Annotated in this window: 54 protein-coding genes (2 of these 54 cut by a window edge); 22 read left to right on the forward strand and 32 right to left on the reverse strand. The window is 40.1% G+C overall.

The features are described 5' to 3' along the window. The 6 genes from SD427_RS01095 to SD427_RS01120 form a co-directional block, all read right to left on the reverse strand. Positions 1-1,391 carry the 5' end (the start) of a hypothetical protein gene (locus tag SD427_RS01095; RefSeq protein WP_320559489.1) on the reverse strand. 2,323 nt of this gene lie to the left of the window's left edge, so 1,391 of the gene's 3,714 nt are visible here — the first part of the coding sequence; its start codon is at positions 1,389-1,391; the stop codon falls past the left edge of the window. Positions 1,392-1,687: 296 nt separating this feature from the next. Continuing rightward, positions 1,688-1,858, reverse strand: coding sequence for a hypothetical protein (locus tag SD427_RS01100; protein WP_320559490.1), 171 nt, complete (start codon positions 1,856-1,858; stop codon positions 1,688-1,690). 172 nt (positions 1,859-2,030) lie between these two features. Further along, positions 2,031-2,201 carry a hypothetical protein gene (locus SD427_RS01105; protein WP_320559491.1) on the reverse strand — a complete coding sequence of 57 codons (171 nt, stop codon included), beginning with the start codon at positions 2,199-2,201 and terminating at the stop codon, positions 2,031-2,033. 446 nt (positions 2,202-2,647) lie between these two features. Then, the gene (locus tag SD427_RS01110) at positions 2,648-3,685 is read right to left on the reverse strand and encodes a patatin-like phospholipase family protein (protein WP_320559492.1); all 1,038 of its coding nucleotides are present in this window, start codon (positions 3,683-3,685) and stop codon (positions 2,648-2,650) included. A gap of 187 nt (positions 3,686-3,872) precedes the next feature. Next, complete coding sequence (locus SD427_RS01115) at positions 3,873-4,373, reverse strand: M15 family metallopeptidase (RefSeq protein WP_320559493.1); 501 nt, start codon at positions 4,371-4,373, stop codon at positions 3,873-3,875. A 1,286-nt stretch (positions 4,374-5,659) separates the two neighbouring features. Next, positions 5,660-6,793, reverse strand: a complete 1,134-nt coding sequence (locus tag SD427_RS01120) for a serine hydrolase (RefSeq protein WP_320559494.1) — start codon at positions 6,791-6,793, stop codon at positions 5,660-5,662. Positions 6,794-6,876: 83 nt separating this feature from the next. Between SD427_RS01120 and SD427_RS01125 the strand changes: the two genes are divergently transcribed. Next, positions 6,877-8,175 (forward strand): M48 family metalloprotease, encoded by a 1,299-nt coding sequence (locus SD427_RS01125; protein WP_320559495.1) that lies wholly within the window; start codon positions 6,877-6,879, stop codon positions 8,173-8,175. Positions 8,176-8,199: 24 nt separating this feature from the next. Here SD427_RS01125 and SD427_RS01130 read toward each other — a convergent pair whose 3' ends face one another. From SD427_RS01130 to SD427_RS01140, 3 genes are all read right to left on the reverse strand, one after another. Further along, positions 8,200-9,729 carry a hypothetical protein gene (locus SD427_RS01130; RefSeq protein ID WP_320559496.1) on the reverse strand — a complete coding sequence of 510 codons (1,530 nt, stop codon included), beginning with the start codon at positions 9,727-9,729 and terminating at the stop codon, positions 8,200-8,202. Between the two features lie 81 nt (positions 9,730-9,810). Next, positions 9,811-11,352, reverse strand: coding sequence for a glycine--tRNA ligase (locus SD427_RS01135; protein WP_320559497.1), 1,542 nt, complete (start codon positions 11,350-11,352; stop codon positions 9,811-9,813). A 97-nt stretch (positions 11,353-11,449) separates the two neighbouring features. Further along, positions 11,450-11,962, reverse strand: a complete 513-nt coding sequence (locus SD427_RS01140) for a hypothetical protein (protein ID WP_320559498.1) — start codon at positions 11,960-11,962, stop codon at positions 11,450-11,452. Between the two features lie 243 nt (positions 11,963-12,205). Here SD427_RS01140 and SD427_RS01145 point away from each other — a divergent pair, with 243 nt between their 5' ends. The 3 genes from SD427_RS01145 to SD427_RS01155 all read left to right on the forward strand — a co-directional run bounded on the left by SD427_RS01145 (position 12,206) and on the right by SD427_RS01155 (position 15,591). Beyond that, the gene (locus SD427_RS01145; protein WP_320559499.1) at positions 12,206-13,261 is read left to right on the forward strand and encodes an alpha/beta hydrolase; all 1,056 of its coding nucleotides are present in this window, start codon (positions 12,206-12,208) and stop codon (positions 13,259-13,261) included. Positions 13,262-13,513: 252 nt separating this feature from the next. After that, positions 13,514-14,209, forward strand: a complete 696-nt coding sequence (locus tag SD427_RS01150) for a pseudouridine synthase (protein ID WP_320559500.1) — start codon at positions 13,514-13,516, stop codon at positions 14,207-14,209. 344 nt (positions 14,210-14,553) lie between these two features. Beyond that, positions 14,554-15,591, forward strand: a complete 1,038-nt coding sequence (locus tag SD427_RS01155; protein ID WP_320559501.1) for a quinone-dependent dihydroorotate dehydrogenase — start codon at positions 14,554-14,556, stop codon at positions 15,589-15,591. Between the two features lie 80 nt (positions 15,592-15,671). On the opposite strand, the gene SD427_RS01160 is transcribed toward SD427_RS01155, so the two are convergent. Together SD427_RS01160 and SD427_RS01165 are read right to left on the reverse strand one after the other, a co-directional pair. Continuing rightward, positions 15,672-16,553: a hypothetical protein gene (locus SD427_RS01160; RefSeq protein ID WP_320559502.1), complete on the reverse strand. Its 882-nt coding sequence runs from the start codon at positions 16,551-16,553 to the stop codon at positions 15,672-15,674. A gap of 17 nt (positions 16,554-16,570) precedes the next feature. Further along, positions 16,571-17,815, reverse strand: a complete 1,245-nt coding sequence (locus tag SD427_RS01165) for a DUF445 domain-containing protein (RefSeq protein ID WP_320559503.1) — start codon at positions 17,813-17,815, stop codon at positions 16,571-16,573. Between the two features lie 232 nt (positions 17,816-18,047). Here SD427_RS01165 and msrB point away from each other — a divergent pair, with 232 nt between their 5' ends. From msrB to SD427_RS01180, 3 genes are all read left to right on the forward strand, one after another. After that, entirely contained in the window at positions 18,048-18,491 is a 444-nt protein-coding gene (gene msrB / locus SD427_RS01170) for a peptide-methionine (R)-S-oxide reductase MsrB (protein WP_320559504.1), read from the forward strand. 129 nt (positions 18,492-18,620) lie between these two features. Continuing rightward, on the forward strand, positions 18,621-19,376 hold the full coding sequence (locus SD427_RS01175; protein WP_320559505.1) for a murein L,D-transpeptidase catalytic domain family protein: 756 nt from the start codon (positions 18,621-18,623) through the stop codon (positions 19,374-19,376). A 219-nt stretch (positions 19,377-19,595) separates the two neighbouring features. Beyond that, complete coding sequence (locus SD427_RS01180) at positions 19,596-20,024, forward strand: hypothetical protein (protein ID WP_320559506.1); 429 nt, start codon at positions 19,596-19,598, stop codon at positions 20,022-20,024. Between the two features lie 93 nt (positions 20,025-20,117). On the opposite strand, the gene fabF is transcribed toward SD427_RS01180, so the two are convergent. The 10 genes from fabF to SD427_RS01230 form a co-directional block, all read right to left on the reverse strand. Beyond that, the gene (gene fabF / locus SD427_RS01185; protein ID WP_320559507.1) at positions 20,118-21,359 is read right to left on the reverse strand and encodes a beta-ketoacyl-ACP synthase II; all 1,242 of its coding nucleotides are present in this window, start codon (positions 21,357-21,359) and stop codon (positions 20,118-20,120) included. Continuing rightward, positions 21,360-21,785, reverse strand: a complete 426-nt coding sequence (locus SD427_RS01190) for a PaaI family thioesterase (protein ID WP_320559509.1) — start codon at positions 21,783-21,785, stop codon at positions 21,360-21,362. A gap of 8 nt (positions 21,786-21,793) precedes the next feature. Continuing rightward, positions 21,794-22,399: a TetR/AcrR family transcriptional regulator gene (locus SD427_RS01195; RefSeq protein WP_320559510.1), complete on the reverse strand. Its 606-nt coding sequence runs from the start codon at positions 22,397-22,399 to the stop codon at positions 21,794-21,796. 182 nt (positions 22,400-22,581) lie between these two features. Next, positions 22,582-23,001, reverse strand: coding sequence for an OsmC family protein (locus SD427_RS01200; protein ID WP_320559511.1), 420 nt, complete (start codon positions 22,999-23,001; stop codon positions 22,582-22,584). A gap of 89 nt (positions 23,002-23,090) precedes the next feature. Further along, positions 23,091-23,957 carry an AraC family transcriptional regulator gene (locus SD427_RS01205; RefSeq protein ID WP_320559512.1) on the reverse strand — a complete coding sequence of 289 codons (867 nt, stop codon included), beginning with the start codon at positions 23,955-23,957 and terminating at the stop codon, positions 23,091-23,093. Positions 23,958-24,073: 116 nt separating this feature from the next. Further along, entirely contained in the window at positions 24,074-26,740 is a 2,667-nt protein-coding gene (locus tag SD427_RS01210; RefSeq protein WP_320559513.1) for a TonB-dependent receptor domain-containing protein, read from the reverse strand. 67 nt (positions 26,741-26,807) lie between these two features. Then, the gene (locus tag SD427_RS01215; RefSeq protein ID WP_320559514.1) at positions 26,808-27,179 is read right to left on the reverse strand and encodes a hypothetical protein; all 372 of its coding nucleotides are present in this window, start codon (positions 27,177-27,179) and stop codon (positions 26,808-26,810) included. A gap of 18 nt (positions 27,180-27,197) precedes the next feature. Next, positions 27,198-27,851: a hypothetical protein gene (locus SD427_RS01220; RefSeq protein WP_320559515.1), complete on the reverse strand. Its 654-nt coding sequence runs from the start codon at positions 27,849-27,851 to the stop codon at positions 27,198-27,200. 123 nt (positions 27,852-27,974) lie between these two features. Then, positions 27,975-28,661, reverse strand: coding sequence for a response regulator transcription factor (locus SD427_RS01225; protein ID WP_027387661.1), 687 nt, complete (start codon positions 28,659-28,661; stop codon positions 27,975-27,977). Between the two features lie 106 nt (positions 28,662-28,767). Next, a complete protein-coding gene (locus SD427_RS01230) occupies positions 28,768-30,315 on the reverse strand; it encodes a HAMP domain-containing sensor histidine kinase (protein WP_320559516.1) in 1,548 nt (515 codons plus the stop codon). A gap of 204 nt (positions 30,316-30,519) precedes the next feature. Between SD427_RS01230 and SD427_RS01235 the strand changes: the two genes are divergently transcribed. After that, positions 30,520-31,014, forward strand: coding sequence for an SRPBCC family protein (locus tag SD427_RS01235; RefSeq protein WP_320559517.1), 495 nt, complete (start codon positions 30,520-30,522; stop codon positions 31,012-31,014). Positions 31,015-31,063: 49 nt separating this feature from the next. Here the strand turns inward: SD427_RS01235 and SD427_RS01240 are convergent, their stop codons facing one another. The 5 genes from SD427_RS01240 to SD427_RS01260 all read right to left on the reverse strand — a co-directional run bounded on the left by SD427_RS01240 (position 31,064) and on the right by SD427_RS01260 (position 35,402). Further along, a complete protein-coding gene (locus tag SD427_RS01240; protein ID WP_056218490.1) occupies positions 31,064-31,408 on the reverse strand; it encodes a hypothetical protein in 345 nt (114 codons plus the stop codon). A 116-nt stretch (positions 31,409-31,524) separates the two neighbouring features. Beyond that, positions 31,525-31,737 (reverse strand): four helix bundle protein, encoded by a 213-nt coding sequence (locus SD427_RS01245; RefSeq protein ID WP_320559518.1) that lies wholly within the window; start codon positions 31,735-31,737, stop codon positions 31,525-31,527. Positions 31,738-31,753: 16 nt separating this feature from the next. Continuing rightward, positions 31,754-33,799, reverse strand: coding sequence for a S9 family peptidase (locus tag SD427_RS01250; RefSeq protein WP_320559519.1), 2,046 nt, complete (start codon positions 33,797-33,799; stop codon positions 31,754-31,756). A gap of 164 nt (positions 33,800-33,963) precedes the next feature. Continuing rightward, complete coding sequence (locus tag SD427_RS01255; protein ID WP_320561069.1) at positions 33,964-34,704, reverse strand: uroporphyrinogen-III synthase; 741 nt, start codon at positions 34,702-34,704, stop codon at positions 33,964-33,966. 11 nt (positions 34,705-34,715) lie between these two features. Then, positions 34,716-35,402: a DUF4271 domain-containing protein gene (locus SD427_RS01260; protein WP_320559520.1), complete on the reverse strand. Its 687-nt coding sequence runs from the start codon at positions 35,400-35,402 to the stop codon at positions 34,716-34,718. A gap of 59 nt (positions 35,403-35,461) precedes the next feature. On the opposite strand from SD427_RS01260, the gene SD427_RS01265 reads away from it, so the two are divergent. The 4 genes from SD427_RS01265 to SD427_RS01280 all read left to right on the forward strand — a co-directional run bounded on the left by SD427_RS01265 (position 35,462) and on the right by SD427_RS01280 (position 38,865). After that, complete coding sequence (locus SD427_RS01265; protein WP_320559521.1) at positions 35,462-36,178, forward strand: polyprenol monophosphomannose synthase; 717 nt, start codon at positions 35,462-35,464, stop codon at positions 36,176-36,178. Continuing rightward, on the forward strand, positions 36,175-36,546 hold the full coding sequence (locus SD427_RS01270; RefSeq protein ID WP_320559522.1) for a DUF4296 domain-containing protein: 372 nt from the start codon (positions 36,175-36,177) through the stop codon (positions 36,544-36,546). The genes SD427_RS01265 and SD427_RS01270 overlap by 4 nt, the downstream gene beginning before the upstream one ends. 6 nt (positions 36,547-36,552) lie before the next feature. Then, complete coding sequence (gene tgt, locus SD427_RS01275) at positions 36,553-37,686, forward strand: tRNA guanosine(34) transglycosylase Tgt (RefSeq protein ID WP_320559523.1); 1,134 nt, start codon at positions 36,553-36,555, stop codon at positions 37,684-37,686. 69 nt (positions 37,687-37,755) lie between these two features. Further along, positions 37,756-38,865 carry an LptF/LptG family permease gene (locus SD427_RS01280; RefSeq protein ID WP_320561070.1) on the forward strand — a complete coding sequence of 370 codons (1,110 nt, stop codon included), beginning with the start codon at positions 37,756-37,758 and terminating at the stop codon, positions 38,863-38,865. Here SD427_RS01280 and SD427_RS01285 read toward each other — a convergent pair. Then, positions 38,859-39,575, reverse strand: a complete 717-nt coding sequence (locus SD427_RS01285; RefSeq protein ID WP_320559524.1) for a biotin--[acetyl-CoA-carboxylase] ligase — start codon at positions 39,573-39,575, stop codon at positions 38,859-38,861. The two genes, SD427_RS01280 and SD427_RS01285, sit on opposite strands and share 7 nt — an antisense overlap. Positions 39,576-39,661: 86 nt before the next feature. Here SD427_RS01285 and rsfS point away from each other — a divergent pair, with 86 nt between their 5' ends. The 7 genes from rsfS (at position 39,662) to SD427_RS01320 (ending at position 46,436) form a co-directional block, all read left to right on the forward strand. After that, the gene (gene rsfS, locus SD427_RS01290) at positions 39,662-40,024 is read left to right on the forward strand and encodes a ribosome silencing factor (protein ID WP_320559525.1); all 363 of its coding nucleotides are present in this window, start codon (positions 39,662-39,664) and stop codon (positions 40,022-40,024) included. A gap of 20 nt (positions 40,025-40,044) precedes the next feature. Continuing rightward, positions 40,045-42,057, forward strand: a complete 2,013-nt coding sequence (gene ftsH / locus SD427_RS01295) for an ATP-dependent zinc metalloprotease FtsH (protein ID WP_320559526.1) — start codon at positions 40,045-40,047, stop codon at positions 42,055-42,057. A gap of 135 nt (positions 42,058-42,192) precedes the next feature. Next, positions 42,193-42,774, forward strand: coding sequence for an LUD domain-containing protein (locus SD427_RS01300; RefSeq protein ID WP_320559527.1), 582 nt, complete (start codon positions 42,193-42,195; stop codon positions 42,772-42,774). A 23-nt stretch (positions 42,775-42,797) separates the two neighbouring features. Beyond that, positions 42,798-43,670 (forward strand): phosphatidate cytidylyltransferase, encoded by an 873-nt coding sequence (locus SD427_RS01305; RefSeq protein ID WP_320559528.1) that lies wholly within the window; start codon positions 42,798-42,800, stop codon positions 43,668-43,670. A gap of 9 nt (positions 43,671-43,679) precedes the next feature. Next, positions 43,680-44,336, forward strand: a complete 657-nt coding sequence (locus tag SD427_RS01310; protein WP_320559529.1) for a phosphatidylserine decarboxylase family protein — start codon at positions 43,680-43,682, stop codon at positions 44,334-44,336. Positions 44,337-44,525: 189 nt separating this feature from the next. Further along, positions 44,526-45,848 (forward strand): peptide-N-glycosidase F-related protein, encoded by a 1,323-nt coding sequence (locus SD427_RS01315; protein WP_320559530.1) that lies wholly within the window; start codon positions 44,526-44,528, stop codon positions 45,846-45,848. 162 nt (positions 45,849-46,010) lie between these two features. Continuing rightward, on the forward strand, positions 46,011-46,436 hold the full coding sequence (locus SD427_RS01320; protein ID WP_320559531.1) for a GLPGLI family protein: 426 nt from the start codon (positions 46,011-46,013) through the stop codon (positions 46,434-46,436). A 427-nt stretch (positions 46,437-46,863) separates the two neighbouring features. Here the strand turns inward: SD427_RS01320 and SD427_RS01325 are convergent, their stop codons facing one another. From SD427_RS01325 to SD427_RS01335, 3 genes are all read right to left on the reverse strand, one after another. Continuing rightward, positions 46,864-48,693 (reverse strand): ABC transporter ATP-binding protein, encoded by a 1,830-nt coding sequence (locus tag SD427_RS01325; protein ID WP_320559532.1) that lies wholly within the window; start codon positions 48,691-48,693, stop codon positions 46,864-46,866. 53 nt (positions 48,694-48,746) lie between these two features. Continuing rightward, positions 48,747-49,670 (reverse strand): M28 family peptidase, encoded by a 924-nt coding sequence (locus tag SD427_RS01330; protein ID WP_320559533.1) that lies wholly within the window; start codon positions 49,668-49,670, stop codon positions 48,747-48,749. 171 nt (positions 49,671-49,841) lie between these two features. Next, the gene (locus SD427_RS01335) at positions 49,842-50,231 is read right to left on the reverse strand and encodes a DUF4293 family protein (protein WP_320559534.1); all 390 of its coding nucleotides are present in this window, start codon (positions 50,229-50,231) and stop codon (positions 49,842-49,844) included. 143 nt (positions 50,232-50,374) lie between these two features. Between SD427_RS01335 and rho the strand changes: the two genes are divergently transcribed. Beyond that, positions 50,375-52,249, forward strand: a complete 1,875-nt coding sequence (gene rho, locus SD427_RS01340; RefSeq protein ID WP_320559535.1) for a transcription termination factor Rho — start codon at positions 50,375-50,377, stop codon at positions 52,247-52,249. A gap of 262 nt (positions 52,250-52,511) precedes the next feature. Further along, a complete protein-coding gene (locus SD427_RS01345) occupies positions 52,512-53,108 on the forward strand; it encodes a superoxide dismutase (protein WP_320559536.1) in 597 nt (198 codons plus the stop codon). A 53-nt stretch (positions 53,109-53,161) separates the two neighbouring features. Here SD427_RS01345 and SD427_RS01350 read toward each other — a convergent pair whose 3' ends face one another. After that, positions 53,162-53,590 carry a DUF6146 family protein gene (locus tag SD427_RS01350; protein ID WP_320559537.1) on the reverse strand — a complete coding sequence of 143 codons (429 nt, stop codon included), beginning with the start codon at positions 53,588-53,590 and terminating at the stop codon, positions 53,162-53,164. Between the two features lie 42 nt (positions 53,591-53,632). Further along, a complete protein-coding gene (locus SD427_RS01355) occupies positions 53,633-54,823 on the reverse strand; it encodes an endonuclease (protein ID WP_320559538.1) in 1,191 nt (396 codons plus the stop codon). A gap of 247 nt (positions 54,824-55,070) precedes the next feature. Here SD427_RS01355 and SD427_RS01360 point away from each other — a divergent pair, with 247 nt between their 5' ends. Next, positions 55,071-57,671: the 5' portion of a carboxypeptidase-like regulatory domain-containing protein gene (locus SD427_RS01360; RefSeq protein ID WP_320559539.1), read on the forward strand. The gene runs 279 nt beyond the window's last position; 2,601 of the gene's 2,880 nt are visible here — the first part of the coding sequence; its start codon is at positions 55,071-55,073; the stop codon falls past the right edge of the window.

Genomic DNA, 57,671 nt, shown 5'->3' on the forward strand with positions numbered 1-57,671 from the left:
CTTGCTTTAAAATAATACGTTCTTGATACAGCCTGTGAAAGATTGCTTTGAAAATTACTTACAGGAACTAATATATTTCCCAGATTAAGATACTTTTGTTCCTGAAGAGGCGATTTTTGAAGCAATAACTGTACAGTAGCAGATAATTTCTGTTCCAGTTTTTCAAAAACTTCTACATAAGTATCATAGAAATCAGTTATTTCAACGATAACATTTCCTATCTGTAATTTTCTTTCAGATAATATTTTGATATAATTATCATTATAGGTACCAGTGGAAGCATCTTCTGATTTTTTTGTGAAAAGATTGACAAATAATTTTAAAGAATCCAGAGAAATACCGTCTTTTAAATCTTCAAAGTTAAGCTCATTTTTATAATCAAATTGAAATAGAGGAATGTTTAAAGGTTGCAGCCCTTCATATAATTTATCAATTTCAGCTTGGGTCATCCCTTCCGTAATCCGAGATTTTATTTGCTCAATCTGTAAATTATAGGTATTAATTTCTTCTTTATAGCGCTCTTTATAAGCTAAATGTGCGGCTTCATAAGCTTTGTTTTTTAGTTTTACATAAACCGTCTGAAGATTGTGCAGTTCCGACTTTAATTTTTCAAGGCATTCCTTTTCAAAATTGAGTTTTGATAAGTCTGAAATTTTATCTCCTTCAGCAGCTAATTGATTATGAATTGATAAAGGAAGATCTGTCCCGCTGATTGCTGCATTTCCTATCTTAGAAGAATCTACCTTAGATGTATTATTTAATCCTGAACCGGAATATGCTTCTCCTTCATATCCGTCTCCAAAAAACTTCGTAGGTAAAACTACTCTTGCTTCAAGAGCTTTCGCTTTTAGATCTTCTCCATTGATTTTTATAAGTTCAGGAGTTACAGTAAGATCGCTTACATATCCGTAATGAAGTGTTTTTAAGATATGAATTAAAGCTTCTTTTACGTAGAAGTTTTTTTCTGTAACAATCTGATACATTAAGTTATCCCACATTGCTGCAATTTTGCTTTGAATGCTGCTATTGCTGTATAAATTTTTGGCTGTATTCTCATCAGCTAAAGTAAGGGTTTCTCTTTTGCTGATTTTTCTGCCGATTTTTAATGCTTCAGCTAAAGTACCCTGTTCGATAATCAGCTCGGATTCATATTCTGCCGGATCGAAGTTTTTTGCAGAGCGCTCCAAGGCTTGAAATTTTGCTAAAGCAGAGTCGTTTGGATTTACAGCATTATCAAAAGCACTTGGTAATGTGGATGGTCTTAAGATAAAGCCAAGATTTTCTTTTTTAGTTTCCGTTAACTGCGGATTTCTTAAGCTTATGAACCTGAATAATGTTTGTGTTGGTGTGTTTTCTGCAACTGGGATTGCAGGGCTTTCATTTTGTGCCATTTTTGTAATTTGTTTTGGTTTAAAAAAATAATTTGGAAGCCTCTTGCATAGAGAACTTCGGTTGCCCGTTTTTTAGGTGGTTTTCGGGCGTGAATTCCACGTAATGCTTACATTTTATTTTTCATTTTAAGTATTTTTGGATGTTAATTTTGGACATAGTTCCGGCTGTCCAGCATTTTATGAATGGTGAATTCAAAGAGGTTTTAATATGATTTTAAAGGATTACTTTTGTGTTTTATTTATACTCCAAAGGTATTGCTGGGCAGCGACAGAACTAGACGTGTTTAAATTTATTTTTAATAAATATCTTCTCCGGGAATTTCGTTTTCTATATCCTGACGGAAGAAGTTTTCAATGTCATTGAGGTAATGGTCATAGTCGATGTCGGTATTTTCGATGTCGCTCCATTCTATGGTATAAAGGTCTTCATCTAAGATTATTTCTGGATTGTGATTTGGTGTTTCCATAGGATATGCTTGATATTTGGTATTGTAATCCGGACCTGTTTCCGGCTGTTCAGCATTGTAAAAATGTTTGATTATAAAGTGTGTTTAAGTTTTTAATGATTGCTTTCATGTTTTATGTATACCTCAAAGGTATTGCTGGGCAGCGACAGAACTTGACGTGTTTAATTTTTTTTTAATAAATATCTTCTCCAGGAATTTCGTTTTCTATATCCTGACGGAAGAAATTTTCAATGTCATTGAGGTAATGGTCATAGTCGATCTCGGTATTTTCAATATCGCTCCATTCTATGGTATAAAGGTCTTCATCGAAGATCATTTCTGGATTGTGATTTGGTGTTTCCATAGGATATGCTTGATATTTGGTATTGTAATCAGGACCTGTTTCCGGCTGTTCGGCATTGTAAAAATGTTTGATTATAAAATATGTTTAAGTTTTTAATGATTGCTTTCTTGTCTTTATTTATATTTCAAAGCTACCGGCCGGAAGCGTCAAAACTTGACGTGTTTAAATTTATTTAAAATATTTTTCTGTTATGATAAAACAGAGAGCAGCCCGGAATGCTGTAATTTAGAAAAGACTGTTTACTTAATAAATACATATGCAGGACTGCTTTCTGCAGCAGCTGGATTTCTTTAGTAAATAGTGATAAAGCTGTAATTGGAAAGGCAAATTAAAATTTGTCGTAAATGAAATTATATGGCTTCGTTTACAGAGATACAATAGATCATCCATCTGATTTCAGAATATAATATAACAAGCTTATATTCTGTTAATATAAGGTTAAAAGCTTATATTTTATTTCTAATGAGTTTCTGAATAATCTGGTTCAGTACATCCCGGTTATCATCAACATAGCTCAGGCCTGCCTGGATCAGGCTCTCAATATTAGACCTTTTCACATTATCCATGGAAGGGGAAGCATTCTTCAGCGAAGGGTTGAGCCGGTAATAATTTTTCTGGTTTCCTGAGTCTAAAGTCTGGAACATCTGGCCAAGCTGGTAATCTACAGTTTCTGCATTGGCAGACATCAGAATGTCGATAATAGGATTTACCCAGCCTATTTTTCCTGCATTTTCCAGCTTTTTAAAAGGATAGGGCCTTGCTTCAATGCCTGTCCCGATGGAGATGATAAGCAGGTCATTCACCATAGGATAATTTGCCTTCTGATGATTTTTAAGGACTTCTGCAAAAGGAATTTTCCTGGCCTCTGCATAAGCACACAATGCAGGGTTGTTTGCGAACATGCCACCGTCAATCAGGCTGAAAACCTGTCCGTACATGGATTTGATCTGAACCGGCGTGAAATAGGTGGGTGCTGCGGAAGTAGCCCTGCAGATATCCTTAACATAAAAATTATCGGTACTCAAACGTGCTTTCCAGGAATTGAATATCTTGGATCTTCTGTTTTCTATATCGTAGCTTGTGATCAGGCAGGGCTTTATCAGTTCCTTTAATTCCAGTTTTCCAAAAAAGTCATTCAGGTTTTTTACAAGTTTTTCCTGAGGGATTTTTTCGTTGATCAATCCGAACGGATTTACCATACGCTCCCAGAAAGAAACCTGGAATATGTCGCCACCTTTTTCGGCATACAGTTCTAATCCTTTCTGGATAGAATATTTTGCCTTCCGGTGTTCATCGGGACATAGAATAATAGACGCAATCAGCCCTCCTGTACTGCTTCCCGCCACCAAGTCGAAATAATCTCCCAGTTTTGCGCTCGGGTTGTCATACAACTGCAGCTGCTCTTCTATGTAGCGCAGAATAATACAGGTAATAATCCCTCTGATTCCGCCCCCGTCCAAAGAAAGAATGGTTGTCTTTTTCATTGTTAATATATACTTTTTGATAAGAAGTACCTGATAACTTTAGATAAGTAAAACCAATAGCTTCCGTGAAATTTAACTATTGGTTTTAGCGTTATAATGTTTGCTTTTGGTATTTCTTGTAAGCAAAGGTAGGTCGGAGATGCGACAGAAGTCGTCGCATTAAAAATAAAATTCAAATAAAGGAGAATTATAAAATTACGTATCCGTCTTTATCCCTGTTCATTTTCAGCAGTGTTCTCCAAGCCATTTTCATCAGGCCTTTCTTGGTCTGAATGTTCTTTTTTTCGAAATGAGAGAGGTCTTTAAAGGTTTTCCAGTTTCCGCCCCAGTCCCAGCCGTGTTTTGCGAAGATTTTCACACATTCGTACCAGTCTGCCACTTTATCATTGTCCCAGTCTTTTACGGTATCCCAGCTGGCCGTCTTTCCGTCAATCATCAGACAGATGTCAACGGCGAGGCCGTAATTGTGGATGCTCTGTCCCGCTTTGGCATTCGTTACCTTTTTACCGGAAGTAATTCTTCCTATGGCGTACAGTTTCTCCTGTTCTTCAAAGCTTCTCAGTCCCTGGGTAATTCTTACTTTTACCCTGCCGGTTAATGCTGCATCACATTCCTTAATGATCTGTTTTACTTCCTCTCTTGCTGCAGGGTGGAGCTGTTCTATTCGCTGTAAAGTTATTTTATCCATATAATCAGTTTTTGATGTTTTAGAAAGCAAAGGTATAGCCGGAGTACGACAAAACTTGACGTATTTAAAATAATTTAATATACTGAAATACAGTATTTTGTGCTAAAATGAATATGAATAGGATTTCATCTGCCGGAATTTGTAATTTTGTCTATTGAAAACACTTTTTTCCCAAACATATATGCATTTGTAATCTGTAATGATTTTTCTGTTTCCTGTAAGAAGGCTTAGAACGCATCACTTGAAAATAAACAAACCGGCTGCAGTGCTTTCCGGCAATTACGGATGTGTCATACTTTGTAATAAGGAAGCAAAGACCCTGGACTTTTTGATGCCGGCTGATGCATTTCACATTTTTAAACAAACAATAGGATAGCAGCTCGTATTTACTATTCTAATAAAAAGGAATAATGATGATCTGGATGGGAACCGGATAAAAAGCAGGGCGGAAGGGCAATCGGTTGGTTACCGGAAAAGGAAGCCCTCCGGAACCGACCAGCAACTATGATTTTTCCGTGTGATAACTAGGACAGATGTCTTTTTTGGGAAAATCTTTGATTCGGGAGAACCAGAACCATGATGTAATATTGAGACATCTTTAGAAAAAATTATTTTCCTTCTGAATGCGGCGGCGTAAAAGTTTATATTGCAGAATGCAGATTCAGGATCTGACGGCAGTGGGGATCAGCGAGGTGTTGCAGCAGAAAGAAATTATGGAAACGTCAAGAACAATTTTTATATAAATTATTTTTCCACTTTCGCTATAGTAAGTTATATAAAGTGAAGAATATGTATTTGCTGGTTATTCAGGCATCAGTTTAAGAGAAAAATTATATATCAGCATATAGTTACCATACTACTTTGATGTTGCGTTTTTTAATCCAAGCAATGTATCGGGTTGGATTACGTATGATCTTTAGAGTCCGTTCAAATCTGGCTGAAAAGTAAAATTTATCACAGATGATGGTGAATACGCGGATCTGAATACAATAAAATCTGCTGAATCCGCCTAACCAGCGCGCATATTCACCATAAAAGATAAAATCAGCTGTAAAAATGCAAAAGTATCATTCTTAATCAAGCCCTTAATATTTAACAGTCATTCTAACCCTTTGTGATCTTGTTTTCTTCAGCTATAACCTCTGACAGATAACGTCCAATGGCCAGCTTTACCCTGCAACGTAAAATAATCGGTTGGTTTTTTTCCTGACATGAGCCAGATATACTAATTTTCCGGATATAACAAACGTGGAACAATGGGCCTTTTGACTTTCCGGAATGCTTAGTTACTTAAAAAGCTTCACTGTTTCATTCACAAGAAATTTCACCTGATCCGGCCTTCCCCTGTCGTTTTTCGGAAGGTTATTATAGCTGCCGGTTCTTACGATCACCATATTGTGTTCAGGAACCATAATGATATACTGTCCCTGAAGCCCCAGGAAATAATAATGCTTTATCGGATTATCATGATTGATCCAGAATCCCATACCGTAGATTTCTTTCGATTTTTCCGTCTGAGTCCGCATCTGTTTGATGAAATCAAGGTTCAGAAGCTGGTGGTCACCGGTTTTTCCGTCATTCAGGAATAACTGTCCGAGACGGGCAAAATCTCTTGCAGTGGCGTGGATACAGCAGTACGTTTTCTCCATTCCGCTGTCATCGGTACTCCAGGTCGCATGGTGTTCCATTCCCATCGGTGCCCAGAATTTTTCAGATAAGTAACCTGCCAGCGTCTGATCCACTGCTTTTCTCACTGCAAAGCCCAAAAGCTGGGTAGATCCGCTCTGGTATTCAAATCTTTCACCCGGGTTGCTCTTGAACTTTCTTGAGAAAGTTGCCTTGATCAGGCTTCTTCCGTAATAGGCTTTCGCATTCGGTAAAAAGGGGTTTTTATAATCTTCATGCCAGTCCAGTCCGGATTCCATCTGGGCCAGGTTCCTCAATGTTAGATTTTTTGCCAGTCCATTATCATTAAATTCCTCAAAATAATCTGAAAATTTATCATCAATGCTTTTAATCTTTCCTTCCTCAATTGCTTTCCCCAGAAGCATAACTGTAATGGCTTTTGCCATTGAAAATGAATTGGTCTTTGAATGCTGATCATAACCGTTCCAGTATTGTTCGTGAACAAGTTTCCCGTTTTTGGCAACGATAAAAGATGCAGTGCGGGAATGGGCTAAATCTTCAACGATATGTTTCGGTAATTCGGTGTTGTTGTATTCCGGAGTCTTGTCCCAGGGCATAGAAGACCCTGTTTTGATGATATTATGGGTGAAAAATTTTCCGTCATCAATATTTGCGCTGGATTTTCCTTTGAAATAAGTTTTTGAGATTCCGTTAAAAAGATAATCATATCCCAATAGGTAAAAGAGTGCCGCAACAATAACAATGAAGGTCAGGAAATAAACAAGTAGGATCATAGCAATGCATCTTGAACAAAGTTAAAATAAATTTGAAAACATGAAATGAAATGATTTATTTTTGTGATGATTTGATACAAATGATGAAAAAACTAATATCCTTTTTATTGTTGTATTCCTTTGCTGTTGCTTTCGGACAGGGATACCATCCGATTGATACGGCTGATTATGCACAGCGGAAAGATTTCCTTAAAAATTTCTCCGCGAATACGGAAAGCCTGATTAAAAAAAGCAAATCTGAGTATCCGGGGAAAAGGGGAAATGAACTCTCTAAAATCTACAGGGAATTTTCTAAAGAGTTTGAACAAAAAGTAAAAGATAAAGATTTTGTATTCAACTCTGTATTTGATGCAAAGGTAAAGAGCCTGATTGAACGTTTACGGAAAAACAATCCACAGGTTCCCCAAAACCTGAAAATCCTCATTTCAAAAGACAATACCCCCAATGCTTATTGCTTTGCAGACGGTACTTTTGTCATTAATATGGGTCTTTTCAATTGGCTGAATAATGATGATCAGCTTGCCGCCGTTATTTCCCATGAACTGGGGCATAAGGTTTCAGAACATACTGCAAAGACGTTCCTGAATATGATTGACCAGGACCAGACGGACAGAGTGGTGGTGCAGAATATCAAATCAACCAGGGAAAACCGCAACCAGAGGGCTTTTGATGTACTGAAGAACCGGATTTACAGGAAAGGTGCCGAGAACCGGAGGCAGGAAATGCAGGCAGATTCCCTGGGGTACAGCATATTTAAAAACAGTGATTTCACAAAAACGGAATTTATCAATACCCTGAAGAGACTGGAGGATTTTGACACCATTTCGCCAAGGAAGCTGAATGTGGAAACCTATAAAAAATATTTTAATCTACCGAAACAGGAATTTAAGGAAAAATGGCTGCAGAAAGAAGATTTTTCACTGTATAACTACAATCATTACAGAGAAAAACTGAATAAAGATTCATTAAAATCCCATCCTGAAATTGTATTGAGGATTAACAATTTAAAGAAGGTATTTCCCGAGCTGGAAACTGAAGCCGCGGATGAAAAACCAGCAGGGTCATACACGGTTCTTGAAAAAACGGCGGAAATGGAAACGCTTCCGAACTTTTACCATTCAGAAGATTACGGCATCGGGATTTATGCAGGCCTTCAGTTTCTGCAGGACGGGAAAGAGGAGGGCTACTGCAAAGCCTGGCTTGGAAAATGTTTTGCTAAAATTTATGAGGCCCGGAAAAACTACAACCTGAACCGGTACCTGGACAGGGTAGACCCCAAGAACCAAAGCGAGAGCTACCAGCAGTTCCTGAATTTTATGTGGAACCTGAGCCTTGATGAAATAAAAAATATCGCAGATTATTATAAAACTACAGAATCCTGATTTTCGGCAGGATTCTGTAGTTTTTTAATAATTAAGCCGTTCCAGGCGGATTTTGTTAAACTTTTCTTTTTCATTGTATTCCCTGAGCAGGATATATCCCTCTTTCGCTACATAAGGCGTTACCACGTAATTATCTTTTTCGGAAATCGGAATAATTTCCTGTTTGAATTTTCCGTCAATGACAGTATTGATGAAAAGATTCCATTTCTTTTCTTTGGTTACCTGGTCTTTCTGGTAATCACGGAAGAAGAAAACCACATCCTTTCCGTCATTCAGGTACTGGGAGAAGAGGTAATCGCTGTTGACCCATTTGGATTTTTCCTTTTCAAAAACCTGTACTTCTTTTACTTTAAAATCCTTATCGGTATACATATAGACAAGGTCCGTTGTTTTAGGCACATTGTACTGTCCGGAATATTTGAATTTTTCGGCCAGGATCCCTGCGCTTCCGTCGCTCATCAGGTACATGTCCCGGGTAAGAAGGAAATAATTGTTTTCCACACCGCCGTCTGAAGCAATATTTTTAATAAAAGGAACATAATCCGGTTTATAGCTTACCGTTTTCAGGTCGACGGTAAAATCAGATTTATTAATCATCATTCTGGCAAACCCTTTCAGTTTTTCAGATTCAAAATTTCTTCCTACCAGTACGATTTTATCATCAAAGGTCCGGTCGTTGTCTAATGATTTGTCTTCAGAATAAAAATGGTCAATGCTCTGGAGGGTGTCCGGTGAAAGCCCTGTGATCGGCTTATTGGAGAGCTCTTTTCCTGTCTTCATATCGATCACCAGCAGTGAAAAAGATTTACTGTCGTTATTGACTTTCTTTAAAATTCCGTAAATTTGGTTTTCATCCTTATCAATAATCGTAAAGTCTGAGAATACTTTTTTATCGCCATCTGTATTATAACGGTATCGCCAGATTTCTTTTTTATTTTCATCGAATTTGATCAGGCTGTTTTTGTTGATGTATTTGCCGTAGTCGTTGTATTCCAGCGCAATGTAGCCGCCTTCTTTGATCTCACCGACAGCAGAAACGTAATTGTATCCTTTTTCTTTTTTCTCAGATCTGTTTTCCTTTCTTTCCTCTTTCCAGCTTTTGGGCTGGCTGATCTCTCTGAAAGTGCCGTCTTCCTGATAATCATAATAAATCTTCGGAGCAACGGTATTGGTTCTCGGATCAATAACCATAGATACCGGTGTGGCTGCATCTTTTGCAAAAACCTGTGAATAATTAAAATCAGACGGGCGCAGGATAATTTGGCCTTTGAAATCAACATATCCGAAATAGCCGGACACCAAAAGCCCGGCATCAAATTCTTTATTGGCAACAGGGTTGAGATTTTTGTCCAGGATGACATATTCAAATTTCTGGGTTTTTTTGTCCGTCTTGCCGTAAGAATAGATGGAGATATAGCCGTAAAGATGGTCTTTGGTATCAAAAAGGGCATTCATGCCTATGTTTTTCCCGGAGGCTAAAGAAGTAAGGTCCTGGGTTTGGGAATAGGCAAAAGCCTGGATCAGTCCAAACATTAATAGGGTCAGTTTTTTCATGGTAGAAATTTGAAGCCAAAAATAATAAATTCTCATGTATATATTAAAAAAATAAAACCCTGATTTCTCAGGGCTTTATATCTATATTTTAGAAAGCAGATTTCGGAAGCTGGTCTTTTCGTCGATAATTTTTCTCAGTTCGGAAACCGGAACTCTTTCCTGGGCCATGGTGTCTCTGTCCCTGATGGTCACTGTATGGTCGGTAAGGGAATCATGGTCAATGGTGATACAGTAAGGGGTCCCGATGGCATCCTGTCTTCTGTACCGTTTGCCGATGGCGTCTTTTTCCTCGTAGAATAGGTTGAAATCGTACTTAAGGTCGTTGAAGATGCTTTCTGCATATTCTGCTAAGCCGTCTCTTTTCATCAACGGAAGAATAGCCGCTTTGATCGGTGCCAAAGCAGGAGGTAAAGAAAGAATCGTTCTTTCTGAACCGTCTTCCAGCACCTCATCTCTTAAACAGTGTGAGAACAAGGCAAGGAACAGACGGTCTAAACCAACCGAAGTTTCCACCACATAAGGGACATAGTTTTCGTTTCTTTCAGGATCGAAGAACTGAAGCTTCCTTCCGGAGAATTCTTCATGCGCTTTTAAATCGAAATCAGTCCTTGAGTGAATGCCTTCCAGCTCTTTAAATCCGAACGGGAAATTAAACTCGATATCCGCCGCTGCATTGGCATAATGCGCCAGTTTCTCATGGTCATGGAACCTGTAGCTGTCAGTTCCCAAACCAAGAGCTAAGTGCCAGTTCAGACGCTTTTGCTTCCATTGTTCATAGAATTCAAGCTCGGTTCCCGGAGCCACGAAGAACTGCATCTCCATCTGTTCGAATTCACGCATCCTGAAGATGAACTGTCTTGCAACGATCTCATTTCTGAATGCTTTACCGATCTGGGCAATACCGAAAGGAAGCCTGTGGCGTGATGTCTTCTGTACATTCAAAAAGTTTACGAAGATTCCCTGAGCGGTTTCCGGTCTTAAGTAAAGGTCCATCGCAGAATCTGCGGAAGCACCCAGCTTAGTCCCGAACATCAGGTTGAACTGCCTTACTTCCGTCCAGTTCTTGGAACCGGTATCCGGATCGGCAATTTCCAGTTCTTCAATCAAAGCTTTTACATCAGCCAAATCTTCATTTTCCAGGGATTTTGCCAGTCTTGAAAGAATGGCTTCCCTCTTGGCACGGTATTCCAGGATTCTTGGATTGGTAGCCACAAACTGCTCTTTGTCAAAAGCATCACCGAATCTTTTGGCTGCTTTTTCAATCTCTTTGTTTTCCTTATCTTCAATTTTTAAGCAGTAGTCTTCCACCAGAACGTCTGCGCGGAAACGTTTTTTGGAATCTTTATTGTCAATCAATGGATCGTTGAAAGCGTCTACGTGGCCGGATGCCTTCCAGATGGTCGGGTGCATCAGGATGGCCGAATCAATACCTACAATATTCTCGTTCAGCTGTACCATTGCTTTCCACCAGTATTGTTTGATATTATTTTTAAGTTCGGCACCGTTTTGTCCATAATCATAAACAGCGGATAATCCGTCATAGATCTCACTGGAAGGGAAAATAAAACCATATTCCTTGGCGTGAGAAATCACTTTCTTGAAAACATCTTCTTGCTTTGCCATAATTTTTTTAACGTCTGAAGTGCAAAAATAGGAATTTGGATTCCAAATTCATGACATTCAGTAAAAAAAGCAGTTAAAAAACTGCCTTTCGGTATTTTTAAAAATTGTAACTGAGACCGATGCTGTTTCCACTGATGTCAAGCCTGTACGAAGTCGCTTTTGCTTCATCGGTAACAGGTGTGCTATTTTGAGTATTGACCGCTTTTTTCAGGTTTTTCTGGGCACTTACCGCAAAAGGGATCCCGATTCCGATAGCCCCGAGACCGATTCCCATCAGCCCCCATCCTCCGGACTGCTTCTGTTTTAAAGCTACACCGTTATAATATACTGTTTTGTTCTTTGTGATTTCCCTGCCCAGTCCGAAACCGATAAAACCGCCGCCGATGGCTCCGAAGATATGGGAAACCGTACTGTTGGTATTTGCCTTTTTCATATAGCCCAGCGCTTCCTGGTTGGTGAAAACCTTCCTGTATTCAGAGAATTTATATTTCTGGTCTCCTTTGATGAAAAACTCACGGTTGGACTTCCCCAGTTTCAAGGCGTCTGATTGCTGGGCAAAAGATACCAAAGGAAAAATGCTGCAGAGAAGCACGGATATTAATTTTTTCATGATTAAATTTTTTGCGAAAATAAAGAAAAAGGATTTTCTGCAAAGAATTTTAACCCGTTATTTTTTAAGAGCCGGGAACCTGCTCTCCGCTGTATCTTTTGCTTCGCAAAAGGATGCCGCTGTGATCAGGGCTACTGATAAAGAACTGCATAACCTAATGGTTTTAAACGCTCTTTAGGTTTACAGATTTATTGTCTCAATTTGAGATAATTTATCGATATTTGTAAAAATCAACAGATTACAATGAGAAAATTCAGTCTTTTACTTTTTGCCTTTCTGCTTTTTACCCGGTTTTTATCAGCTCAGGCTATTCCTGCCGGAAAAGTTGTCACCACTTATATTACGGCAAAAACCTTACAGAACAGAGCAGGGGAAAATCCCACACGGAGAGTGTCGGTATATCTTCCACCGGATTATGAAAAGTCTGTGAAAAGATATCCTGTGATTTATTTCTTACATGGTTTTTTCTGGAGCGACAGCCTCCTGGTAAATAATGATCACATTAACCATATTTTCGACCGTGCCATTCATTTACAAAAGATAAAGCCTGTTATTGTCGTGATGCCGGATGAAAGTACGGTTTTTAAAGGAAGCTTTTATGCCAATTCAAAATCGTCCGGAAGCTGGTCGGATTTTACTTCAGTCGAACTGGTGGATTTTATCGATAAGCACTACAGAACAATCGCTGACAAGGACAGCCGCGGGATCTCAGGTCATTCTATGGGTGGAAACGGAGCTTTGCGGAATGCTATTCTTCATCCCGAGGTTTTTTCCTCCGTGTATGCACTTTCTCCCGGCGTTCTGGATGCCCGGTATTTTGCGCTGACAGAGATTGAGCTGTATAAAAGCCTGGCTACCATCAAAAAAACAGAGGATCTTTTAAAACCTGAAAACTCCAGGATAAATATTATCATCGCCATTGCAAGAGCGTATAACGGAAATGAAAAAAATCCTCCATTCTATGCTGATTTTCCCTTCTCGTTCGAAAATGACCAGCTGAAAGCGGATTCTTCCGTTCTGCAGGCTATGAAGAACCATTCAACTTCAGAACTGCCTTTCTCACATGACAAAAACCTTAGAAAATTAAAAGCGATCAAGTTTGACTGGGGAAGGAATGATGAATTTAAGCATATACCGCCTACCTGCTTAGATTTCAGCAAAACCCTGGAAATGATGAAGATAAAACATGAAGCTGAAGAATATATCGGAACCCACGGAAGCGAAGTCAGCAGAGAAAACGGGAGAATTGAAAACAGCATGCTGCCGTTTTTCAACATCCATCTGAAGTTTGAAAAGTAATCGTCAGCCACATGGACCTCTATAGGAAAATTATCTATTTTCACAAATCCATAATCAGCTGATAAGGTTCCTGAATAATAGGTATCTCCACAAGATCTGCTTTCTCATTCTTTCTTCGTCATTTTAAATAAAGCATAGAGAAAAGCAGATCTCTGCGTTGGAAAAAACAGCAGGTCAATTAAATATTGTTTAATAAAATGATTCGCAGATACCTTTACTGCAATATCAGCCGGAAATTTCTATTTTTGTCCCATGTTAGAAATCCTTTATCGCGACGAGCACCTTATTGCCATCAATAAGCCCAACGGACTGCTGGTCCATAAATCTTTTTATTCCGGAGAAGCGGATGCCTATGCGATCCGGGAATTAAAAAATCAGATCGGGCAGGCTGTGTTCCCTGTGCACCGCCTGGACCGGAAAACTTCCGGAATCCTGCTGTTTACTTTAGATAAAGAAACCCTGAGAATGATGAGTGACCGGTTTGCGGCAAGACAGGTTGAAAAGAAGTATCTGGCCATTCTCCGGGGCTGGACGGAAGAAGAAGAAACCATCGATTATGACCTGACCAACGAAGACGGAACCAGGCAGAATGCCGTTACTCATTATCAGCGTTTACAGACTGCGGAAATAGGACTTGCGTTCGGGGCACATCAGACTTCCCGCTACTGCCTGGTGGAAGCTACGCTTGAAACGGGGAGAATGCATCAGCTGAGAAAACATTTTAAACATATCCTCCATCCTATTCTGGGGTGCCGCCGTTACGGCTGCAATAAACAGAATAAACTGTGGCTGGAGCATTTCGGGATGACGAAAATGATGCTTCATGCACACCGATTGGTTTTTGATCATCCCATTACCAATGAACAAATCACACTGAATGCAGCAATCAGTGATGAGTTCAAAAGAGCAGGGGAGATCCTGGGTTTTGATTTGAGCCAATATTCTTAATCATTTATCATGCAGCCTCAGACCAGGTAAACTTCGTCAGTTCGATGGTTTTCCGTAATGAATAAATAAATCTGTATCAGGGAAAGTTAGATTGAAAAGGTTCTTGATAGGGTCTTGCAGGCCTGTTCGAAAAGACAGATTCAAAACAGGCTTTATCAGGTCAATTTGTCAACTGATACTTTGTCCACTCTAATAAGAAGCAGAAAAATAAATCTTTGTGTTAAAAAATGATCCTCCGGATTTCTGTACTTTACAGATAATGCTTATAAAACATTTTCAAATAAATATTCCAAGTCAGGAAACCATTAATTTTAAAATGAGTAATTTTGTAAAACTTTTTTTCAATGTACAAATCGCTTATCCGTCCGGTCCTTTTCAAATTTGATCCCGAGGAAGTTCACCACTTTACCTTTTCGATGCTTAAGAATTTCGGTTTTCTTGCCCGGTTGTTCTTGCCCAAACCCATAGAAGACAAGCGGCTGGAAAGAGAGGTGTTTGGCCTTAAATTTAAGAATCCGGTAGGCCTCGCGGCGGGATTTGATAAAAATGCAATCTTGTTCAACGAACTGGCTGACCTCGGGTTCGGATTCGTGGAAATCGGGACGGTTACCCCGAAAGCCCAGGCAGGAAATCCTAAGAAAAGGTTGTTCCGCCTGATTGAGGACGGCGGAATCATCAACCGGATGGGATTCAATAATGAAGGCCTGGAAGCTGCCATTGAAAAACTGAAAAGCAACAAGGGTAAAATCATCATCGGCGGAAACATCGGAAAAAATACGGATACCAGCCCTGAACATTACACACAGGATTACCTGCAGTGTTTCGAGGGACTTCATCCGTATGTAGATTATTTTGTGCTGAATGTAAGCTGCCCGAATGTCGGGAGCCATGCCAAGCTGGAAGATGTAGATTATCTGAGGGAACTGATTACGGCCGTGAAGGAAATTAACCGGGCCAAAACGGTTCAGAAACCTGTTTTACTGAAAATTGCCCCGGACTTAAACCACCGTCAGCTGGATGAAATTGTTGACCTGATTGCTGAAACAAAAATCGATGGCGTCATCGTTTCAAATACATCGGTCAACCGGGAAGGCCTGAAAACATCTCCGGAAGTCCTGGCACAGATCGGCAACGGCGGGTTGAGCGGAAAACCGATCCGTGAGAGAAGCACGGCAATGATTAAATATATTTCAGATAAAAGCAACAGGGCATTTCCGATCATCGGTGTAGGCGGAATCCATTCAGCCAGAGATGCAATGGAAAAACTGGATGCCGGCGCGAGCCTCGTTCAGCTGTACACCGGTTTTATCTATGAAGGCCCGCAACTCATCAATGATATCAATAAAGAGCTTTTAAAAAGATCTAGTCGGTTGCCAAAGTAAGTCTACCAAATAATAGGAATATAATCCTCAAAAAGATGGTTATGACCAGGCATTACCATCGTAATATTATCTGTAAATTACTATTTCGATTTTGTCACCGAAGCATTTTTTACATCTACCGTTAGTGTATAGCCGGCAGATGTTGATGTTTTCCGGATCTTGAAATTCAGGATCTTAGAATCCTTGTTTCTTGCCATCTTGGTATCTTCTATACGCTCCAGGCAGCTTTCTGTAAGGTATTCATCAAAATTTTTATAGTTCCAGTCTTTGGTAAAGTATAAGACCCGGTAGCCCTTCTCTCCGTCACCCGCTCCGCACATTCCACAGTAATTGAAATTGGAAACTTCTTCAAAGTACAGTAAAACCCTGTTTCCCGACTGGTCTGAAGCACAGGAAACCAGTTCATTGCCTCCGGCTTTGTTGATGATGTCATACGTATTTATCTTTTTGTTGCCCGGAAGCATGAGGTAATTATTGAAACGGTAGATCCTGCTGTCTTTTGTCAGCAACCTGGCTGGCAGATTTTTGGATCCCATGCTGAAAGTTCCCGAAACCTCTTTATCGGCATCCTGTTCCGGGAAAATGAATGCTTTTTCAGGCTTTAAGCTTTCCGCAATATTTTCTGTCTGGGTAACGGCTTGTCCGGTAATTTTTTCTTTAAAGAGCTTGGAATTTTTCTTTTGCCGGTCTCCGAAGTTGTACAGGTAAACCCTTCTCAGGCTGTAAATGCCTGTCAGTGGGATTTTTTTCCTGTGCTTATCAAAATAATACCATCCGTCTACAAAATGCTGGTACTGGTGGCAGTCTGTAATTCCGCTGTAATCCAGCTGCATGGTAATGGGATCACCATTGATTTCACCTTTAAAAACCTGTGAAGAATCGGTAACTTTCTTAAGCTCGATTTTCTGGCAGAAAAAGAGAGTCAGGCTCAGGCAGAACAGAAAAGCAAGCGTTTTTTTCATAGGTTACTGTTTTGGTTTTACAGGAAAAAATGGGAAACGGTATAAATGATCAGCCCTACCAGCCCGCCTACCAAAGTTCCGTTTACCCGGATAAACTGCAGGTCTTTGCCTACTTCCAGCTCCAGCTTCTCACTGAGCTCTTTGCCCTGCCAGTTTCCGACGGTAGAACTGATGAGGTTCCCGAACTGATGGGTGTTCCTCAGGATGTATTTATAAGCCGTTACACGTACCCAGTTGTCGATTTTATCCTGCAGGCCTTCATTGGCTTTTAAATTCTGCGAAAATTCATCCAGGTTTTTAGCAAGGTATTTTTTTAATGAAGAACCTTCCTGCTGAAGCTCTTCCATCACTGTTTTTTTAATGGAAATCCAGATGTCATTGGAATATTCATTTAATTTATCCGCTTTTAAGAGGTCGTTTTTAATGTTCTTGAATTCCTGGTTCCACTTCGGGTCTTCTTTTAAGTCTATAGAGAATTCCCGGATCTTCCCGGTGACCAGGCTCCTGATTTCATGGTCCGGGTCTTCTTCAATTTCCCTGAAAAAATCAGCAAGCCCGCTGGCAATTTTATCGGCAATTTTATGATCGACAAAAGAAGGGATAAAAGAATAGCTGCCTTTTTTTACCCGGTCTTTGATCATTTCTTCATTCTCGGCAATATAATTCTTGATCTGTGAAGACAGGCTGGTAATGATTCTCTGGTGGTCATTCTTTTCCAGGATGTAATGGATTCCGTTCCCGACAATGGCATTAAGCTTAATATCATCTGTCATTTCAGATACTTTTTTGCTGATGAACAGGCTTACGGTAGCATCATCCAGTTTATTCAGGATGTCCAGGACAATATCAGAAAGATTCCTGATCAGGACTGTCTGGTTTTTTTCCTTTCCGAGCCATTCCCCTACAAAATTTGAAATTTTCAGCTTCTGGATGTACGGGCGGATGTTCCGGGGCGAAAGGAAATTGCTTACTACGAAACCGCCCAGGTTGTCGCCCAGCTGCTGTTTGCTGTTTTCGATGAGGTTCGTATGCGGAATCGGCAGGCCGAGCGGATGCCGGAACAGGGCGGTTACTGCAAACCAGTCTGCCAGGGCACCTACCATGGCCGCTTCGGAAAAAGCACGGACATACCCGATCCAGTGCGAGCCATTATCCTTCTGCAGGATGGTAGTAATAATAAATACAGCGGCCATCAGCAGGAATAATCCCGTTGCAAATGCCTTATATTTCCTTAACTGTTTTCTTTTGGCTTCATCATTCATATCATTGGTAACCGCAATGGGTAAGGTTTATTTTATACAATTGTCTGTTATCATCGTTTGTTCATCAGGCTTAGATTCCGGTCGTATATCTGCAAGATTCTGAAAATCAAATAAAATGTTGTTCCTGTCATACTACAGGTTCAAACAGATTATTTAAAAATAAATAAAATTAGAGACTTAAGAGCTATTATGGTTTGATTTTAGCTGATAAAAAATTCATTAAGCAAAATTCATGGAAAACGAAGCAAAAAATAATCCATACTATTCCCGGACAGATCATGCAAAACTGGATATTTCCAACGATGAATGGAGAAAAATATTAGCTCCCGAATTATATGCTATCTCAAGAGAGGCTGCAACCGAACGACCGTTTACCGGGAAATACAATGAGTTTGATGAATTGGGGGAATACTACTGTGCCGTTTGCGGAAACCATCTGTTCCGGTCAGATTCAAAATTCTCAAGCAGCTGCGGCTGGCCGAGTTTTTTTGAAGCGGATAAGGAAGGGGTGTATTATAAAAGGGATACGGCATACGGAATGGAACGGACCGAAGTACTGTGTAAAAGATGCGATTCCCATTTGGGACATGTTTTTAATGACGGCCCGAGACCTACGGGAATGCGATACTGTATGAATTCCGTCAGCCTGGAATTTGTTGCTGATGTACATGAATAAATTGTTTTAATTCACGAAATCAGTAAGTTAAAGTTTCTTAAATAGCGTTAAAATTTTTAGCGTTATATCGTCATGACCGTTTATGTTTTATACATTTGCAGACTAAAATGTATTTAACATAATATTTTAATGAAAGGAATTTATAGCTTATTAGGTATTGTTTACATGGTAACCACTTCATTTTACCTGTCTCCGAAAACAGGAATTGAAAAAAATGAAGCCGGTATGAAAAAGATTGAAAAATTAACCGGCATGAAGTCTGAAAAGGCTGCAGGTACAGGATCTTCATCAGAAGCATTGTATAAATCCATCACGTTTGAAGCAGGACACGAACTTAACGAAGAAGTTTTCTTTAAAGCCCTGACCGGTTTTGAAAATTTGAAGAAAGCTGGTTTGCTTAATCAGGATGCCCATCTGTTAACGGTATGTGATTTTTCCATGTCTTCCAACACGAAGAGACTTTGGGTAATTGACACAGAAGAGAAAAAAGTATTGTTCAATTCACTGGTAGCCCACGGGAAAAATACAGGTGAAGAATTTGCGACAAACTTTTCGAACACCAACAGCTCGCTTCAGAGCAGCTTGGGATTTTATATCACCGATGCTACGTATAACGGAGACAACGGGTATTCTCTGAAACTGCTGGGAATGGATAAAGGTTTTAATGATGCCGCTTACAAAAGAGCCATCGTGATGCACGGCGCGGATTATGTAAGCGAAGATTTTGCTGCAGTGCACAAGAGAATCGGGAGAAGCTGGGGATGCCCTGCGGTTCCGAGGGACCTTACACAGCCTATTATTAATACTATAAAAGGAAGAAACTGCCTTTTTATTTATTATCCTGATCAGAATTACCTTTCCAAGTCAGAATGGTTAAAGGCATAACAAAAATGCAATAAGAAAAAAAGCAGCCGGTGTATTCAGGCTGCTTTTTTTGTTTTCAGATAATGCAGCTTTTCATGTACCTATAAATCTGTTCAATCTAAAATCTGCGGAAATTGAATCAACAGTTAATATTCAAAATATACTGTTATAATAATTGATAAAAAGGAAAATACTGACTAAAGGCATATGTCTTGTTATGGTACCCTAAAAATATATTTTATGAACGGACAATCTAGCCAAAATACTCCCATTAATACAAAAACAGAAGCAGCGGCCGGCTTTATTCCTGCCATACGGCTAATCAATAATTCTGACGGTTCATGCACTTTCGAGATAGGTAAACTCCCGACTTTGAAACGTATGAATACAACAGCTTTCTGGCTCAGCAATGCGACGGAAGAATGGGAAAAAGATGTGCATCCTGCCCCGCGAAGGCAATATGTGATTACTTTGAAAGGGAGTATCCGTTTTAAAGTGACAGATGGTTCTACATTTATGATCAGTCCGGGAATAATTCTTCTGGCAGAAGATCTTGAAGGACAAGGACACAGCTGGGATATGGCCGAAGGCATGGTATGGGAACGGCTTTATATTCCCATAGCAGACGGTGCTGATGATTTTTTTATCCCGGATCCGGATTGTGACTGATGAATTTCTAGAGCATATAATACCGCTTGTAAATTATATTCAAATGACAAAAGCAGCCTTAAAAAAACTGCTTTATCAAAGTATATTTTTAGTTTAATTGAATTTCTTAAAAACCACCGTTGCATTGTGTCCCCCGAAACCGAAGGCATTGCTCAGGGCATAATCTATATTTTTTTCTTTCGCCTCACCGAAAACAATATGCAGGTCTTTAGGGATATTTTCATCGATCCTGTGAAGATTGATGGTAGGCGGAATAATCCCGTTTTCAATTGCTTTGATCGAAAGAATGGCTTCGGCTGCTCCTGCTGCTCCCAATAAATGGCCCGTCATGGATTTGGTAGCACTGATATCCAGTTTTTTGCTTCCCTTGAATAATTTGTTGATCCCGTTGAGTTCTACCAGATCCCCCATGGGCGTAGAAGTTGCGTGCGGGTTAAGATAGTCAATATCTTCAGCATTGACTCCGGCTTCTTTCAAAGCCAGCTGCATGGCTTTAATGGCTCCGGTACCTTCCGGATGCGGTGCTGTCATGTGATATGCATCTGCCGTCATGGCTGCTCCTGTAAGTTCTGCATAAATCCTTGCTCCTCTTGCTTTAGCATGTTCATATTCTTCCAGGATTAAAGATCCCGCGCCTTCGCCCATCACAAAACCGTCCCGGTCTGCATCATAAGGCCTGCTTGCTGTGGAAAAATCATCATTTCTCGTAGACATTGCCTTCATGATTGAAAATCCTCCGACGGAAGCCGGGGTAACTGCCGCCTCAGAACCGCCGCTTACGATTACTTTTGCTTTCCCCAACCTGATATAATTGAAAGCATCCATTAAAGCCGTGTTCCCTGTAGCACAGGCCGAGATCGTTGTATAATTGATCCCCTGGAGCCCGAATTTCATAGAGATCATCCCGGAAGCCATGTTGGCAATAAACTTAGGCACAAAGAACGGGTTAAAACGCGGAGTGCCGTCCCCTTTTGTAAATTCCATTACTTCACTCTCAAAAGTCCACATACCGCCCTGCCCGGTTCCCCAGATAACACCCGTATCGAAAGGGTCCATATTTTCCAGTTCAAGCCCGGAGTCCTTAAGCGCTTCTGCAGTAGAATACATGGCATATTGTGAAAACAGGTCGCTCCGTTTGATTTCATTATGGGTAAGATGGACTTTCGGGTCAAAATTTTTAACTTCACATGCAAAATGCACTTTAAACTTTTCGGTGTCAAAGTGGGTGATTCTGTTGGCCCCGCTCACTCCATTGATGCTGTTCTGCCAGAATTCTTCAACATTATTTCCCAAAGGCGTCACTGCACCCAGACCCGTTATAACTACTCTTTTCATTTAACTGTTGGTTTTGAATAAATTAGAGGTTCCTCTTGCAATTAATCTTGTTTTGTCTGCATTCCATATTTCACACTGTGCATTGATGAATTGCTTTCCTCTTTTAATGATTTTCGTTTCGGCTACAATATTATCATTTTCTTTGGCAGCTGAAAAATAATCAATACTGTTATTTACAGTAACGATAAAGGTTTTTTCATTAAGTGAAAACATGGTCGCACCAATGACATCGTCTATGATGGCTGCCGTTACACCGCCGTGAAGGTTTCCCATCGGGTTCAGCCATTCTGTCCGTACCGTATACTGAAATTCTATCCGGCCTTCTTCTGCGGAGATTACAACAGGGTTCAGCCACTTCATAAAAGGAGAAGGCGATGCGGTAAATTCTTTCCCGATAAAAGACTGTAATGCCTTTAATTTATCCATATTATTGATTATAAGGGATTTTGTTTTATTTCTTTAGTGATAAGTCCTGAAATTCTGTCCAGCGCAAGATTCAGGTGGTTTTCATTTCCGGTGGTTTTGGATAGTAAAATTCCGCCTTCAATAAGCATGAGGAAGAGCGATGCATATTCTTCAGGGTTTATTTCCCCCCTGAATTCATCATTTTCCTGACCTGACCTGATAATGTCCGAAAGGGCTTTTTCCCAGTTTTCAAAAGAACGCTGTACCTGGCTTTTCAGTGCAGGGAAGGTATCGTCTGATTCTGTTGCAGCATTCATTATCGGACATCCTCCGTGTTTAAAAACAGAAGGCCAGCTGGTCCTGTAAAATGTAACAAAAGCATACAGCCGGTCTGAAGCGGTAAGAAATTCCTGGGTGAATGCATCTGACAGATTTTTTCTCAGCATTCCGGCATTGTATTTATACACTTCAATGGCTACTTCGTCCCTGTTTTCAAAATTGCCGTAAATACTTCCTTTTGTAAGTCCGGTTGCTTTTGTAATATCTGATAAAGACGTGGAGGTATAACCCTTCCGGTTAAACAAAGCGGCCGTTTTCTCAATGATAAACTGTCTGGTTTTTTCTGCTTTCGACATTATGTATTGATCTGTAGCAAATATACAAAAATATACCAATCGGTATATTTTATTCTAAAATTAAATCTGAGCTGTTGGACAACCCAGATTTAAGTAGTATTCAGATTTCAGTTTGTCGGCTTAGAATGATCATACATTCAGATTTTTTCTAATGACAAAATACCTTTCACCTTTATATTTAATTAGTTAGATAAGGTAGCCTCCAAGGTGATTTCAAAACTAAAAGCTGCGCTTACAGGGCATCCTTCTTCGGCAATCTTAGCATACTTCTGGAATTCCTCTTCTGAAATCCCCGAAACTTTTGCCGTTAATGTCAGTTCAGATTTTGTAATCTTCCCGATGCTTGGATCCAGTGTGATCACTGATTTTGTTGTTAACTCTTCAGGAGTAAATCCGGCCTGGGAAAGTTCTGCGCTCAGTTTCATCGTAAAGCATCCGGCGTGGGCTGCTGCCAGCAATTCTTCAGGATTGGTTCCTACACCTTCTTCAAAACGGCTGCCGAAAGAATACTGGGTCTGGTTCAGGGTAGTGCTTTGTGTTGTCAAATGGCCTTTTCCTTCTTTTACGGTACCGTTCCAAACGGCTGTTGCGTTGCGTTTCATAATGTTTTGTATTTAATTATTTAATGTTATGTTGTTTCAATGAGACAAATGTATGGCAGATATTATTCCAAATCATTAGATAAAGAGAACTAAATATTGTACTTTTTTCCTGAACTATAATTTTTCCTGAAATTTGTGGGCGTACTTCCAGTTTTTCCTGTGAAAAGGCGGTTAAAATAAGCAGGATCTTCATACCCCAGATTATAGGCAATTTCTTTTACCGGTTTGTCTGTGTAAAGCAGCAGCCTTTTGGCTTCCAGTAAAATCCTGTTGATGATCATCCGGTTTGGGGATTCCAGGTTTAAATTTTTAAACTTATGTGTGAGTGTCTTCGGGACGATGTGAAGCAAGCCTGCATAATCGGCAACATGGTGTTTTTCCCTGAAATGAATTTCCAGATAGCGGCTGAAATCACGGAAAATATCCAGTTCATGACCCGGGATTTTCACAGTGTCATTATCCAGATTCTGTTTTTTCCACATCCTGGTAGCATGGATGATTATCTGTTTCAGATACGTCCGGATCATTTCCTCTGCGGAAGAATCTTTCCATTCCAGTTCCTGTTTAATACTTTGGAATATGTTTTTAATAACAGTACTTTCCTTTTCGTTAAGTACCACAAAAGGAATTTCAAAAACATTGTGGAAAAGCAGTCCGTCACAGGCCACTTCTTTATCATGGATCTGGATACAGTAAAAGTCCCTGTTGTAATATAAAAGGTTTGATTCTTTAACACCTTTTTCAACCTGAAGATGCTGATTGGTGAGAAAAAATAAAGAAGGCTGTTCTGTTTTGTAATGGCTGAAATCTACGCTCAGTTCATATCCTTCAGGAACATACAGGATCTTAATCTCGGATTTATATTCATTTTCTTTGAGAGCCTCCGGATTGTTTTCAGAAAAAGTTTCAAACCCTAATTTTTTGTAGCTGTCTTCAAAAATAAGTTTTTGTGGCATACGTTTACTTTAGCATAAAGGTATAAAAAAGCATGATATCTGAATTGAAGTCAGGCTATCATGCTTTATTTTTATTAAAATTTTAATATAATAATTATTGAAATATTAAATTAAGCTTAAAATGTTACATCCAATCCAACATACACATTGGCCTTCATCACCGGAGCATACACCATGCCGCCGTCGAAATAGTTTCCGAAAGGATTTTTAAAATCTATAATTGCATTTTTCTGGTAATAGGACGTCAGGTTTTCCCCGCCCAGATACATCCTGATTTTTTTATTGAAATTCCTGGAAATCTGTGCATTTAAAATGGCATAGGACTCGGAATAACCGGGCATTCGGAATGCTTCCGGATTGGTTGAAGTGTCAGGTAGCCTTTGTTTCCCGATCCAGTTTAAAGTCGTATCAAAACTCCAGAATCCGCCTTTGCTGTTTTTACCGGTGGCGTAAGCAAGATTCACAAATCCCCTGTTTTTTGCCATAAACGGAATTTCACGCCTTCCGTCCAGATAATCTGCCTGAACATCATAATATTTATAAGCCAGCCTGACTTCAAAATTTTTCAGAGGCATAAAATCCCATTGGGTCTGAAAAGAGTTGGCAAATGACTTTCCGTCCAAGTTATAAAATACCAGCTGCTGAGGCGAACGGTCCAGGTCCACCATAACCTGATCCTGGAAATCTGTCCTGAAAAAATCAGCAATAATTGTGGATTTTCTTCCGAATATTTTAAATTCCTGCTGCAGGCTGGCTCCGTAATTCCAGGCAATTTCCGGTTTCAGGCCGTAGATATTTCCACCGTTCTGTAAAATCCGGATGTTTCTGTTGGAGGCAAAGTACTGCTGGCTTTCCGCAAAGACATTGGCCGTCCTGAACCCTCTTCCGGCAGACAGCCTGAGGATTGTCTGTGGTGTAATGTCATATTTGAAATTTACCCTTGGTGTGAACTGTGTGCCCGCCAGATTGTGGAAATCCACCCTTGCACCTGCCACTAAGGTATATTTCAGCCCGGTAAGTGTGTATTCCGCAAAAGCACCGGGAACGATTTCATTTCTCTTAAACTGATCCCCAAGATACATTTCATCATAACCGTCATACATAAAACTGGCTCCGGCTTTATACTTGTGATTGGTATTCCCGAGAATACTCTCAAAAATAAGGTTGGAATAATAAGTATGCTGCTTCCCGGAATAATCCCTCAGGCCGAAAAAGCTTTCCTGCTGATGAAAAGTATACTGGTTCATCCAGCCAAGGCTCTGATAAGGCTTGCCTTTGAAAACATAACCCGTCTTATTCCAGGCCTGAAACCTGGAAATATCAATCCCGACCCCGTAAAGCGGCTGTTTGTCCTGCGGAATGGTTTTATTAAAACCGGTCTGCCCGGACGTTCTTTCGTCTTTAATAAAATTGATTCCGAAATGTGAACCGAAGCCTGAGTGTTCCAGGTCGTTATAATTCAGCAGATAAGCCGCATTGATCTGTGTTCCTTTCGGACGGTCGAGAAAACCGTCATCATTCATATCCGTATCACCGAATGTTCCGTTTCCGTGCAGCAGGAAAGTCTGGGACCATTGGTCATTGATTTTTGAAACACTGGTGATGTTGGCTTCGGCCCTGCCGTTGAAATCAGCGAAAAGATTCAGGGAGGTCTCAGGTTTCTCAGCATTTTTCAGCAGTTCGGTATTGATCTGGCCGGTGATGCTTTCATAGCCGTTAGTCACTGTGCTTCCGCCTTTGGTCAGCTGAATGCTCTCAATCCATCTTCCGGGAATAAAGTTTAATCCGTAGGCAGAGGCAAGACCTCTGATTTCAGGTAATAATTCCTTTGTTAAGCTCGTGTATTTCTGGTCCAGGCCTAACATTTTCAACTGTTTGGTTCCCGTTACCGCATTGCTGAAAGAAACATCTACGGTGGCATTGGTTTCAAAACTTTCGGATAAGTTACAGCAGGCTGCTTTTAGAAGTTCTTTCCGGTCAATATTAAAGACCAGCCCTGCTTCTTTTTTATTTAGGGAAGTGGCGGCTTTGGAACCTGTTACGGTAATGCCTTCGATATCTTTTCCTTGGTCTCCTGCTGAAGCATGATCTGCATGCCCTGAGTCTGAAGCTTCTTCAGAATGTACTTTCGGATTGGGTTCACCCAAAGGTATTTCCCTGTCATACAGGCAGCAGGAAGGCAGATTTTTATAGGTAGCATCGGTAGATCTGTACTTTTCATTATCATGTCCTGCTTCTGCAATTTTTTTCAGGATTTTATCTGAAGAAGTCTTTGCAGGATCAAACGCTAAAGTAACGGATTGTTTTTCTGCATTCCATTCGGCAGAATCTGCGCCGGCATTTATAGCGGTTTTTTCAATTCTTGCTTTGCAGGATTCACAGTTTCCCTTTACATAAAATTCATTTTCTTTTTTTTGCTGATGCTCATGTGCGTTTGCCATTGCCGGAAGCGCATTCCTGCTGTAACGGCAGCATCCGGGAAGAAATTCATATGCAAGGTCTGGTGCTTTGAATTTTTCATTATCATGGCCGGCTTCAGATACTTTTTTCAGGATGTCATCGGTAGAAATGCTGTTTTCAGCTTCCAGCATCAGTGTCTGGGAATCAATAGAATATTCTGCACGTTTGGCTCCTGCTTTCAGGGCTGTGCTCTCGATCCTTGCTTTGCACATCTCACAGTTCCCTTTTACTTTGAATGTGTTTTCAGAAAGATTCTGGGCAAATACAGTCTGTGCAGACAGGAAGAATATACCAAGAATAATCCTGGAAATATATAATTTCATTTTGTTTAAAATTTAGATTAATAAAAACTGTCCATTAAAGGATAATGAACCTTGTTGTCTGTTTCAATTAACCTATTTTCGGCGGTTGCCAGATTTCTTTTAAACGGTCTGAAAGATAAGGATCAGCATACTGATCCATTAAATTTTTATTGGATTTGTAATAGGATATTTCCAGCTGCAGGCTTTTGGAAAAAGGAGCTTCAATGAAGCTGTAGCAGAGCACACAGACAGAGCAGCAGGTATCCTTATTACAGGAAGACGGCTTCCGGTCTTTATGCTGCTGGTTATTTGAGCCTCCTTGATGATCGTCTTTACAACAATCTGCTGAGGAGTTTTCCTTACAGCAGTTTTCCTCAAAATTCTGAGCATAGGAATTGTCTTTGGGAGTTAAAAAAATACCCAGGCAGAAAACAATTGCTATGATCTGAAATAGTTTCACTGTACAAAAATAAGGAATTTATGGCAAAGCTTCACCAACTTTTACCGCACAATTATGCCACGGTTCTCCGTGAGCGGGGTTTAACGCGGGTTTTTCACCTGTAGGAGCCGGTGTAGGTGCAGGAGGCGTATTCTGTGCTATTGTTTGGGTCTGCTGAGGAGCAGGTGCCGGTTTGCTGTTCAAAGGCTGCCCTACGGGAATATCACATCTATGGCCGGGCTCTCCGTGCGGAGGATTCATTCCTTTTGCGGTTTTAACAGTTTTTGCCTTGCCGCTGTTGTCTACGGTAAATTTTCCGGGCTGTAAGGAATTAGGATCAATCTGTATTGTCTGGCCCTGATTAGTATTTACGTTAACATTTTGGGTTCCCTGTTGTTGTGTTTGTGCCGGGGCTGAGCTCAGAGGCTGGCCTACCGGGATGTCACATCGGTGCCCCGGCTGGCCGTGAGCAGGATTTATTCCAGGCGCGACAACAGTAACAGCAGCTGCAGCTGAATTTTGCACAGTCTGTATGCCCGCTTGGTCCAGAAGAGATGTCTTGGAAGCTGTATTAACTGCTGCAGCCGGCTGCTGAACGCCTGCTTCTTCTGTTAAATAGGTGGCCCTTTCATCCTTTTTGCAGGAAATGACTGCTATGGATAAGGCAATTAAGCCTAAAAATGTATTCTTCATATAAAACAAAATTAGCAAAACATTTTCAATTGCCTTGCTAATTTTACATTTATAATGGTCATCAGCCTTATGTTTTTATTTCAGGTCTTTAATTATAATGTGAATAATTATTAACTTTTTGCATTAATTTTTTACCAAAAGCCTGAACCCTTCTCCATGAACATTGATGATTTCCAAGCCTTCATCATCTTTCAGTAATTTACGCAGCTTGGCAATATACACATCCATACTTCTGGCGGTGAAGTAATTTTCTTTCTTCCAGATTTTTCTTAAAGCCAGGTCTCTCGGCATGAAATCGTTTCTGTGGATGCATAGAAGTTTCAGCAGTTCGTTTTCTTTAGGGGAAAGCTTGTATTCGTTATCTCCCACCCGCAGCTGCCTCAGCATGGAATCAAAGAAAATATTGCTGATCTTGAACTGTTCCTGCTCTTCATTTTCAAGAGTGGAGCTTCTCTGAAGGATTGCCTTGATTTTATATAAAAGCAACTCGGTATCAAACGGTTTGGTGATGTAATCGTCAGCTCCCAGCTGGTATCCTTTCAGTATATCTTCACGCATATTCCTTGCGGTAAGAAAAATAATCGGTGTGTTTTTATCTATTTTTTTAACATCTTCAGCCAATGAAAACCCGTCTTTTTTAGGCATCATCACATCAAAAATACAGATATCGAATTCATTTTCCGTAAATTCCTTTAATCCCTGTTCTCCGTCTACAGCAAGCGTCACTTCGAAATTATTGATGGATAAATAATCTTTCAGTACGGCACCGAAACTCTGGTCGTCTTCTACTAATAATATTCTGTTGCTCATAATTTATTCAGTTAAAAATTAATAATCAGAGTAAATGGGTCACTCTTCTTGTGTATTTATTATTTGGTTGCTTTGCTTTATTCAATTTAATTGATTGTTGCTTCAGTTAGCCCATCGGCAGCTTTATGGTAAACGTGCTTCCTTTTTCTTTTTGGGAATCCACGATGATCAGCCCTTTATGAAGCTCTACGATTTTTTTCACGTAAGAAAGCCCAAGGCCCTGTCCCTTTACGTTATGGATATTCCCGGTTTCTTCCCTGAAGAACTTCTCAAATATCTTGGTTTTATTCTGGGTTTCCATGCCTATTCCTTTATCGGAAATCTCAATTACATATAAATTCCCTTCATTGCTCGTTTTTATGGAAATTTCGGGAGCTTCCGGAGAATACTTATTGGCATTGTCCAACAGGTTCACCAGCATATTGGAAATATGGAACTCATCAATTTTAAAAATGTAATTCGTGGCATTGAATTCCTGTTTGAGCGTTCCGTTCCGCTGCTGGATAATCAGGTTGAACGATTCCGTGGTCCTTCTGATCAGCTCTCTCACGTTGGCTTCTTTCAGGAACAGCCGCACTTCATTCCTTTCAAGCTTAGACATATTCAGGACATTTTCCACCTGTTTTTTCATCCTCAAATTTTCCTGCTTAATCAGTTCCGAGTAGTATTTAACCTTATCCGGGTTGGTGGCAATTTTATCATTCGCCAGCGAGTCAGTTGCCACGGAGATCGTTGCCAGGGGCGTCTTGAACTCGTGAGACATATTATTGATGAAATCCGTTTTTACCTCTGCAAGTTTTTTCTGCCGCATCATATAATTAATAGAGATAATATAGATGCCCAGAATCGTTAATAATGAAAGGAAAGTCCCCAGAAGCATCGGCCAGTTGTTCATGGCCAGAGAGTATTCCTTTTTCGGGAAGACCAGTGCCAGGGTATACAATGTCCTTTCTTTTGAATCTGTAAAAAGAGGGTAGCTGTAGGTATTGTTGTCTTTTTTATCTCTATACAGCTTATTCACAACGCTGGTCAGCTTATTGCTTTTATCTGTGATCCCATATCCGAATGTTGCTGAAATCCCTCTGATCCTTAATTCTTTCGTAATCACAGAGTCCAGGATTTTTTCATCCACTCTTTTGGTAATGGGCAAATTGTTGCCGTTCACCTTTACAAACTCTTTCATTGCATAATCCCCGTTTTCAATATCCCGGTTAAGATCGGCGGTGAGAAGTTCCCGGCTTGTGGTATCCCTTTTGATCTTATAGGCGGCCTCGTCAGAATATAAGGTAGTCAGTTTCAGCGAGTCTCCTTTCTGGGAAAGCGGAAGCTGGTTTTTTTCGATAATGTTTTTTGAATAAACAATCTGGCGTTGGGTTCCGGAGTCTTCAACCTGTTGAATAGCGGTTAAAGAAGGCTGGCTGCTGCTGGCGAGAATATTGTTCCTGAAATTTTTATTATCGATATTGAGGTATTGGTCCACCTCAACTTCACCGATGATTTTCGAAGTATTTTCCAAAGCGGAATAGACTTTGGATGAAAAGTCCTGATCCAAAGCTCCGTAATACCTTTTCAGCCAATAAAACTGCAGTGTTACGAAAACAATCAGTGAGATTGTCATAAACACGGAGATTATCGGAATGAACTTATTATTCATGTAGCGTTTTTTATAATGTTTTAAGAAAGATAATGTTAAAATTAATCATTTTATGACTTGCTAAACAAAAAATGAACCATAAAATTGTGTAATTTGTCTTAAAAGAATGTTTTTTAACATTTATTTAGTAAACTTTGGGTTATCTTTAATAGACGGAATCGTTCAATGCATAATAAATTACCAACAATTAAATAAATAATTAATATGAAGCATGATCTTATTTTTAACAAAGATTTTAATGCCAACAGCATCTATGTGATGACCGTATACGATACTGATATTCCCAATATCTGGGATTATTTTACCCAATCAGGCTTGCTGGATCTGTGGTGGGCTCCGAAACCCTGGGCATGCAAAACCGTAAGCCAGGATTTTAATGAAGGCGGAATATGGCTGTATGCCATGGCAGGACCGGACGGTAAAAAACATTATGCCCGGATAAAATACGGTGAGATCACCGAACACCGGAGCTTTGACGCTACTGATGCTTTCTGTGATGAGAATGGTAACCCGGATGAAAGCTTTCCACAGGTACAATGGCTTATTGGTTTCACGGGAGTGGAAGAGGGGGCCAAGGTAACGGTAAATATTCACTTCCAGTCTGAAGAAGAAATGAAAAAGATCCTTGAGACGGGATTTGAGGAAGGCTTTACCACCGGACTGAAACAGTTAGAAAAGCTCTTAACAGAAAAAAGTTAAGCCATAAAAAAATCGGAAAGAGATGTTACACTTTCCGATTTTTTATTTTTCAGATCAGTTCTTCGTCCTGGAAATACTGGATGATTGCTTTTTTCATCAGGATCTGCTGTTCATTGGGTTTGAGCTCGGGGAGCTTTTCCTTTTCTTCGAAATGAGGATATCCATCATCGTCATAATGGGAAAACTTATAATATCCGAAAGGTTCCAGCAATCTGCAGACCGCAATATGAAGCAGATTGACCTTATCGTCTTTTGTATATTTCTGCTGCCCGCTTCCCAGTTCCTGCAGCCCGATCAGAAATAAATAGGTTTCAATCGGAGCATCTTTTTCAGTATCAAAGTTTTCAATAAAAAACTGTTGTATTTTCTGCCAGTATTCTGCGTCGTTAGTCATAATTTATAAATGATTAAATCAGGAGATTAGTCTTTTCCTGTAAGAAGAAGTGGTTTTTAATACTCCTTCAGTTTAAATTTTTAAATTGGTTAAATTTCTTTCTGAACATAATTCAATTATTCCGGTATTTTAGGCCAAAATAATGTTTCATCGGTTTTTGCAATAGCAATGCATACTTTCAAAAACCTTTCTGCTTTTGATCTTGTTCTACACATGGCCCTGTAATTTGCCGCTGTTGATGTTGAAGAACGGCAAATCTGTTTTCTGATTACAGAAAAAGCTTCATGATAAGGAAGTCCGGATAATTCTTTGATGATTGTAATCTGCATTATCCATTATTTATCATTATGCTTTATGATTGATCATCAGTAGAAATGCATATTCCAGTGCATCTTCCTTTAAGGATTCAAACCTTCCGCTGGCCCCGCCGTGTCCGGCGCTCATATCTGTTTTGAATACCAGGAGATTGTCATCTGTTTTCAGTTCCCTCAGTTTTGCCGTCCATTTGGCAGGTTCCCAATACTGTACCTGGGAATCATGAAGTCCGGTGGTGATCAGGATATTCGGATAGCTTTTAGCCTCTATATTGTCATAAGGTGAATAGGATTTCATGTAATGATAATATTCTTCATCATTCGGGTTTCCCCATTCATCATATTCTCCGGTAGTGAGAGGGATGGTTTCATCCAGCATGGTCGTCACCACATCCACAAAAGGAACCTGGGCTACAATACCGTTGAACAGGGAAGGTTCATAGTTCATTACGGCACCAACAAGCAATCCCCCTGCGCTTCCGCCCATTGCATAAAGATGATTTGAGGAAGTGTAATTTTCCCGGATCAGGTATTTCCCGGCATCGATAAAATCAAAGAATGTATTTTTCTTGAACAGCATTTTGCCGTCTTCGTACCATTCTCTTCCCAAATATTCTCCGCCCCTGATATGGGCAATGGCATAAATAAACCCCCGGTCTAAAATCGACAGCCTTACATTGGAAAAACTGGCATCTACCGTATGCCCATAACTTCCATACCCATATAAAAGCAGCGGTGTATCCGAAGATTTTTTGGTGTCTTTATGGTACACAAGCGAAATCGGGATTCTGGCTTCACCGTCTCTGGAATCTGCCCAGATCCTTTCGGAAATATAATTTTCAGGTAAGAATTTTCCGCCTAAAACCTCCTGCTGTTTCAGGAGCTCGGTGGTTTTTTCCTTCATATTATATTCATAGGTCGAGCTGGGCTGTGTCAGCGACGTATACCCGTAACGCAGAATCTCAGTGTCAAATTCCAGATTAACCCCGATATAAGCAGTATAGGTGGGATCTGAAAATGGAAGGTAATAAGATTCCCCGGTTTTCTCATCAATAATTTTTATCTGTAATAAGCCTTCTTCACGTTCTTCCAGCACCAGGTAGTTTTTGAAAATCTCAAAGCCTTCCAACAGTACTTCCGGGCGGTGCGGGATAACGTCTGCCCAGTTTTCCATACCGCAGTTGTTGATTTTGGTTTTTACGATCTTAAAGTTAAAGGCATCGCCGGCATTTGTGATGATGTAAAATTCATCTTCGTAATGCTCTACCGAATATTCAAGGTCATCAACTCTCGGCTGTATCATCGTCCAGTCTGCAAAAACATCATCAGAAGGGATAAAACGGTGCTCGTCTGAAATGGTGCTTGAGCTTGCCAGGAAAATATATTCCATGGATTTCGTCTTGAAAACGTTCACGTCGAAAGTATCATCCTCCTCATGAAAGATCAGGACGTCTTCAGCGGTATCGGTCCCGAGTTTATGTCTGTACACTTGGAATGCGCGCAGGCTTTCGTCTTTCCTGATATAAAAAACATGTTCGTTATCGTTGGCCCAAACAGCTTTTCCGGTGGTATTCTCGATTTTATCGGGAAGTATTTCTCCGGTCCGTAAATTCTTAAAATTAATAGTATAAATTCTTCGGCTTACATTGTCTGATGAGAAGGAGGCCAGCTCATTGTTGGGAGCCACTGCTACGCTTCCTACTTCAAAATAGCTCTCGCCTTCAGCCAGTACGTTGACATCAAGAATGATTTCCTCCCGGTTTTCTAAGCTTTTGTGCTTTCTGCAGAAAATAGGATATTCTTTTCCTTCCTCGTAACGCACGATATACCAGTATCCGTTGAAGAAATAGGGCAGAGACTCATCATCCTTTTTATAGCGGGCTTTCATTTCTTCGAAGAGTTCTTCCTGAAAAGCCTCCGTATCTTTCATTACAAAATCTGCGTAGGCATTTTCTTCTTCCAAATATTTGATGACGTCTGCATTTTCTCTTTCATTGAGCCAGAAATACGGGTCAACCCTCTTGTCGCCGTGTATTTCAAGTACTTTTTCTATTTTTTTTGCTTGTGGGGCTTCCATCCGAATTTTAAATTTTTAGGGTAACCGGACCGAATGCCATCATCATACTTTAATGGTCAAAGTTTTATGACATTTCGCTCCGTGTTAATTTCTGTTCAAATTTAATTAAAAAAAAACCATCTTTCCTGTATGAAAAGACGGTTGGTATGTATTTTATGTTAAAGCTACTTATGAAGTGTTTTAAGATATTTTTCCAGTGCCATGGTCATGGACGGGTTTTCTTTTGTAGGAGCCATCAGGTCCACTTTTAATCCTGCTTCTTCCGCCGCCCCTGAAGTTGTTGTTCCGAAAACACCGATTTTTGTTTCTTCCTGCTTGAAATCCGGGAAATTCTGCTGTAATGACTTGATTCCCTGGGGACTGAAGAAAATAAGCATGTCGTAATCGTTAATGTTGATATCCGTAAGGTCACTGCATACCGTTCTGTACATAATTGCCCTTTTCCAGTCTGCATTAGAGGATTCCATTGTTTTCACAATGTCCGGACTCAAAACATCTGAAGACGGCAAGAGGTATTTTTCACCGGGAAATTTTTTAAAAAGAGGCAGCAGGTCTGAGAAATTCTTTTCCCCGAAGCTGATCTTTCTCTTCCTGTACACAATATGCTTCTGAAGGTAATTGGCAATTGCTTCAGATTGGCAGATGTAACGCATGGTATCAGGCACTGCAAAACGCAGTTCTTCAGCTAGCCTGAAATAATGGTCTATCGCATTCTTGCTCGTGAAAATAATCCCGGTATACTGCGTAAGATCAATTTTCTGTGTTCTGAGTTCTTTATTGTCTGCTCCCTCAACATGGATGAAAGGACGGAAATCAATCTTTATTTTTTCCTTCTTTGCAATTTCCAGATACGGAGATGACTCGCTAGGTGCCGGTTGAGATACCAAAATAGACTTTATTCTCATCATTGACTTTATTAAAAAAATAATAATTTCCAAAGCATCAAAAGCGGTGCTATTTGGAGGGTGCAAATATACAAAAATTTATAATACCATTTTTCAGGTAATATGTTGTTATTGTGAAATAAATAGAAAAAAACCTTGAAAATGAAAACGATAGAAAAGAAGATTAAATAATATAAAAACATTTTATTTCTGTCAATCGGGAAATAATAGTGGGTTACACACAAAATGAGCAATAAAAAAGACAGGATAAAGTAAAATTTTGTAGAGGTAAAGTAAAAAACAGCCCATTTTTTCCCATCACCGATGCTCTGGAAAAATAAAAATCCCAGTCCTGATTTTATGAAATAAAAAAGCATTACAGCAAGCAGACAGAACCCGAACTTATTGAGTTGGTATCCCAGAATCTGCAGGTCAGCCACATATTTCGGAACCGTAGGGATATACTGAGAGAGTAGAACGGACAGCGTCAGAAAGATAACGCAGGAGGTAATTACCCAGCTCGGCAGGTTATTGCTGGCATCAAAATATTTTTGAAGCAGGAAATCTTTCGTATTGGCCTCTCTTTCTACAATGTTCATCATAAAAAGATAAAGAAAGATACAGCCCAGCAATATAAAGATGACCCAGTCGTTATTTTCAGGGATTCTTATTTGGTTGATAAAATGTTGTGATCGTGGCAACGGAAATATTTTCTGCAAAATTATAGATTATTTTGTATAAAATAAAAAGGTTAAATAAACTATCTTTGCACACTGAAATGAAAAAGCTGGTCATCATTCCTACTTACAACGAAAAGGAAAATATTGAAAATATTATTTCCGCAGTTTTTGCATTGGAAGATGACTTTCATATTTTGGTAGTGGATGATTCGTCTCCGGACGGAACGGCGGACCTCGTTAGGGATCTGCAGAAAAAATTCCCCCATCACCTGCACCTGTCGGTCAGGAAGATAAAGGACGGCTTGGGCAAAGCCTACATCCACGGTTTCAGGTGGGCCATCGAGTACCAGTATGATTATATTTTTGAAATGGATGCGGATTTTTCCCATAATCCCAACGACCTTCCCAAGCTTTATGAAGCCTGCTTACAGTCGGATATGGCGGTCGGCTCAAGGTATTCAAAAGGCGTAAACGTGGTCAACTGGCCTATGGGCAGAGTGCTGCTTTCTTATTTTGCCTCAAAATACGTACGGTTTGTCTTAGGGCTGCCGACCCATGATACAACGGCAGGTTTTGTCTGCTTTTCAAGAAAAGTCTTGGAAGATATCGGGCTTGATAATGTTAAGCTGAAAGGCTACGGTTTTCAGATTGAAATGAAATTCCGTGCCTTTAAAAAAGGATTTGATATTGTGGAGGTTCCTATTATTTTTACGAACAGGATATTAGGGGAAAGCAAAATGAACGGAGGGATTATTCATGAAGCTGTCTTTGGAGTATTGAATTTAAAATGGAAATCGATAATCAACAGGTTATGAAAAAAATAATCTTTGTTTTTATTCTGATTTTTATGGTTTCCTGCGGAGGGAACTATATTGATAAGCCTGAAAACCTGGTTCCGAAAGATCAGATGGCTGAAATTTTAGCAGACCTTGCCATTAATGACCAGGCAACGTTCATGTACCCGAGTTCCAATCTGGAAGCCGGAACGAGATACGTCCTGAAAACCCATAAGGTAAAACCTGATGACTTTATTGCCAGCTTCAAATACTATGTTGTCACGGAAAAGATGAACGGTATTGCTGAAGACGCACAGGAAATCATATTGGAAAAAGATCCCAAAGCGGATCAATATGTAAAGGATCAATTAAAGAAAGACGGGAACGTCCCGAATTTCGCAAGATAATGTAAGATGCAGAAATTTTTTAATATAGAAAAAACCTCAGAAGGAAAGGCGAGGGCAGGAGAGCTTACCACAGACCACGGTAAGATCCAGACCCCGATTTTTATGCCTGTAGGAACGGTTGCCAGTGTAAAAACCGTTCACCAGAGAGAATTGAAAGACGATATAAAAGCCCAGATTATCTTAGGTAATACCTATCACCTTTATCTTCGCCCGGGGATGGACGTGATGCAGGAAGCCGGAGGGCTGCATAAGTTTATGAACTGGGATCTTCCCATTCTTACCGATTCAGGCGGTTTCCAGGTGTTTTCATTGGCGAGCAGCAGGAAAATGTCTGAAGAAGGCGCAAGGTTCAAGTCCCATATTGACGGGAGCTATCATATGTTTTCCCCGGAAAGGTCAATGGAAATCCAGAGGCAGATCGGAGCGGATATTTTTATGGCTTTTGATGAATGTGTTGCCTATCCATGCGAATACAACCAGGCAAAAACCTCCATGGAGCTTACGCACCGCTGGTTAAAAAGGTGTATCGACTGGACAGAAAGCAATCCGGAATTATACGGGCATAAGCAAAGGCTTTTCCCGATAGTTCAGGGATCTACTTATTCGGATTTAAGAAAAATTTCTGCTGAAGTGATTGCTGAAGCAGGAGCAGATGGAAATGCCATCGGCGGACTTTCCGTAGGGGAGCCTGAAGAAGAGATGTACCGGATCACCGATGAGGTAACGGATATCCTGCCGAAAGAAAAGCCGAGATATTTAATGGGCGTGGGAACACCGTGGAATATCCTGGAATCTATAGGGTTGGGAATTGATATGATGGATTGTGTGATGCCGACAAGGAATGCAAGGAATGCCATGCTTTTTACCTGGAAAGGCGTAATGAATATGAAAAATGAAAGGTGGAAGAAGGATTTTTCGCCGCTGGACGAACTGGGAACGAGCTTTGTAGACAAAGAGTATTCCAAGGCATACCTGAGGCATTTGTTCGTTTCCAAAGAATATCTGGCCAAACAGATCGCATCAATTCATAACCTGGCATTTTATCTGGAGCTGGTAAAAGTAGCCAGGGAACACATTATCGCAGGTGATTTCTATGAATGGAAAAAATCCGTAGTGCCGGTTCTCCGCCAAAGGCTTTAAACAAAATGAGCTACTGAAGAACGGGTTCCGTAAAATAAATAAGTAAAACGCATTAAATAAAGTATAATGCTGAAAATTGTAGACCGCTATATCGTCAGGAAATACCTTGGAACATTCAGTTTCATGCTTGTGTTGCTGTCTATAGTGGTGCTTGTTATTGATGTACAGCAGAAAATCCCGAGAATTGAAAATGCAACTGCCATTGATGCAAAACTGAATCTGACGTATTTCCTGGTCCATTTCTATCCGTTCTGGATCATTAACCTGGTCATGACCTTCCTTTCCATTCTGGTATTTATTTCAGTTATTTATTTTACTTCAAGAATGGCCAATAATACGGAAATTGTAGCCATTATAAGCAGCGGAGCCAGTTTTCACCGGTTCGCGAGGCCGTATTTGCTTACCTCTTTGTTTATTGCGGTCCTGTCATTCGGGATCAACCACTTTATTCTGCCATGGGCAAATATTCAGAAAAACCAGCTGGAAGCTTATACCTATAACGCGGCCAATAAAGAAAAAGTTTTAGGAACGGCCCCGGTTTCTGCACAGCTGAGCAAAACGGAATATATTTTCATCAATTCATGGAACAAAAGAGAGAAAAGAGGATCCGGATTCGTTTATCAGAAATTTGATAAAAACAGAAAGCTTACGTATGAGCTCAAGGCCTCTGATGTATCCTGGGACCAGGCCAAAAAATATTTTGTCCTGAATTCATATACCGAAAAAACCATCAATACAAACGATACCGAAAAATTATCGAACGGCTTTGACCTGAAGAAAAACTACAGGCATGATCCTGATGAACTCTTTCCCAACGAGCTTTTAGGGCAGAATAAAACGACGCCCGAACTTTTAAAATTTATCAACAGGGAAACGGAAAAAGGGAACAGTAACCTGAATGCCCACCTGAATGAGCTTCATCAGAGGACTTCAATGCCTGTTTCCATTGTCATCCTGACATTTCTGGCACTTTCACTTTCCTCGCAGAAAAAGCGTGGAGGGCTGGGCATTAACCTGGCTTTGGGAATTTCACTGGCCTTTGTTTTTGTATTCTCATTTGAAGCGTTAAAAGTAGTATCGGAAAACAAAAGCATGTCTCCGGCATTGGCGATGTGGTTCCCGAATATTGTATTCTTTCCGCTTGCAGCGTATTTGTATATCAAAAGAGCCAATCAGTAAAGAAGCTTTATTTCTTTGTGATAGAAGGAGCGCAGTCCGTCTTTCTCAAGGTCAATCCAGATTTCACCTTTTTCATCTGCATTTTTGATGATGCCATTCTGTCTTGTTTTATTAAGCTCAAAAACGGAGATCTGATCTTTGCGGAACAAATTTGAATTAAAGCAGCTTATAATTTCTTTTTCTGAAGGGATATTTCTCAGCTTTTCAGTTAAAAATCGGTTCAGTCCTACCGTAGTCTCTTCAAGGCTGAAATGGTTCCCGGTTTGTGTCAGCAGCGATCCGGCATTGGATATTTCATTGAAGTTTTCCTGGAGCACGTTGATTCCTGCACCAATAATGAAATAGTTGTTTCCGTTGATTTTCTTCTTCTCAATTAAAATCCCGGCAACCTTCTTGTTTTTAAGAATAATATCATTAGGCCATTTTATGTTTACGGCAGTATCAGCCAGATTGGCAATGAAATCACTGATGATGATTGCGGTATAATAATTGAACATGAAATCCGACAGTGTAAAATTCTCAGCCTTTACCGCCAACGTATATGCTAAATTTTTCCCGGCAGCTGATAACCATTTGTTTCCGTACTGGCCCCGGCCTCCGGTCTGATTAAATGTATGTACTGCGAAAAAATCTGAATTTTCATAAAGTAAAACCTTTGAAATTTCGTCATTAGTAGAAGAACATGTTTTAATATAGGATAGTTGACTCATTTAAGAAAACTTTAAGACTTTCGGGGGATAAAAGTAAGGCTAAAGTAAAAGAAAAACAATAAATTTGCAGATTATAGTATTTTTTAATGAATAAAACAGCAGAAAAACAAGAATTATTAGATAAAATCGTTGAAGCTATTCAGGATGTAAAAGGTGAAGATATCATGGTATTTGATCTTTCTAACATTGAAAACTCTGTAGCTGAGACGTTTGTAATATGTAGCGGGAATTCCAACACCCAGGTGGCGGCTCTGGCCGGAAGTATCGAAAAGAAAGTAAGGAATGAGCTTAAGGAAAGACCATGGCACGTGGAAGGTACGGAAAATGCCATGTGGGTTCTGGTAGACTACGTTTCCGTAGTGGTACATATTTTCCAGAAACAGACCCGTGAGTATTATGACATAGAGGAACTTTGGGGTGACGCTGTCATTACCAAAATTGAAAATTAATATTAATTTAAAAACGATCAATGAACAATAAAGGATTTAACTGGTTTTTTCCGATTGCCATCATAGCCCTTTTGCTATTTTTTGTTCCGAGCCTTTTGGGTGAGAACAATGCAAAATCTATAGATGAAGACGGTTTCTTCAGAGAAATGCAGGCGGGGAAGGTCCAAAGAGTTTTAATCGATAAACAGGCCCAGAAGGCTGATGTATTTTTAACACAGGCTGCCAAAACAGCTACGGTGAAAAAAGATGAGAAACCCAGCCCTTTTTCAGGACTGGCAATGACTCCGAAAGCAGATTATACCCTTAAATATGGTGATTTACGCCTTTTTCTGGAAAAGTTTGATGCTTTGAAACAGCAGAATCCAGCTGTAAAAACAGCTAAGGATTATGCAGAAGGGGAAAGCCCTTTAATGGGGTTTCTGGTTCAGGCATTGGTCTGGATTGCAATTCTTGGATTATTTTACTTTCTTCTTTTCAGAAAAATGGGAAGCGGAGGTGGTCCCGGCGGGCAGATTTTCTCGATCGGAAAATCCAAAGCCAAGCTGTTTGACGAAAAAGAGAGGATCCAGGTGACATTCAAAGATGTTGCGGGGCTGGAAGGTGCCAAAGAAGAGGTACAGGAAGTGGTGGATTTCCTTAAGAATTCAGAAAAATATACCAAGCTGGGAGGTAAAATTCCTAAAGGGGTGCTTTTGGTAGGGCCTCCGGGAACTGGTAAGACTCTATTAGCAAAAGCTGTAGCGGGTGAAGCCAAAGTACCTTTCTTTTCACTTTCAGGTTCTGATTTCGTAGAAATGTTCGTAGGGGTTGGTGCTTCAAGGGTAAGAGATCTTTTTGCCCAGGCTAAAGCCAAATCGCCTGCCATTATTTTTATCGATGAGATTGATGCCATCGGTAGGGCAAGAGGAAAAAACAATTTCTCAGGCGGAAACGACGAAAGAGAAAATACCCTGAACCAGCTTCTTACAGAAATGGATGGTTTTGGAACTGACACGAACGTCATCGTTATGGCTGCAACCAACAGGGCGGATATCCTGGATAAAGCATTAATGAGAGCAGGACGTTTTGACCGTTCGATTTATGTAGACCTACCGGAATTGCATGAGAGAAGACAGATTTTTGATGTTCACTTAAAGAAAATCAAGCTGAGCGATAATGTAGACCGTGAGTTCCTTGCAAAGCAGACACCGGGGTTCAGCGGGGCGGATATTGCCAATGTATGTAACGAAGCGGCACTGATCGCGGCAAGAAACAATCATGAGTCAGTAAACAAGCAGGATTTTCTTGATGCAGTAGACCGTATCATCGGAGGGCTTGAAAAGAAAAATAAAGCCATCAAACCATCTGAAAAGAAAAGAGTGGCTTACCATGAAGCAGGACATGCCACGATCTCATGGCTGGTAGAACACGCTTCACCACTTTTAAAAGTAACAATCGTTCCGAGAGGACGTTCTTTAGGTGCAGCCTGGTATCTTCCGGAAGAAAGGCAGCTGACGACTACAGAACAGATGCTGGACGAGATGTGTGCAACATTGGGAGGAAGAGCGGCAGAGCAGGTAATCTTCAATAATATTTCCACCGGGGCTCTTTCTGATCTTGAAAGCGTAACGAAAAGGGCTCAGGCTATGGTTACCATTTACGGATTAAGTCCGAACATCGGGAATATATCATACTATGACAGTTCAGGCCAGTCTGAATATTCTTTCGGGAAACCGTATTCTGAAGAGACGGCCAAGAGAATCGATATTGAGATTAAAGGGATTATTGAAACCCAATATGAAAGAGCGGTTCAGATCCTTGCCGATAATAAAGATAAACTGGATGCTCTGGCTACCAAGCTTCTTGAGAAAGAAGTAATATTCAGGGAAGATCTGGAAGAAGTATTCGGGAAAAGGGCATGGGATCCGGAATTAACGGAGAGACCGGTTACTAATACTATTCCATTGAACAAAGAGCCGCAGGAAGAAATTATCATCAAAGGTAAAGAAGGGGAAAGTGAAATTCAGGCTCCTGATAGTCCGACTCAGCTTTAAAAACCCTTTTAAAATAAATTATTCAGCCTGACAGTTCTAAATTGTCAGGTTTTTTCGTATTTATAGGTACGTTTATAGATTCCTATTTGATTAATTTTTATATTTTTGTATGGAGATGATTAAAAATAAATTAAGTTGAATTTATTCAAGAAAATTGTAAGCAAACTTACCAGCCAGTCTGAAGAGGAAGAAAAGCAAAGCCTGGAAAAATTAGGGGATTCACTGAAAAATGCGGATCTTGACTATAAGTTTGCGCAGTTGTTTACGCATTCAGGAGGCTTTTTTAATTATTGTGCAGATGAGGCGGAAGCTTTACAGACTTTAAACCAGATCATCAAAATAGAAGGGATCAGCAACCTGTTCTGTTGGGATAAAGATCTTCATAATTTTCTGAATGTGATAAAAGCTCCATATTCTTCCGAGCTTCAGAGTACGAATGATGCCAGCTTTATCACCTGTGAATATTTGATTGCTTATGACGGAAGGATTATGCTCTCTCATAACAATATCCTTCACTACCACTCTTCAAGGCTGCCGAATAAAATTATCATTATGGCCAATGTTTCACAGATCGTAAGCAATCTGAATGATGCCATGGGAAAAATAAAGCGAAACGGGAATATTAAAAACCTTACTTCAATCAGCGGCGGGCAGACCAAAATGGATACCTCTTCCTCTACCAACCCAAAACTTTTTTTATTGCTGCTTGAAGATTAGGCATCAACTCTAAATTTACTATCTTGGACAAAAATCTTATTCAAAGGACCCTTTCCGGAATTGTGTATGTTGCCATCATTATTCTCTGCACAACTCCGATAGGAGCCCAACTGATCAACGGGATTTCTCTGGGTCTTGTGAAGCAGGAATATTTATATTACGGTCTCATAACGCTCCTGTTGGGTGTCGGTTCCTGGGAATGTATCAAGATTATGAAATTCGGGGACGGTTATGAAAAATGGGTGGTTCTTCCTTTAGTTGTCTTCATTTTTTACGTTTTTTCCAAAAGGTATTTTCACTTTGATTTCTTCTTTGATTTCAGGATCAGTGAAATCCTTGCCATTCTGTTGATTGTTATTGCGGTCGTCACACTTTTTAAATATCCGAACGAACTTTATTATGACAGCGGGAAACTCATTTTTACCGTTATTTATGTAGCCCTTCCGTTCAGTTTTGCTTTGGGCCTGCCTAAGTTTTCAAGTTTTGATGATGGGTTTTCCCTGGAAGTCCTTTTTCTATTTATTCTGATCTGGAGCAGTGATACTTTTGCATACCTTACCGGGAAATTCTTCGGGAAGCATAAACTGGCTCCCAAAATTTCACCTAAAAAAACCTGGGAAGGCTATATCGGCGGTGTGATCCTGACGCTGGTTCTGTCTTATTTCATAGAACATTATCAGCCCGGGCTGCGCGGAAACTGGATGGTGGTAGGATTTCTGGTGGCGGCATTTGCTCCTGCAGGGGATCTGGTGGAAAGCCAGCTGAAAAGAAACTTCGGGGTAAAAGACAGCGGGAATATCCTTCCGGGCCACGGAGGTGTTTTAGACCGCCTGGACAGTTTTTTAATCTGCGTTCCCGTCGTATATTTGTACTTTATTTTAGAAAAATTTATATAATCTCGTCTCATGAAATTACACAGAGAATCAAAAGGAACCATTACTGTTGCCACCATCTTATTTATTATTGTGGGGGCACTGGCTATTTATTTTCTTGAAATGTGGTCGTTGATGATCATTCTGCCGTTATTGATAGTGTACAGTTTGGTATTCTGGTTTTTCAGGGTTCCGAACCGTGATATTCTTGAGCATAAAGAAAATGTTATTGCTCCGGTTGACGGAAAGGTAGTGATGATTAAGGAGGTTGAAGAAAATGAATTCCTGAAGGAAAAGGTTATCCAGGTTTCTATCTTCATGTCTCCCCTAAATGTGCATATCTGCAGGTATCCGGTTTCAGGGAAAGTTATTTATAAAAAATACCATCCGGGAAAATACCTGGTAGCATGGCATGAAAAATCGTCCACGGATAATGAAAGGACAACTGTTGCAGTGGAAAGTTTGACCCACCATAGGGTAGTTTTCAGGCAGATTGCAGGGTATGTTGCCAGAAGGATTGTTTTTTACTGTAATGAAGGGGATGATGCAAAAGCCGGGCATGAATTCGGGTTTATTAAATTCGGTTCCAGAATGGATGTTTTCCTGCCTTTGGATACGGAAATTGTCTGCAAAATCGGAGATATTACAAAAGGCGGACTGGATGTTATTGCCCGTATGAAGGAAGAATAAGATCAGTTAATTTACATAATACAAAAGAACAGCATCCTGCTGTTCTTTTTTTGTCTCAGAATGATAAATTATAAATAATTAATATTAAATACGTAAATTATAAGAATATTTTATATTTGATGGGTGTGGAATAAAAGATAATTAATATATTTATCTTTTTTAAAACAAAATTCATAAATCAATATATCCATGAAAAAAATTTTACTTCCTTTATTTGTTGTTTCGTCAATGTTTAACGCACAGACCAGCATTAACGTGTTTTCACAGATTGTTTTTTATGACGGGTATGCTGCCAATGTTTCTCAGCCTGTCCCTTCTAACGTCATCAGACTTGCCAATTCCCGGTATGCCAAAAAACTGATGGATGCAGAACTGAACAGCTTCCAGAATAAAATACAGATGAATGTTGCCATCGGAGCCTTGTGTGATAATTATGACAGGATCGGAGGCGTGCATATTGCTTTGGTTCCCAAAGGACAGGCCTCTTATACCATGAGTGATACCCAGGTGAAAAGATTTGAAATCGGTAGGTACATTACTCCTTTTATGAATAAGAACGTCACTCCTACAGAAGTTCCGTATACTTACGAAGTCAATAACCTGTATCCGGTTTTCAGCAACCCGGTACTGAGGAGTGCTTATGATATCTGGGTGGAGCTGGACGTATTCGGCGTTCCGTATGCCGCCAATACACAGGTGGCAGGCTGTGCCAACAGGAATGATGTCTTTGCAGGCACATTGACTTTTGTTACCTCCAATGACCCGTCTATCAGCAATACCTATAATACCATACTGCCGCTGCTTGATTCCAGCACGCTTAATAATTATAACAATACGGATGTCGCGGGGCAGACTGTACGCCTCGTTAATTTCAACCTTACAGAGACGGCAGGCAACCCTAAGTTTTTTATTGTCTCCAGTCCGCACGGGGCAGGCAACAACGGCGAAGAATATGTACGCAGGCAAAATCTTGTTTCTTTAGATAATGCGCAGGTAATGACCTTTACGCCGGGCGGGAAATCCTGTGAGCCGTATAGGATGTACAATACACAGCCAAACGGGATCTACGGATATAATGCACAAAGCGCAGCATGGTGGACCAGCTGGAACAACTGGTGCCCGGGAGATTCCGTGCCTATCCGGAGCTTTTCTTTAGCTTCTCTTTCTGCAGGAAGCCATACGCTTAAATATGAAGTTCCTACAGCGGTATTTTATGGGCAGAGTGGTGAAGTTGTACTCTCCATGTACATGCAGAGCCAGAACCAGGTTTTATCTGTGAAAGATGTTTCTACCACTGATGTTTCTATTTATCCTAACCCTACCACCGATTATGTAATGATTAAAGGAGAAAAGAAAGTAAAACATGTTACCGTTTTATCCATTGACGGACGAAAAATCGCAGAAACGGATCAGTCAAGAATTGATCTTACTGCTTATCCTGCAGGAACTTATCTGCTGAATATCTCTTTGGAAGGCGGAACTGAGTTCAGCCATAAAGTACTTAAAAAATAGTTTACGTCAATAGCTGAAAATGTTGTTGACAGTTTTCCCCTTCTGAAAGATACTAATAATATTTATAAAGAATTATAACTATGCGGGATGCAGCAATGTATCCCGTTATTAATTTTTATACTTTCCTTGAGGATTATAAATGAAAAAAATACTTATTATTACGTGTCTGTGTCTGTTTTTTCGCAGGATCTCTCGTTTATCTATGAGATGAAATACAGGCCGAATTCAGGGAAAGCATATTTTAAGAATGAACTTATCCATCTTGATGTCACAGATAAGGAATCAGTTTTCCGTTCAGAATATGAAAGGAGTTCGGATTCTTTGATCCAAAAAACAGGATATGGATTAGGATTTAAAATATTTTATAATCACCAGCATTATACTCAGAAAAAAATAGAAGAGATAAAAGTCAGTAAAATTATTTCTACCCCAATTTTCAGCGATATTTATTCTTTGCCTATAGAAAAACTGAATTGGAAAATTATGGATGATCAGTTAAAAATAGGTGATTTTAACTGCCGGAAAGCGGAACTGAAATACGGAGGAAGAGAATGGACAGCCTGGTTTACCCAGGAAATTCCTTTGTAGGAGGGGCCCTATGTTTTCAGCGGACTACCAGGCCTGATTGTCAAAATTTCAGATACAGCCCATGATTTTAATTTTGAACTCGTCAGAATCAAAAAGAATCTGAACCGGATTCCTCACCTTAAACCCAAAATAGAAATTACCTGGGATATATTTGCAAAACTACAGAAGGATTTTTATAAAGATCCTTATGCATAAGTAAAATCGAGGAATATAGGCTCGTAAACGCCAATGAAAAAGGGGAGAAGATTGATATCAGCATGAAGAAGATGACAGAGAGCATGCAGAAAAACATCATGGAAAATAATAATGCTGTTGAATCGGATAAAATAATATCATACGACTAAGTTTCTTTTGTAAAAAAAGAGTATTCCTGTCAGGCTTTAACCCTTTAGAAATACTCCTGTATCAGATTATTTTTAAAAACTCTTTAATCGAAATTCTGCAGTTCAACCAGTTTATGGTACATGCCTCTTTTGGTAATCAGCTCATGGTGGGTTCCCTGTTCTACAATATTCCCTTTCTCCATCACTACAATCCAGTCGGCTTTCTGAATGGTGGACAACCGGTGGGCAATTACTAAAGAAGTTCTGTTCTCCATCATCTTTTCCAGGGCATCCTGGACAAATCGTTCAGATTCCGTATCCAGGGCAGAGGTTGCTTCATCCAGAATCATGATCGGAGGGTTTTTCAGTACTGCCCTTGCAATGGAGATCCTCTGCTTCTGGCCGCCGGACAGTTTTCCGCCCGCGTCTCCGATATTGGTATCGTACTGGTTGGGAAGGTCCATGATAAAATCGTGGGCATTTGCCACTTTAGCCGCAGCCTGGATCTCCTCCAGCGGCGCATTCGGTTTACCCAGTGAAATATTGTTCCTGATGGTATCATTAAACAGGATATTGTCCTGCGTTACCAGCCCGAACAGCTTTCTGTAATTGGAGAGTTTTATATTCTTGATATTTTCGCCGTCTACCAGGATTTCACCGGCATTTACGTCGTAGAAACGGGTGATCAGATTGGTTATCGTACTCTTTCCGCTACCGCTCTGGCCAACCAGCGCAACCGTCTTGCCTTTAGGGATGGACAGGGAGAAATTTTTAAGGATGTCTCTTTCCTCATATCCGAATGTGATATTTTTAAATTCAACGTTTTTCTCAAACCCTTTGATTTCCTTGGCGTCTTTCAGTTCCTTGATATGATAATCCGCATCCAGGATTTCAAAAATCCTTTTGGCAGAAACTTCACCCTTCTGAAGATTGGAGATGGCCGAAGACAAAGCTTTTAAAGGCTGTAAAATGGTGTAAAATAAGGCAATGTAGGTTATAAATTCACTTCCGGACAGGCCTTTTCCCTGGATGGCAAGCCGTCCGCCGAAATATACGATCATCCCTATGGTAATCGCTCCCAGAAGCTCGCTTACAGGGGAAGCAAGGGCTTTTTTCTTAAACAGGCGTAAAGAAAGGTGCCGTATTTTGTTAAGGACATCATCAAACCTTTTCTTTATCTGCGGTGAAGCGTCAAAAATTTTAATGATCTTTAACCCAACCAGCGTTTCATCCACGAAAGAATACATTTTCCCAAGCTCATTCTGGGCTTCTCCGGTATCTTTCTTCAGGCTTTTCCCGATAATGGAAATTAAGGTACCCATGATCGGGAAAACAACCAGCGTAAAAATCGTAAGCTGGAAATTGGAATACAGAAGGTACCCCATCGTAATAATGATAACGATAGGTGAACGGATAATATCAATTAAGCTGTTTAAAATATTGGACTCGACTTCACCCACATCCGATGTGATCCTTGCAAACACATCTCCTTTTCTGGAATTGGTAAAAAAAGATACCGGAAGCTCTAAAATCTTGTCATGCAGCTTGATCCTGAAATCCCTGGAAACACCGGTTCTGGAAAACGTAAGGTAGAATTCTGATAAATAACTGAAAATGTTCCTCAGAAAAAACATCGAGATAAATAAAATGCAGGTAATCAGAAGGATATATTCCGGGCCTTTTTCAATCTGCAGCTGCTGGATGGTGTAATTAAAGGTGTTTTTAAGAAATGTGCCGGCACCTGAAATCCCTTCATAAACGGGTTTGGAGTCGATTTTTTTAGTTTCTTTATCAAAAAGGATATTCAAGACAGGCATGAAGAAAAGCATGGCAACAATGTTGAATAAAGCGTAAAGAATGTTAAAGAAAATACCGGCTGCGATCGATTTTTTATAGGGTAATATGTTGTCTATCGCTCGTTTATAATAACTCATTAAATTTTAGATTAATCAGACAAAAGTAAGGAAAATTAATAGATCAGACGTTTCTAATCCAGTTTTACTTTATCATTGTACTTCGGTGCAAAATTCTTTGGCGTCAATTTTTCCAGCGTTTTCCCGAAATTGTTGATGATCTGTGTCATGTTGGCAAAATCCACGATATTCACATCATCGCTTTCATGATGGTAGTGGGTTGCATTTGTCATATCAACCGTTGAAAAAGAGTGGGCAATAATTTTCTTTTTTACAAAACTTACATTATCCGAGCGGTAAAACAACTGCTGGGCAGCATAAGGATCAGGATTGATTTTCAGGCCGTTGGCGGCATTTCGGTTAAACAGTTCATCCAAGTCAGAAAACCCGTCACCGGTCATATACAAAGCATTTTTCCCGAAAGCGGATTCTGTGGCTACCATTTCAAAATTAAAAAGCGCACTCATATTGTTATAGATCTTATCTAAATGCTGGTCTTTAGAAATGGCTGTTGATCCCAGCATTCCTTTTTCTTCTCCGTTGAAAGCCATAAATACCATGGAGAATCCCGGCTGTTTATTCCTGAAATAATCGGCGATTCCGGTCAGCATAGTGATTCCGCTGGCGTCATCATCGGCTCCGTTATAAATAGGGTCACCGCTTTTTTCGCTTGTCCCGATGTGATCAAAATGCCCTGAAAACCCTAAGAATCTATCTGTCTTCCCTTTTTTGATCCCACATACATTATACGCTGTTTTTCCGTTATAATCAAATGGCACCAGATAAGAATTTCCGGTACAGTATTCCAGGTTATTTTCCTTGAAAAGCGCAGCAATATAACTGGCGGCATTGTCATTTTCCGGAGTGCCGATTTCACGGCCTTTCATTTCGTCGGAAGCCAGTGTTGAAAGTACGGTTTTGATCCGCTCTTCACTAACCTGCTGCGAAAAAGCAAATACGGAGAAAAAGGAGAAGGCAAGGTAGGTAAGTTTTTTCATGTAAATAAATTTATGAACAATCTGTCGCATCTTTAACGGAAATGTTGCATTGAATCTTATAATTAATTTTTTAACATCCTTTACCGCCATTGCCAGCCTTACGATATAGCAGTGCAATAAAAAACAGCTCCCAATAAAGAAGCTGTTATCACTCAAAAAATCGTTGTAAGGCTATCGGAGTCTGTCTACAGATTTTACGAGCCTCTCATCTTTTTTAATGTATAGGTTTGCAATACACAAACAAATCACCGCAATCAATGGGAAAACCGGCTCAATACCCTTCTCAGGAAAATCAATTCCTCCGGATAAGTTAAGCAGCCAGTACGCCAATACACCAATCAACAAAACGTTTATAATAATGCTGATGTTATTCAGCAAGATCTGTCTTTTTCTGTTGTTGTAACTGAATATGCTTAGTAATCCAATCAAAACAAGTGCTACACAGGCAATAGTTATAGCAGGGAACTGATCAGAAATAATCACATCCTGCCCTGCGACAAACAGAAATACGGCAGCTAAAACTGCCAAAAAAATCCATATGGTCTGTATTCTTTGTAACATTGAATATTTAATCTAGGCAAAAGTAGCATAAATTTTGCACAATTCAAAAATAAGTGTAGATTTGCATTATACAATGTACTTGAAAATAAAAGTCACCGGACTTACTTTTCTTACTCACAATTAATTACATTTTTTACATACATATGTTTAACATTGAAACGTTAAGGTCAAAATCCGTAACGGAACTGACTAAAATCTTAAAGGATTTGGGCGTTAAAGTTGCAAGAAACAGCAATGAGAATGATAAAATCTTTGCGGTTCTTGACTTTCAGGCTTCAAATCCCAAGGTTGCCAAAGATTATTTCAGCACAACCGAAACCAGTACCAGTACTGAGGAAGCTCCGGCAGAAAAACCTGTAAAAGCCCCTGTTAAAAAAGCGGCACCCCGAAAAGCGGCACCCCGGCCAAAAACAGAAACAAAAGCCCCGGCAGAGCAGAAAACGGAGACAGAGGAAAAAGCAGAGGAAGTAAAAGAACCTGTTGCTGAGGCACCGAAAGCAGAGAATGCAAAAACAGAACCTGTTGCAGCTGCAGAAGATTCAGCAGCGGCTGCCAAGAGAAAAAGGAAAAGAGTTTCTCCTCCGAATACAGGAAACCCTGAAGCTCCACAAGAGAAAACAGAAGCTCCTAAAAACACAGAATCCCAGGAACCTGTTCCTGCAGAAGAAAAGCCGAACACTCCTCCCCAGTCTCAGGCAAGGCCTCAAAGAGCGCAACACAACAATCCGCACAACAACGGAAACCAGAACAGGAACCAAAATCAAAATCAGAACCAAAATCCGAATCAGAATAAGCAGCAGCAACAGCAGCATCCTGAAAGAGGTGAGGAGCAGAATCAAAATCAAAACCAGAATCAGAATCAGAATCAAAACCAGCATCAGGAACAGAAAAAAGAATTCAGTTTCGATGGGATGGTGAGCATTGAAGGCGTTTTGGAAATTTTACCGGATAATTACGGGTTTTTACGTTCATCAGATTTCAGTTATATCTCTTCACCTGATGACGTGTACGTTTCCACAGCACAAATCAGGAATTACAGTCTGAAAACCGGAGATACGGTAAGAGGCATTGTAAGGCTCCCGAAAGAAGGCGAGAAATATTTTTCTTTACTGAAGCCTACGGAAGTCAACGGACGGGACCTGGCATTTATCAAAGACCGTGTGGCTTTTGAATATTTAACACCGCTTTTCCCTGAAGAGAAATTTAACCTGACAGGAAATAATGCTACGATGTCGACCAGAATCGTTGACCTGATAGCACCGATAGGAAAAGGCCAGAGAGCCATGATCGTAGCCCAGCCTAAAACGGGTAAGACCATGTTGCTTAAAGATATTGCCAACTCCATTGCAGCCAATCACCCTGAAGTATATATGATGGTACTTCTTATCGACGAACGTCCTGAGGAAGTTACCGATATGGAAAGAAGCGTTAATGCAGAGGTTATAGCCTCTACCTTTGACGAAGCAGCAGACAAGCACGTGAAAGTAGCCAACCTTGTGCTGGCAAAAGCCCAGAGGATGGTAGAATGCGGCCATGATGTGGTAATTCTGCTGGACTCTATCACAAGATTGGCAAGAGCTTACAATACCGTAACCCCTGCATCCGGGAAAGTACTTTCCGGCGGTGTGGATGCCAACGCGCTTCACAAACCGAAAAGGTTCTTCGGGGCAGCAAGAAAAATTGAAGGAGGAGGATCTCTGACGATCATTGCAACCGCTCTTATCGATACGGGTTCCAAAATGGACGAAGTGATCTTTGAAGAATTCAAGGGAACGGGTAACATGGAACTTCAGTTAGACCGTAAGATTGCTAACAGGAGGATTTATCCTGCAATTGACCTTGTAGCTTCCAGTACGCGTAGAGACGATCTTCTTTTAGATGAAGTGACCTCCCAGCGAATGTGGATTTTAAGAAAATACCTTGCTGAAATGAATCCTATTGAAGCCATGGAATTTGTAAATAAAAACATCCGGGGGACACTCAATAACGAAGAGTTCCTGATGTCTATGAATAAATAATTGATTTAATTTTGTTAAATAAAAGCGCGGACTTACGAGTCCGCGCTTTTTCGTTGGAAAGATTTTCCGGAGTGTACTGGAAACCTTTTCTGAAAATGACTTCAGTGTTGGTCTGAACAAATTTTATAGTATCTCCGGTTTAACAATGAATTCCTCAAAATACTTAATCCTTCTATGTTAAAGATTTATTAAAATAATGCACATTCTTTGAGTTTCGGCTAAAATATGGCTAAATTTGAGTAATAACATTAAAAATAAAATTATGTCATTCGAACTACCAAAACTAGAATATGCTTACGATGCATTAGAGCCGACAATAGATGCGAAAACAATGGAAATCCACCATACAAAACACCATCAGGCTTATGTTGACAATTTAAATAAAGCCATTGAAGGAACAGAATTAGAAGGAAAAACGATTGAAGAAATCTGCCAGACGGGTACTGATAAGCCTGCTGTAAGAAATAACGGGGGAGGTCATTTCAACCACTCTCTGTTCTGGGAGATCCTGACGCCGGGCGGAAGCAAAGAGCCTGTAGGAAATGTAAAAGCAGCTCTTGAAAATTACGGAGGGCTTGAGAAATTCAAAACTGATTTCTCTGAGGCTGCCAAAACAAGATTCGGTTCAGGATGGGCATGGCTGGTAAAGAACAGCGACGGTTCTGTTGCGGTAACGTCTACGCCAAACCAGGACAACCCGTTAATGCCTGTAGCAGATGCAAAAGGAACGCCTGTTTTAGGTCTTGATGTTTGGGAACATGCTTACTACTTAAACTACCAGAACAGAAGGCCTGATTATGTTGCTGCATTTTTCGATGTGGTAAACTGGGATAAAGTAGAGGAATTATTTAACAAATAGTTTTTACGATTATAAAAATGAAAAAGAGGTTCAGAATATTCTGAACCTCTTTTTTAATATCGGGTCGTATCGCTTCCGGAAAGCCCGCTCATCCTTAAGCCGTATTTCCAGTTCACATAGGCAAAAACCTGGTACAGCTTATATTCAAATTTCAAACCGTAATCCTCTCTCGGATTATAATCTATGGATGATTCGATCACATTCCTGTACCGTCCGGAAGAATAATACGAGTTCCATTCGGTGACCAATAATGCATTCCTGCTTTTCAGGAAAGATTCGGAATACTGGCTTACCGGTTTGGCAATGGCATTCAGAAAATAATCAAACTGGGTATCGATAACGGTAAGGTCCCATTCGCCGTCTTCATTTTTTGAAGGCTTCATCCCGGATTTCTCCTGATCAGCTTTAGAAGCTGGTACAGTCTGTGCCGTACAGCCGAAGGGTAAAAATGAAACCATCAGCAATAAGATTAATTTTTTCATAATCATAAAGTTACAAAAAAAGCACTCTATGGAGTGCTTTTTTCAGGGTTCTTTCTGTAGAACGACAAATGCCGGAAAGTGATCGCTGTAACCGCCGGTAAACTGGTCGCCGTTCCAGGAGCGGAAAGGATAACCTTTATAATTACCTTCTTTATTCACAAGATAGGCGGGGGCGAAAACCTCTGCTTTGTACACCGAGTATTCTTTTGTCACCTGATCTGAAACTAAATTCTTAGATACAATAATCTGGTCGAACAAGTTCGGTGCATCCTGATAAGCCAGTGAAGCTACCCCTTTCTTATACAAAGGATACATAAGATTAAGATAAGGATTTGCATCACTTAAATCTTTCGGGCTTGCCTGGGCTTTTAAATGATTTTTTAAGCTTGAGCTTACAGGGTCATCATTAAAGTCGCCCATCGCAAACAGTTTTGTTGTTGGATCTGCTGCTCTCACACTGTCCATCTGTTGTTTCAGCAGAGCTGCTGCTGCATTTCTTTTAGGAAGGGAAACTGCTTCACCACCTCTTCTCGAAGGCCAGTGGTTCATAAAGAAAGCTACTTTTTCATTGTCGAGAAAACCGGTTATGACAAGAATATCCCTTGTGTATTCCCTTCTTCCTTCATCCCCGAAAACTTTAAGTTCTTTTTTTAATGAGTGGGTCGGGGTAAATCTTCTTTTCTGATAGATCAAGGCAACATCAATACCTCTGTAATCATAAGAATTATAATGGATAATCCCGTAATCATATTTTTTAAGGGCAGGCTCTTTGATCAGGTCTTCAATTACCTGTCTGTTTTCAACCTCAATTAACCCGACAACGGCAGGCGCCGTTTTGGTATACTGTGCGCCCATTTCAGAGATTACTTTGGCTTCATTGGCCAGTTTCGCTCTGTAAATCTTTGCAGTGTAGTTTTTTGCACTCTTCGGGGTAAATTCTTCCGATCCGCCTTGGTACCTTATTACTTTTTTATCTTTTAAGGCACTGTCACTCCATGGACCGTCGTATTTTTCAGCTTCCAGAAATTTTATGGAATCCATAGGGATACTTCTGTGGAATGCAGGGTTATTTATATCCTTAGTGCCGTCAATATAGTCTGCAGAGCGGATGGTATCCCATAAGTTTTCTACATTTAAAAAACCTACCGTAGCTACTTTTCTCAGTTTCCCCTGCTGTTGTGCAAATGCCATGACCGAAAAAAGGATGGCAAATAGAGCCGAAAATCTCTTCATTATCTTAGCGTTGTATTAATATTGTCTGATCTGCAAATTTAACGGTTTTTAATTTATCCTGTTTTAAGTATTTGTAAATTTAAAGTATCCTGTATGATTATTATTCCATAATCATTCTTAAAATTTTGTAATGTTAAGGAGAAATAACATTAAAGAGGTTGTGAATTATGAATTTTGACTAAATTTACCTCCCCAACTTTTAAACTGTTGGTATTCACAGGACAAGTGTTTAAAAATTAATATACTCATGATTAAAAAATTATCATTAGTCTCTTTATTTACTTTGCTTCCGGCTTCTTATTATTTTGCACAGACTACCGTCTATGCATATTTGAAAGATGCGGATGGCAAGCCTGTTGAACGGGCAGAAGTAGATCTGAAAGGGAAGGACAATGATGTAACGGCTGACAAAATAGGATATTTCCAGTTTGTAGACCTGATGCCGGGGCATTACCAAATTGTGATTACGAAACCGAATTACGAGACCAAAGTAACGGAGTTCGACGTATTGGACAATGAGAAAAAAAAGGATTTGGGCACTATTACCCTCTATTCCGCACTGACAAGCGCAGATCAGGGCTTAGCTATTCTTGATAGTGACGGGGATGACGATGAAGCGGGCAGCCAGGCTTCTACGGTAGGCCTGTTACAGTCTTCTCTGGATGTTTTCAGCAGAATTGCAGCATTCGATCTTGGATTTTACTGGTTCCGTCCGAGAGGTATAGATGGCCGATCCGGAGAGACGATGATGAACGGTGTTTCTATGGTAAAATCAGATAACGGCAATGTTGATTTCTCTAATTGGGGAGGGCTTAATGAAATTACAAGATATCCGGAAATTGCTTCTAACCACGCTCCTTCAGAATATGCTTTTGGCGGCAACAGCGGTGTGATTTATAAGAATACAAAAGCCAGTGATTACCGGAAAGGATTTCAGTTAACACAATCCTTAACAAACAGGAACTATTCATACAGAACATCATTAAGATACAGCTCAGGAATGAGTAAAAAAGGATGGGCATTTACTGCAATGGCTGCAAGACGATGGGCGGAAGAAGGAATTCAGGAAGGTACTTTCTATGATGCTTATGGTACTTACTTGGGAATTGAAAAAAAATTCAGTGATCGCCATATGATGATATTGAACTTTATAGGCTCTCCTTACAGAAGATCAACCGCAAGCCCAAGTACCCAGGAAGTATATGATTACAGAGGCGTCCATTATAATTCATATTGGGGCTGGCAAGATGGTGAAAAGAGAAGTGAAAGGGTAAGGAGAGGATTCCAGCCGATTTTTCAGCTTCAGGATTTCTGGAAAATTAATAAAAATTCCAGTTTATGGACTACGGCATCTTATCAGTTCGGTAAAGACAAAGGGTCCCGTTTGGACTGGAATGGTGTCACCAACCCTTCTCCTACCTATTACAGGAATTTACCAAGTTTCTCTGTTAATAGTATCATCTATAATAGTACGAATAATCCACAGATTAACCCCAGCGAATTCAATTCTTTAATTGATGATTACAACGTGAAGTTAAATGCTTGGGTAAACGGAGATCCGAATGTCACCCAAATCAATTGGAACCGGCTTTATGACAATAACCGGAAATTTGATAAAAACAGAAGAGATGAAACGCTTCGTCTTTACGGGCTGAATGGTAACCGCTCATTGGTATATTTAGTAGATGATGTAAGTGATGACAGGGTTTTTAATGCAGGAACCCATTATACCTATAATTTTAATGACCGCACCAAATTTATTCTGAATCTTTCTTATCAGAATTACAGATCCGAGCTTTACCGCGAAATGAAAGATCTTTTAGGGGGCGATTTTGCCATCAATGTTGATCCTTTTAAAGAGTCTGCTAAGCCGGGCTCCAACGGATATTATAACACGCTTGATTCTGACGTACGCGTTGACGTTGGCGATCGTATGACCTATAATTATATTCTCAGAAGACAGGAAGCAAAAGTAAATCCGGGATTAAAATTCTCAACCGGGAACTTTGATGTATTTGTATCCGCATTGGCAGGATATTCTTCTTCAAGCAGAGAAGGTTTATTTAAGCATTATCTGTATGAAAACTCTTACGGGAAAAGCAAAGATTTCAACTTCTGGAATTTCGGTTTAAAAGGACAGGTTGTATACCGTATCAACGGAAGGAACTTCCTCGTATACAATGGGGCGATGTACAATCAGGCACCTTTTTTAGAAGATTTGTTTATCAATCCGAGGGTTAATGCTTTGGTTAATCCCACTATTAAAAGTACGGTTTACACGGCAAATGACTTAAGCTATGTGATAAGTACGCCTTTTATTAAATTGAGGGCTACAGGTTATCTGGTCGATACGCAAAATGAAACCAATGTTCAGAGATTCTTTGCAGATGGTATCCAGCTGAACAATACAAACCCGGATGGAACTGTTTCTCAGGTCCAGAGTGCATTTGTAACCCAGGTGATGTCTAATGTTGAGAAAAGGAATATGGGGGCGGAACTGGGCGTTGATGTAAAAGTTTTACCTACATTATCCATACAGGGTTTAGCCAGCTACGGGCAGTTTGTATACCGTAATAATCCTGATGTCTATCTGGTATCTGATGCTTCAGGCAGCAGCGTGACTCCATTCGGAAAAGCCTATATCAAAAACTATAAACAGGGCGGAACCCCGCAACAGGCATTTTCACTGGGGATGCGTTATAATAATCCGAAATATTGGTGGGTAGGGGCGAACTGGAATTATCTTGATGATAACTTCCTGGATCCGGCACCGGCCCTGAGAACTCAAAATTTCATTACGAATCCCAATACCAATGCTCCTTATGTGGGCCTTACGGAAGATCGTGTA

The sequence above is a fragment of the Chryseobacterium sp. JJR-5R genome (assembly GCF_034047335.1).
Classification (GTDB): Bacteria; Bacteroidota; Bacteroidia; order Flavobacteriales; family Weeksellaceae; genus Chryseobacterium.

Excerpts from the sequence above, each read along its gene's own strand:
- SD427_RS01265 (WP_320559521.1), top strand. The coding sequence starts at position 35,462 with ATGAAAAAGCTGGTCATCATTCCTACTTACAACGAAAAGGAAAATATT.
- rsfS (WP_320559525.1), top strand. The coding sequence starts at position 39,662 with ATGAATAAAACAGCAGAAAAACAAGAATTATTAGATAAAATCGTTGAA.
- SD427_RS01350 (WP_320559537.1), bottom strand. The coding sequence starts at position 53,590 with ATGAAAAAATTAATCTTATTGCTGATGGTTTCATTTTTACCCTTCGGC.
- SD427_RS01100 (WP_320559490.1), bottom strand. The coding sequence starts at position 1,858 with ATGGAAACACCAAATCACAATCCAGAAATAATCTTAGATGAAGACCTT.
- SD427_RS01210 (WP_320559513.1), bottom strand. The coding sequence starts at position 26,740 with ATGAAATTATATATTTCCAGGATTATTCTTGGTATATTCTTCCTGTCT.
- SD427_RS01110 (WP_320559492.1), bottom strand. The coding sequence starts at position 3,685 with ATGAAAAAGACAACCATTCTTTCTTTGGACGGGGGCGGAATCAGAGGG.
- SD427_RS01140 (WP_320559498.1), bottom strand. The coding sequence starts at position 11,962 with ATGAAAAAATTAATATCCGTGCTTCTCTGCAGCATTTTTCCTTTGGTA.
- SD427_RS01245 (WP_320559518.1), bottom strand. The coding sequence starts at position 31,737 with ATGCAGATTACAATCATCAAAGAATTATCCGGACTTCCTTATCATGAA.
- rho (WP_320559535.1), top strand. The coding sequence starts at position 50,375 with ATGTTTAACATTGAAACGTTAAGGTCAAAATCCGTAACGGAACTGACT.
- SD427_RS01235 (WP_320559517.1), top strand. The coding sequence starts at position 30,520 with ATGAAGCATGATCTTATTTTTAACAAAGATTTTAATGCCAACAGCATC.
- SD427_RS01145 (WP_320559499.1), top strand. The coding sequence starts at position 12,206 with ATGAGAAAATTCAGTCTTTTACTTTTTGCCTTTCTGCTTTTTACCCGG.
- SD427_RS01175 (WP_320559505.1), top strand. The coding sequence starts at position 18,621 with ATGAAAGGAATTTATAGCTTATTAGGTATTGTTTACATGGTAACCACT.
- SD427_RS01345 (WP_320559536.1), top strand. The coding sequence starts at position 52,512 with ATGTCATTCGAACTACCAAAACTAGAATATGCTTACGATGCATTAGAG.
- SD427_RS01255 (WP_320561069.1), bottom strand. The coding sequence starts at position 34,704 with ATGAGAATAAAGTCTATTTTGGTATCTCAACCGGCACCTAGCGAGTCA.
- SD427_RS01150 (WP_320559500.1), top strand. The coding sequence starts at position 13,514 with ATGTTAGAAATCCTTTATCGCGACGAGCACCTTATTGCCATCAATAAG.
- msrB (WP_320559504.1), top strand. The coding sequence starts at position 18,048 with ATGGAAAACGAAGCAAAAAATAATCCATACTATTCCCGGACAGATCAT.
- SD427_RS01125 (WP_320559495.1), top strand. The coding sequence starts at position 6,877 with ATGAAAAAACTAATATCCTTTTTATTGTTGTATTCCTTTGCTGTTGCT.
- SD427_RS01105 (WP_320559491.1), bottom strand. The coding sequence starts at position 2,201 with ATGGAAACACCAAATCACAATCCAGAAATGATCTTCGATGAAGACCTT.
- SD427_RS01115 (WP_320559493.1), bottom strand. The coding sequence starts at position 4,373 with ATGGATAAAATAACTTTACAGCGAATAGAACAGCTCCACCCTGCAGCA.
- SD427_RS01310 (WP_320559529.1), top strand. The coding sequence starts at position 43,680 with ATGAAATTACACAGAGAATCAAAAGGAACCATTACTGTTGCCACCATC.
- SD427_RS01205 (WP_320559512.1), bottom strand. The coding sequence starts at position 23,957 with ATGCCACAAAAACTTATTTTTGAAGACAGCTACAAAAAATTAGGGTTT.
- SD427_RS01195 (WP_320559510.1), bottom strand. The coding sequence starts at position 22,399 with ATGTCGAAAGCAGAAAAAACCAGACAGTTTATCATTGAGAAAACGGCC.
- SD427_RS01190 (WP_320559509.1), bottom strand. The coding sequence starts at position 21,785 with ATGGATAAATTAAAGGCATTACAGTCTTTTATCGGGAAAGAATTTACC.
- SD427_RS01220 (WP_320559515.1), bottom strand. The coding sequence starts at position 27,851 with ATGAAGAATACATTTTTAGGCTTAATTGCCTTATCCATAGCAGTCATT.
- SD427_RS01355 (WP_320559538.1), bottom strand. The coding sequence starts at position 54,823 with ATGAAGAGATTTTCGGCTCTATTTGCCATCCTTTTTTCGGTCATGGCA.
- SD427_RS01225 (WP_027387661.1), bottom strand. The coding sequence starts at position 28,661 with ATGAGCAACAGAATATTATTAGTAGAAGACGACCAGAGTTTCGGTGCC.
- SD427_RS01325 (WP_320559532.1), bottom strand. The coding sequence starts at position 48,693 with ATGAGTTATTATAAACGAGCGATAGACAACATATTACCCTATAAAAAA.
- tgt (WP_320559523.1), top strand. The coding sequence starts at position 36,553 with ATGCAGAAATTTTTTAATATAGAAAAAACCTCAGAAGGAAAGGCGAGG.
- SD427_RS01230 (WP_320559516.1), bottom strand. The coding sequence starts at position 30,315 with ATGAATAATAAGTTCATTCCGATAATCTCCGTGTTTATGACAATCTCA.
- SD427_RS01135 (WP_320559497.1), bottom strand. The coding sequence starts at position 11,352 with ATGGCAAAGCAAGAAGATGTTTTCAAGAAAGTGATTTCTCACGCCAAG.
- SD427_RS01120 (WP_320559494.1), bottom strand. The coding sequence starts at position 6,793 with ATGATCCTACTTGTTTATTTCCTGACCTTCATTGTTATTGTTGCGGCA.
- SD427_RS01130 (WP_320559496.1), bottom strand. The coding sequence starts at position 9,729 with ATGAAAAAACTGACCCTATTAATGTTTGGACTGATCCAGGCTTTTGCC.
- SD427_RS01330 (WP_320559533.1), bottom strand. The coding sequence starts at position 49,670 with ATGAAAAAACTTACCTACCTTGCCTTCTCCTTTTTCTCCGTATTTGCT.
- SD427_RS01180 (WP_320559506.1), top strand. The coding sequence starts at position 19,596 with ATGAACGGACAATCTAGCCAAAATACTCCCATTAATACAAAAACAGAA.
- ftsH (WP_320559526.1), top strand. The coding sequence starts at position 40,045 with ATGAACAATAAAGGATTTAACTGGTTTTTTCCGATTGCCATCATAGCC.
- SD427_RS01285 (WP_320559524.1), bottom strand. The coding sequence starts at position 39,575 with ATGAGTCAACTATCCTATATTAAAACATGTTCTTCTACTAATGACGAA.
- SD427_RS01335 (WP_320559534.1), bottom strand. The coding sequence starts at position 50,231 with ATGTTACAAAGAATACAGACCATATGGATTTTTTTGGCAGTTTTAGCT.
- fabF (WP_320559507.1), bottom strand. The coding sequence starts at position 21,359 with ATGAAAAGAGTAGTTATAACGGGTCTGGGTGCAGTGACGCCTTTGGGA.
- SD427_RS01315 (WP_320559530.1), top strand. The coding sequence starts at position 44,526 with ATGAAAAAAATTTTACTTCCTTTATTTGTTGTTTCGTCAATGTTTAAC.
- SD427_RS01160 (WP_320559502.1), bottom strand. The coding sequence starts at position 16,553 with ATGAAAAAAACGCTTGCTTTTCTGTTCTGCCTGAGCCTGACTCTCTTT.
- SD427_RS01270 (WP_320559522.1), top strand. The coding sequence starts at position 36,175 with ATGAAAAAAATAATCTTTGTTTTTATTCTGATTTTTATGGTTTCCTGC.
- SD427_RS01165 (WP_320559503.1), bottom strand. The coding sequence starts at position 17,815 with ATGAATGATGAAGCCAAAAGAAAACAGTTAAGGAAATATAAGGCATTT.
- SD427_RS01200 (WP_320559511.1), bottom strand. The coding sequence starts at position 23,001 with ATGAAACGCAACGCAACAGCCGTTTGGAACGGTACCGTAAAAGAAGGA.
- SD427_RS01250 (WP_320559519.1), bottom strand. The coding sequence starts at position 33,799 with ATGGAAGCCCCACAAGCAAAAAAAATAGAAAAAGTACTTGAAATACAC.
- SD427_RS01240 (WP_056218490.1), bottom strand. The coding sequence starts at position 31,408 with ATGACTAACGACGCAGAATACTGGCAGAAAATACAACAGTTTTTTATT.
- SD427_RS01155 (WP_320559501.1), top strand. The coding sequence starts at position 14,554 with ATGTACAAATCGCTTATCCGTCCGGTCCTTTTCAAATTTGATCCCGAG.